Source organism: Pseudomonas sp. rhizo66, from assembly GCF_031931925.1.
Lineage (GTDB): Bacteria > Pseudomonadota > Gammaproteobacteria > Pseudomonadales > Pseudomonadaceae > Aquipseudomonas.
On sequence record NZ_JAUJWZ010000007.1, the window covers coordinates 56,669 to 112,041 of the forward strand.

Sequence of the window (55,373 nt, forward strand, 5' to 3'; positions counted from 1 at the left end):
CCGGCAGTGGATGCCGTGGATTCATATCAACGATCAAATCGCCCTGATTGATTTTCTTCTGCACCGCGATCAGGCCAGTGGTCCTTATAATGCGTGCGCGCCGCAACCTGTGCGCAATCGCGAATTTGCCAAAACGCTGGGCAGCGTGTTGCACCGCCCGGCGTTCATGCCGATGCCGACACTGGCACTGAAAGTCGGCCTCGGCGAGATGTCTTTGTTGTTGCTTGGCGGCCAGAAGGCCGTGCCGGCACGCTTGCTGGAAGCGGGTTTCACTTTCCAGTTCACGGATTTACGCGCGGCTCTGGATGATCTCTCCAGCCGCCTCTGAAATAGGACGTTGCATGACCGATCACGCCTTGCTTCTGGTCAACCTGGGTTCCCCGGCTTCCACCTCGGTGGCCGATGTACGCAGCTACCTCAATCAATTCCTGATGGACCCGTACGTGATCGACCTGCCGTGGCCGGTGCGGCGCTTGCTGGTGTCGCTGATCCTGGTCAAGCGCCCCGAGCAGTCGGCCCACGCCTACGCCTCGATCTGGTGGGACGAGGGTTCGCCGCTGGTGGTGCTCAGCCGGCGTCTGCAACAGCAGATGAAGGCGCAATGGAAGCAGGGGCCAGTGGAGTTGGCGATGCGCTACGGTGAGCCGTCGATTGAAACCTGCCTGCTGAAACTGGTGGCGGCGGGGCACAAGCGCATTACGCTGGCGCCGCTGTATCCGCAGTTCGCCGACAGCACCACCACCACGGTGATTGAAGAGGCCAGACGTGTCATTCGCGCGAAGAATCTCGATGTGCAGTTGTCGATCCTGCAACCGTTCTACGATCAGCCGGAATACCTCGACGCTTTGGTTGCCAGTGCCAAACCGCATTTGCAGCAGGATTACGATCACTTGCTGCTGAGCTTCCACGGGCTGCCTGAGCGGCACCTGACCAAACTCGATCCGACCGGCAATCATTGCTTCAAGAATGAAGACTGCTGCAAGAACGCCTCGCCTGCGGTATTGGCGACCTGTTATCGCGCGCAATGCCTGCGTACTGCGGCGTTGTTCGCTGAGCGCATGGGCCTGGCGGATGGAAAGTGGTCGGTGTCGTTTCAGTCACGTCTGGGCCGGGCCAAGTGGATCGAACCCTACACTGAAGCACGCCTGGATGAACTGGCGAAAAGCGGCGTGAAGAAGATTCTGGTGATGTGCCCGGCGTTTGTTGCCGACTGCATCGAGACGCTGGAAGAGATTGGTGATCGCGGCAATGAGCAGTTCCGCGAAGCGGGGGGCGAGGAATTGGTGTTGGTGCCGTGCCTGAATGACGACCCGCAATGGGCGAAGGCATTGGCAACCCTTTGCGAAAGAGCACCGCTGGCCCTGTGATGATCGTTCCCGCGCTCTGCGTGGGATGCCTCTAGGGACGCATTCCCACGCAGAGCGTGGGAACGATCACTCAGCGACGATCTAAAGGTTTAGATCAGCGGCTCATCCGCCTTCTTGTTCTTCCAGCCATCGTTACCCGGCAGGATCAGGTTCAGCGCAATCGCCACCACCGCGCACAGCGCGATGCCTTTGAGGCCGAAGTCGTCGGGACCTGTGCCGGTGCCGACCAGCACACCGCCGATACCGAATACCAGGGTCACCGACACGATCACCAGATTGCGCGCCTCGCCCAGATCGATCTTGTGACGGATCAGGGTGTTCATCCCCACCGCCGCGATCGAACCGAACAGCAAGCACAGAATCCCGCCCATTACCGGCACCGGAATGCTTTGCAGCAGCGCGCCGAACTTGCCGATGAACGCCAGGGTGATGGCGAAGATCGCCGCCCAGGTCATGATCTTCGGGTTGTAGTTCTTGGTCAGCATCACCGCGCCGGTCACTTCGGCGTAGGTGGTGTTTGGCGGGCCGCCGAACAGGCCAGCGGCGGTGGTGGCAATGCCGTCACCGAGCAGGGTGCGATGCAGGCCTGGCTTCTTCAGGTAATCGCGACCGGTCACGCTACCGACCGCAATCACGCCGCCGATGTGTTCAATGGCCGGGGCCAATGCCACCGGGACGATGAACAGAATCGCCTGCCAGTTGAACTCCGGCGCGGTGAAGTGCGGCAAAGCGAACCATGGCGCGGCAGCAATCTTTGCGGTATCGACCACGCCGAAATAGAACGACATGGCAAAACCGACCAGCACACCGGAAATGATTGGCACCAGACGAAAGATGCCTTTACCGAACACCGCCACGATCAAGGTGGTCAGCAGCGCTGGCATCGAGATCATCATCGCGGTCTGGTAGTGGATCAGTTCCGAACCGTCGCCAGCCTTGCCCATTGCCATGTTCGCGGCAATCGGCGCCATGGCCAGACCGATGGAAATGATCACCGGACCAATCACCACCGGTGGCAGCAGACGGTCGATGAAACCGGTGCCTTTGATCTTCACGGCCAGGCCCAGGAAGGTGTAGACAAAACCGGCCGCCATCACGCCGCCCATGGTCGCGGCGAGGCCGAACTGGCCCTTGGCGAGAATGATCGGGGTGATGAAAGCGAAGCTCGAGGCCAGGAACACCGGCACCTGACGCCCGGTGACGATCTGGAACAGGATCGTCCCTAAACCTGCGGTAAACAGTGCCACGTTCGGGTCAAGGCCCGTGATCAGCGGCATCAGCACCAACGCGCCGAAAGCCACGAACAGCATCTGGGCGCCGGACAGCACCGTGCGCCAGAGCGGATCGTTGAACTCTTGCTGCATGGTCACGCGTCCTTCTGCTTGGTGCCGAAGATCTTGTCACCGGCATCGCCAAGCCCTGGGATGATGTAACCGTGTTCGTTCAGACGTTCATCTATGGAGGCGGTGTAGATGGTCACGTCCGGGTGAGCCTTTTCTACGGCGGCAATACCTTCCGGCGCGGCGACCAGCACCATCGCGCGGATGTCCTTGCAGCCGGCTTTCTTCAGCAGGTCGATGGTCGCAACCATCGAGCTGCCGGTGGCGAGCATCGGGTCGATGATCATCGCCAGCCGTTCGTCGATTTCCGGAACCAGTTTTTCCAGATAAGTGTGCGCTTGCAGGGTTTCTTCGTTGCGGGCAACGCCCACAGCAGACACCTTGGCTCCCGGGATCAGGCTCAGCACGCCTTCAAGCATGCCGATACCGGCGCGCAGGATCGGCACGACGGTGATCTTCTTGCCGGCGATTTTCTCGACCGACACGGTGCCGCACCAGCCTGCAATATCGTAGGACTCCAGCGGCAAATCTTTTGTAGCTTCATAGGTCAACAGGGCGCCGACTTCCTGAGCGAGCTCACGGAAATTCTTGGTGCTGATATCGGCGCGGCGCATCAGGCCGAGTTTATGGCGGATCAGCGGATGGCGGATCTCGAGGATGGGCATGGAAAAACTCCGGCGGCGGGCAAAAAAACCGGCCTAGATTAATCTATCCGAGGGTGATGTCCTATAGGACATTCTGTACGTTAGTCCATAAAGGCTTGATTCGGCCTCGATGGATGCGTACCTTTGCCCGCTTTTCCAATTCCGCCAACCCCTGGAGAGCGCCATGTCCGCTGATCTCGAGCATATCCGTCAAATCATGCGAGAGGCTGACTGCCTGTACACCGAAGCTGAAGTCGAGGCCGCCATTGCCCGCGTCGGTGCACAAATCAACGAACAACTGGCTGACAGCAACCCGGTGGTGTTCTGCGTGATGAACGGCGGGCTGATTTTCTCCGGCAAACTGCTCACGCATCTGCAGTTCCCGCTGGAAGCCTCCTACCTGCACGCGACCCGTTATCGCAACGAAACCAGCGGTGGCGACCTGTTCTGGAAAGCCAAGCCGGAAGTCTCGTTCATCGACCGCGACGTGCTGATCATCGACGACATCCTCGATGAGGGTCACACCCTGGGCGCGATCATCGACTTCTGCAAACACGCCGGCGCGCGCAAAGTGCACACCGCCGTGCTGATCGACAAGGATCATGACCGCAAGGCGCGTCCTGACCTGAAAGCCGATTTCGTCGGCCTGCCGTGCATCGACCGCTACATCTTCGGTTACGGCATGGACTACAAAGGCTACTGGCGCAACGCCAACGGGATTTTTGCCGTTAAAGGCATGTAAGCAAGATCAAAAGATCGCAGCCTTCGGCAGCTCCTACAGGGGATTGATGTAAACCTGTAAGCGCTGCGGAACGCTGCGATCTTTTGCTTTTAATCCCATGCTAGAGTGCTCGGCCCCGCCCCCGGAGCCTGCCATGCGCCTCTTGATCCGCAGCTTTGCCGTCCTGTTGCTGACCCTCAGCCTGCCGCTGTCCGCCGCGCCGATGCACAGCCAATTCCTGCCGCCGGACGATCTGACCGTGCGCGATGCCGAGCCTGAACAGCAGCAACTCATGCAGGTCACTGACTATTCCGTGGTCGTCGGCGCGCAACGCCAGTCCAGTCAGCAGCCGATTCCGGTGACGTCATCGCTGATGATCCGCCTCAAGGGCAAGTCCCTGAACAAGGGAGCGACCATCACTCAGGTGCTGGTGAATTTCGACGGCGAAAGCAAAAGCCTGAAAAAACCGGTGTACGACGACAAGAGCAAAATCCTGACGCTGTTCTATCCGTTGGCCCAGTACCGCGTAGTCATCGACTTGTTGCGCAACGACACCGTGTATGTGCAGTTCCTCAGTTACGCCAACGGCCATATCTGGGCCGATTTGCACACCGGGGCGGTGCGATCGCGTTGAGCCGGGCGGCCGGGCAGGGGTAAACTGCCCGCCCCGTGTAATGTCTGCGAGCTGGAGTCGGCAATGCGTAAAGATAAGAAACAAGTGATTGGTGACGAGATCGGCGATGAGCAGATCAAGCTGTTCCTCGATTTTGAGCCGGTCGACGCCACTTCGCCGTCGCTGCACAAACTGATCAAGGCTTATCGTGGTTTGCGCATCGATGATTTCGAGCGCTTTCTGACGTTCTTCGTGGCGGCCGGTTATGACGTGGATGGCAAGGACGAGCACGGTCAGACGTTTGTTGACCAGATCAAGGATCAACGCAACGCGGCCGAGTACATCGAGCTGATCGACAAGGCCCGCGGCTAAGATCAAAGGACAAGATCCAAAGATCGCAGCCTTCGGCAGCTCCTACAGAGGGTTTGTGTTTTCCCTGTAGGAGCTGCCGAAGGCTGCGATCTTTTGCTTTTCAAGGCCATAAAAAAACGCCCCGCACTCACTGAGTACGGGGCGTTTTTCATGCCGCAAGATCAAGCGTAGCTTGGGGTCTCGCTGCTTTCTTCAACCAGCTCCAGCGCGATGTTGTTCTGCGTGTTGATCTTGCGATACAGCGCAGCATCGGTTTCCAGGACCTTTTCACGGGCCGGGAAGATTTCCGCCAGTTTGCCGGCCCACTCGCCCTTGGCCTTGGCCGGGAAGCATTTTTCGATCAGTTCCAGCATGATCGAAACGGTCACCGACGCGCCCGGCGAAGCGCCGAGCAGGGCGGCGAGGGAACCGTCCTTGGCTGCGACCAGTTCGGTACCGAACTGCAGGATGCCGCCCTTTTTCGGATCTTTCTTGATGATCTGTACCCGTTGGCCGGCCACTTCCAGGCGCCAGTCTTCGGCTTTCGCCTCAGGGTAGAAACGGCGCAGGGAATCCAGACGCTGTTCCATCGATTGCATCACTTCGCTGACCAGATATTTGGTCAGGTCCATGTTGTTTTTCGCCACGGCCAGCATCGGCCCGATGTTGCCGGCGCGAACCGACAGCGGCAGGTCCATGAAGGAGCCGTGCTTGAGGAACTTGGTGGTGAAACCGGCGTATGGCCCGAACAGCAGGGATTTCTTGCCGTCGACCACGCGGGTGTCCAGGTGCGGCACCGACATTGGTGGTGAACCCACCGCAGCCTGGCTGTAAACCTTGGCCTGGTGATGCTTGACCACTTCCGGGTTGTCGCAGCGCAGCCACTGGCCGCTGATCGGGAAGCCGCCGAAGCCTTTGCTTTCCTCGATGCCCGAAGCCTGCAGCAACGGCAACGCCGCGCCACCCGCGCCGAGGAAAACGAATTTGGCGTCGACTTCACGGCTGTTGCCGCTGTTGACGTCCTTGATGCTGACGGTCCAGCCGGCACCGTTACGCTTGAGGCCGGTGACGCGCTTGCAGTATTTGACTTGAGTGTCGGGAGCGCTGGTCAGGTGCTTGAGCAACTGATTGGTCAGGGCGCCGAAGTTGACGTCGGTGCCGTTCATCACGCGGGTCGCGGCGAGAACTTCGTCCGGCGAGCGGCCCGGCATCATCAGCGGCATCCACTCGGCCATCTTGGCCTTGTCTTCGGTGTACTCCATGTCAGCGAAGGCGTGGTGCTTGCTCAACACGTCGAAGCGCGATTTGAGGAAAGACACGCCGCTGTCGCCCTGGACGAAACTCAGGTGCGGCACCGGGCTGATAAAGGATTTGCACGAGCCGAAGGTGCCTTTTTTGGTCAGGTACGACCAGAACTGCTTGGACACTTCGAACTGGGTGTTGATGTGCACGGCTTTCTTGATGTCGACGGTGCCATCAGCGGCCTGTGGCGTGTAGTTCAGCTCGCACAGACCCGCGTGGCCGGTACCGGCGTTGTTCCAGGGGTTGGAACTCTCCGCAGCACCGGAATCCATCAGCTCGACGACTTCCAGCTTGATCGCGGGGTCGAGCTCTTTGAGCAGCACGGCCAGGGTGGCACTCATGATGCCCGCCCCTACCAGAACTACGTCGACTGCTTCGTTATGCGCCATTTAACGCGTCTCCAAAATCTGCAGCACCAAATTGTCGGCATGGCTGCCAGGCGTTCCGGGACAGGTCAGTGTTGTCCAGGCTATCCGTGGTCAGGTCGCCATGTCCGAATCTTCGCAATTTTTCGCAACTTCGACGGATGTATGCGGCTTGGCTTTCAAGAGCTCCATGAACTCATTTCAGCACGCAGCTGGCAATTCGACTTATGGTCGAGACATCCGTTTTTGTGCAACCAAATCCGTAGCGGACAGGCTTCAGGCTCCGATATTCGAGGTATACCCGGTCCTGTGTCGTTGGGCTGTTTCAGACGCTAATGGTGCATGTTCAGACGCAAAACTTTTCATTTGCTCGCCACACTCTTGTGAAGTTGTGAAAACCCGTTTTTTTCACGCTCTTTTGAAGACGTGAACCTCAAAAAAGGGCTGTCCAGGCCTGGCACCCTGCCCGCAAGGGCAAAACAACGCGGTGGCCGAGCGTCATGACAGCTCTGCAGATTCGCGAAAAGCGGGGTTTTTGCCGGAAGAACAGGCAAGCGCGCCAACTTCACTCGATCTGTGTGGGCGGCTCTCTGTGGGCGATTTGGGTGTCGATGCATGCGCATTGACGCTGTTGCGGGGCCCGATCAGGAGACGTCCTTATAATCGGGGGGAGATTGTATCGAAGAAATGCGCGCTGTTGCTCGTGTTTAATGACTTTTATTAGGCATCCGGTCAGATGCTCAACATCCCTTGCACCCGTGCGCGGGGCTGCGACGCTATGACGCGGGCGCTGGCGGGCAGTGGCTGGTGCAACCAGTTGAGACGGATTTCTTCGATTTCCACCCAGCCATCGCCCATCGGTTGCAGGCTGCACTGCTTGAATGCCTGGCAATGACCGTTGCGGTCGAGCAGGGCGAAGCAGCGGTGCAATGGGCGAGGAGCGAACAACGAGATCAGATAACGCATGATTGAGTACCTTTTGGGGGACTGATTACAAGGTTGCCAATGCGCCGTGACGTGAACGTGTATGCCGGGTGAATAATCTGTGACAGGAACCGCTTTCCCAAGGGTTTGTCAGACATTTCAGTATTCGCTGTCGGGCGCTGGTTACCCGCAGTGGCCCACCGCTATACTGCCGGCCTGTTTGTGCCTGATTCTGGAGAGAAGAGCATGTTGCAACGCCTGTTGTTCGGTTTGATCACTGTGGCCGGTTTGACCCTGGCCGGCTGCGCCCACAGCCCGCAACAACTGAGCCCGGAGCCGAAGCTGACTACGCAGCTGCCAGCGGTCGGCCGTGGCCAGCCAGTCGTCGTGCGTGTGGTTGACGGTCGTCCGTCGCCAACCCTGGGCACCCGTGGCGGCCTGTACCCGGAAACCAGCGCCATCACCGTGCAGCGCGAGCAGATCCTGCCCAAGCTGCAGGCTCAGGCTGAAGCCGCCGTGCGTCTGCTCGGCTTCACCCCGACCAACAACGCGCCGAACGCGCCGCAGTTGACGGTCACCCTGGCCGAGCTGAAATACCAGTCGCCGAAAGAAGGCATGTACGTGACCGAAGCGACCATCGGCGCGACCTTCCGCTCCGACGTGCAGAACGCCAACCGTCGCTACAGCGGCCGTTACGGTGCCTCGCTGGACCAGCGTTTCGGCATGGCGCCGAACCAGGAAACCAACACCAAACTGGTCAGCGACGTGTTGAGTGATGCGTTGACGCGCCTGTTCAAGGACCCGACCGTGGGGCAGGTTCTGGCTGAGTAAGTTTTCAGCGGATGTGAAAAAGCCCGGGATCAGCGATGAGCCCGGGCTTTTTTGTGGGTGTCAGGGTTGGGATTTGTGTCGTATGGGAGATCGATCCCCCTCACCCCAGCCCTCTACCCCAAAGGGGGCGAGGGGGAAGGGAGCCGATCGGGGGCTTTTCAGAACCTGAGTTCGGCTGGAAATTTCAGGTCGATGGACCTCGAATAAACAACTCGGTCGGTTCCCTCTCCCTCGGGGAGAGGGCTAGGGTGAGGGTGCTTTTGCTTTTAGGCAGCCTGCGAGTAGAAATCGAGCACGCTGACACCCGTCAACAAATCCGTCTCGGGCAAATCCGCATGCTGATGCCCGCCCAGCGCGCAATACACCAGCCAATGGCGATCCTGGACGTTGAAGGCGAGGCTGCCGACGAGGCTTTGTTGTTCGTCGTAAGGGGTAATGAGGTACAGACGATCCTGATTTTCAGCGTGAAGCATGTCGCGTTCCATGTGCGTTTCGAGGCGCGCATCTTGGTGTATCCACATGACGATGCCGTGACACAGGACAGCCATCGGTCGATTGTCAGGTTATTTGTCGCAAAGACTGGGGAGGAACGGGCAGGTTTGGTTAGAATCCGCGCCGCAGTCGTCGATTTGGCGTCTGCCATACCGGTTCAGATAGAGGTCTGTGATGTCGCTGCACTTGATGACGCTGTTTACCGCCCATCCCGCCAAACTGATCAACCTGCTGGCGTTGTTGTTGGCGTTTCCGGGCAGTTGGCTGCTGCACGCCACTCGCCGCCGTGAGCAGCGCGCGATGGCCAGCATTGCCGCCCAGCGTCAGGCGCAACCGAACGCCGAGCCTATCCTCGATTGGGCGACCTTGCGCATGAACCGGTTTTTCTATCGCTTCGGTTTTGCCTGCCTGGGCCTGGCCCTGATCGTTTCCTGGATCAGCACCCGCTTTTAAAAGCAAAAGATCGCAGACTTCGGCAGCTCCTGTACGGGAATGGATGTACATCCTGCAGGAGCTGCCGAAGGTTGCGATCTTTTGATCTTGCTGTTGCTTTACAGCGGCAACCCAGCCTTGACCCTGTACTGATTACGCACCGGCGTCGCATATTGCAGCACCATGTACGGACGATGCTCCTCAGGGCAAGCGTCCAGCCGGCTCTGCCATTCTTCCTGCGCCTTGGCCAGTTCATCGGCCGGGAACACCTCGGCAGCCTTCGGCACATTCAACTGCGGATCGGCATCAGCCCACTGCGCATACGCCAGGTAATGCACCGGGAACAACCGGTAACCGCCGAGAATCTGCTTGTCCATTTCGACCGCCAATTGCTTGGTGTCTTCGAACAGCTCGGTGATCGGCGCGGCAAAGTTCACGTGCACCCGGCCCTTGTAGCCAGTGATGCCTTTAGCGATGCTCACATCATCTTCACCCGGCGCTTTCGCATAGGTGCCGGTGGTGGCGCGGATGTACAGCTCGCGGGCCTTGGCCTGATCGCACGGGTCATATTCGTAACTGATCGACACCGGGGTGACGTTCAGCGACTGGATGACTTCGCCGAACGGCTCGTCCTTGCGGCTCATGTGGAACATCTTGAGGATGGCCGACTCGGTGCGATCGTCGCCGTCCTTCGCCCGACCTTCGGCCTGAGCGATCCAGATCGAGGCGCAATCGTTGCGGATCGAGTGGTTGATATACGCCGACAACAGTTGATACGCGGCCATTTTCTCGCGGCGGCCGGTGATCGAGCGATGGACGATGAAGCTCTTGTTCAGGCGCATCAGGTCGCTGACAAACGGCTTTTGCAGCAGGTTGTCGCCAATCGCGATGCGCGGGGTCGGCAGGCCGGCGTGGTACACGGCATAGTTGACGAAGGCCGGGTCCATCACGATGTCGCGGTGGTTGGCGATGAACAGATAGGCACTGCCGGACTTGAATTGCTCGACACCGGTGTAGGTCACGCCGTCGGTGGCGCGCTCGATGGTGTGGTCGACATAGGACTCGATCTTGTCCTGCAACGTCGCCACCGACGTCACGTCGGCGAACTCACGACGCAGCCGATGAGCTATAAGTGGTTTGAGCATCCAGCCGAAGGCACCGGCAAAACGCGGGAAGCGGAAGTGGGTGAGGATATCTAGAAACGCCTTGTCGCCGAGCAGTCTTGCCAGTACCACAGGTACTTCGCTGTCGTCGTAAGGTCGGATGGCATCGAATTCGCCCATCATGCTCTCTTGTTGGAAACGGCTAGGGTAAGTAAAGGTTTTGATCGAAAACCCGCGGGGCACGGTCTGAAAAAGTAGCCAGACAAAAATAGCCCTGCAAATAGACCGGCGATTATACGCACAAGTCACTTGGGAGACCGCGATGCTGGAAACCGCTGAATACGAATGTCCTTATTGTGGGGAACCGGTCGAGACGACAGTAGACCTGTCCGGCGGCGATCAGACCTACATCGAAGACTGTCAGGTGTGTTGTCAGCCCATAACGTTCGTCTTGCAGGTCCATGGAGAGGACTGGTTTCTGGAAGTCTTCAGCGAAAACGATTGAGGGGCGCCCATGCAGCGAATCTACGAGCCAGAAAACCTGATGGAAGGTGAAATGCTCAAGGGCATGCTCGCCAGCGAAGGCATCGAGGCGCACTTGATTGGTCGCGATTTGCTCGGCGGTACGGGGGAACTGCCGATCTTCGGCCTGTTGGGACTGTCGGTGGATAACGACCAGGCCGAATACGCCCGCGAGCTGATCACCGCGTACAATGCAGCGCTGCCGCTGCCCGGCGATGAACCGGAGAGCTTCCCCGGGACGCTGGTCTGTTAGGCTGAGCTTCGTTTTATTTCAGAGTCGTGTTGCCCCATGTGTGGACGTTATGCCCTGTTTCGCTGGAACCGCGACTTCGCGGCCCTGCCAGGTTTTCCCGCCGATCAGCAGGCGCAGTGGAACATTTCCCCCAATGATTCGGTGTTGATGCTGCGTGCCGGTGAAGATGGCCAGCGCACCCTCGCCCGCGCCCGCTGGGGGCTGACTCCGCCGTGGCTGACTGATCTGTCGAAAACCCCGGCGCATGCCCGTGCCGAAACGGTGGCCGAGCAGCCGATGTTTCGTGAAGCCTTGCGCTTGCGCCGCTGCCTGCTGCCGGCCAACGGTTTTTATGAATGGCGTGGGACCCAGCGCAAGCGGCCGTTCTGGCTGACGCCGGGGGAGGGCTCGTCACTGTTTTTTGCGGCGATCTGGGAGGCTTATCCGGTGCAGGAGCAGGTCTGGTTGAGCACGGCAGTGATTACGCAGCCGGCGTCGAGTCAACGCCGGCCGTTGATTCTGGATGAAGCGGGGCAGGCGGCGTGGCTCGATCCCGAGACGCCGCTGCATGTGTTGCAGGGTTTGCTGGCCAGTGAACCAGCGGCGTTGCGCGAGCGGGTGCTGGCGAATCTGATCAATGATCCCAAGCTTAATGGGCCGGAGTGTCTGACCCCGGGTTAAAGCCTGCAGATCAAAAGCCCCTCACCCCAGCCCTCTCCCAGAGGGAGAGGGAGCCGACCGAGTTGTCTTGAGCGATTCAGCGACCTGACGCATCGAGTCGATTATGGATTCAGTGAAGATCTTTCAGGTCGGTGTCATTCTGAAATATCCCCCAATCAGTCCCCTCTCCCTCTGGGAGAGGGTTAGGGTGAGGGGCTTTTCGCTTTTCAGACCTTGAACTGGTTGATCAACCGCCGCTGCTGCTCCGCCAGTTTGGTCAAATCGGCACTTGCCGAACTCGACTCATCCGCACCGCCCGCCACTTCATTCGCCACTTGCCCGATGTTGATCACGTTGCGATTGATGTCATCGGCTACTGCACTCTGCTCTTCCGCCGCGCTGGCAATCTGCGTGTTCATGTCGTTGATCACCGATACCGCCTGGGTGATCGTCTCCAGCGCCTCAGCCGCTTTCGCCGCGTGCTGCACGCTTTCGTCGGTGCGGTTCTGACTGTCTTCCATGACCCGCACGACATCGCGGGTGCCTTGTTGCAATTGCTGGATCATGCTCTGGATTTCTTCGGTGGCTTTCTGGGTTTTCTGCGCCAGATTGCGTACTTCGTCGGCCACCACGGCAAAACCACGACCCTGCTCGCCGGCACGCGCCGCTTCAATCGCCGCGTTCAGCGCCAACAGGTTGGTCTGCTCGGCGATGCCGCGAATGGCGGTGAGAATGGCGTTGATGTTTTCGCTGTCCTTGGCCAGGTTCTGCACCACATCTACAGCCTTGCCGATTTCCAGCGCCAGCACGCCGATTGAGTTCGACGTGTCACGGACGATCTGCATACCTTGGCTGGCGGCCTGATCGGCATGACTGGCCGCTTGTGCCGCCTGCGTCGCGTTACGCGCGACGTCCTGCGCGGTGGCGGTCATTTCCTGCACTGCCGTGGCAACCTGATCGATCTCGGCCATTTGTTTCTGGATGCCGATGTTGGTGCGAATCGCGATGTCAGCAGTGTGTTCAGAGGAGTCGCTGACGCTCTGCACCGACGTCACCACCTGAGTGATCATCGCCTGCAGCTTGGCCAGAAACGTGTTGAAGCCTTTGGCAATCGAGCCGAGTTCATCGCTGCGATCACTGGTTAAACGACGGGTCAGATCACCTTCGCCCTGCGCGATGTCATTGAGCATGGCGACCATTTGCTTCAGCGGTCGGGCGATGCCGTGGCCGACCAGCCAGATCACCAGCAAGCCGAGGCCGGCGATGAGCAGACCGACCATGGCCATGCCGAAGGTGTCGGATTTGCGCTGGGCCTCCAGATCGCCCTGCAGTTTTTGCAGATCGGCCATCACCGCGTTCAGCGGCAATTGCAGCATCAATGTCCAGCGTGCGTCGGTCTGGCCGATGCCGAACGGCAGGTACAACTCGATGCGCCCCTTGTCCTTGTTGACCGAGTAAGTCACTTCGCCGCGTTTGAGATTAGCCAGGTTGGCGGTCTGCCCGGCGTCGAGGATGTCGCTGACTTTCTCGCCGAATTTGCTCGGGTCTTGGGTGTACGCGACGATCCGGCCGTTGCCGCCGATCAGGGCCATTTGCCCGGCGCCGCTGTACAGCTTCTGGTTGGCGCTGAGGAGCATTTCCTGAATGAAGTTCACCGACAGGTCGGCGCCGACGATGCCTTGAAAGGTGCCATTGAGCATGATCGGTTCAATAAAGGAGGCGAGCATGACGACCTTGTCGCCGACCTTGTACGGCGCCGGATCGATCACGCAGGATTTCTTGGTTTCTTTCGAGCACAGGTAGTACTCGCTGGCGCGCACGCCGGTGGACAGAGTCTTCTGGTCATCGACGTCGACCAGTTTGTCGAGGCCGAGGGTGCCGTCATCATTGCGGAACCACCACGGCAGGAAACGTCCGTTGGCCGGGTCGATCCCCACGACGCTGGTGCCGACGTAGGCCGCGTCATTGTGGTCGAGGGCGTTTTTTTCCCAGCCGATGTAGGTGCCGAGAATTTTCGGGTTCTTTTCGACGTTCTCTTTGATCAGGCTGATCAGTTGCTCGCGGCTGACGGTCAGGCGCGGCTGGCCATCATCACCTGGCGTGCCGAGCAGGGCGTTGACCCGCACCAGGCCGCCGGCAATCAACAGTGGCGCTTCGAGCTCGCGCTGGATCTGGCTGACCTGGGTTTGCGCCAGCGAGGTCAGGCGCTGTTCGATGACTTGCTCGAACTGCGCCTGAGTGCGCTGTTGCACCATTTCTTGCGTGCGCGCACCGGAGAACAGCGCATACAGCACCAGCGCGGCCACCACGCTGAGCACGATGGCGCCGGCCAAGGCGGCGACGGAAAACTGGATCGACTTGAACTTCATGGGAGCTCCGCACGCAAGAGGACGTCTGCGCTGTTGTATCGGCAGCGGGCATTGGGCCATGAGCGCGAGCAGGTGCAATTGAAAGGCGATGTCGCAAATGGATCAGTGCGCGACGCAGTTGCACGGGGTTGGCGGTCGCTGTGAATTTTTTACGACAGTGCAGGTGGGAAACATCTGAAAGTCGCTGCAACACGTCCGTTGTATCTGGCGTCGATACAATTACCCGCCTAGGATACGCGACAGGTTTTCAGGGAGCTTTTGAATGAACAAGACATTGGTTGTAAGTGCACTGAGCGCAGCGCTGTTGCTGGCCGGTTGTCAGTCGGTCAACACCACCAGCGGCGGCGCCGTGGGTGTGGAGCGCAAGCAGTACATGTTCAGCATGCTGTCCTCGCAAGAGGTCGACCAGATGTATGCGCAGTCGTATCAGAAGACCGTCGGCGAGGCGTCCAGCAAAGGTGTGCTGGACAAGACCAGTCCCGAGGCCAAGCGGGTTCAGGCGATTGCCAACCGCCTGATCGCCCAGGCGCCGAACTTCCGTCCGGATGCGGCGCAATGGCAGTGGGAAGTCAACCTGATCAAGAGTGATGAACTCAACGCCAACTGCGGGCCTGGCGGCAAGATCATCTTCTACACCGGGCTGATCGACAGCCTGAAGCTGACCGACGATGAAATCGCCGCGGTCATGGGCCATGAAATCGCCCACGCCCTGCGCGAGCACGGCCGTGAAGCGATGTCCAAGGCCTACGGGATTGAAATGGCCAAGCAGGGCGCCGGTGCGTTGCTCGGTCTGGGTCAGGACAGTCTGGCGCTGGCCGACACCGTGGCCAACTACGGCATGACCCTGCCAAACAGCCGCGCCAACGAAAACGAAGCCGATCTGATCGGTCTGGAGCTGGCCGCACGCGCCGGCTACAACCCGAATGCCGCGATTACTTTGTGGAACAAGATGAGCAAGGCCTCGGAAGGTTCGCCACCGGAGTTCATGAGCACCCACCCGGCCTCGACCAGCCGGATTGCGTCGTTGCAGGCGGCGATTCCGAAGGTCATGCCGCTGTACGAAAAAGCGCCGAAATCCTGAGTCGATGATCGTTCCCACGCTCTGCGTGGGAATGCCTCAAGGGACGTTCCGCGTTCCAATGGGACGCAGAGCGTCCCCCGGCTGCATTCCCACGCAGAACGTGGGAATGATCGGCGCGATCGGCTTTGGCAGGGTTAAACCCAGCCACTGCTCTGCATCGCCTTGTACACCGCAACAATCGCCAGAATCATGAATGCCGATGCCGCGAGGCGACGGATCAAGGTCAGCGGCAATTTGTCCGCAGCAAAATTACCCGCCAATACCACTGGCACGTTGGCAATCAGCATGCCCGCCGTCGTTCCGATAATCACCAGCCACAGTTCCGGATATTGCGCGGCCAGCATCACCGTGGCGACCTGAGTCTTGTCGCCCATTTCGGCGAGGAAAAACGCAATCAGCGTGGTCAGGAAAGGCCCGAACTTGCGTGCGGTGCTGGTTTCATCGTCATCCATTTTGTCCGGGACCAGTGTCCACAGCGCCGTGGCCGTAAAGCTTGCGGCGAGAATCCAGTGCAGCGTGGCATTCGAGAAGAAACTGCCGAACCAGGCGCCGACCGCACCGGCTGCTGCGTGGTTGGCCAGGGTCGCGGCGACAATACCGGCAATGATCGGCCAGGGTTTGCGGAAGCGAGCGGCGAGAATCAGCGCGAGCAGTTGCGTCTTGTCGCCGATTTCGGCCAAGGCAACGATTGCGGTGGGAACGAGTAACGAGTCCAGCATCAGGATTTCCTAAGGGGCGGGTCGACACGGCTATGACACGTACAGCCTTCCCGCCCCGGGTAAGGTGTGCGTGTCATAGGTCTTGTCAAACCCTGCGATCCGTCTGCTGCGGACGCTTGGGTCGCATACGCCATGATCTGAGGATCAAGTATGTTGACGTATGCCGGACGAGCTTGGTGCTCGTGGGAGACTACTCCCCTAGGACGGAGCGGATTCTGCCTAGGCAAATCCGTTTGGGCAAGAACAAATTTTCAGCCGCGCTTGGCCCGGTAAATCCGGAAACCGTTGCCTTCAGCCTTGATCGCACAGACGCCCAGATGCTCTTCGATCAGTGCTTGATACTTGAGGAAACTGTTCGCCACCAAGCGCAGTTCGCCGCCGTTTTTCAGATGTTTCGCCGCTTTTCGCAGCAAGTTCTCAGTAGCGAAATAATCGGTGTGTACGCCGACATGGAACGGTGGGTTGCTCAGAATTGCGTTCAAACCCATCGGCGCAGCGTCGATACCGTCACCGGTCAGCACTTCAGCTTCCAGACCATTGGCCGCCAATGTCAGGCGACTGCTGGCGGCGGCGAAGGCATCGACGTCGAGTAGAGTCACCTGATTGTGCGGATAGCGACGTTTGACCGCAGCCCCCAACACGCCCGCGCCGCAACCGAAGTCGAGCAAATGGCCACTCGGCAGTTTGTCCAGATGCTCCAGCAGCAGGGCGCTGCCGCGATCGAGGCGGCCGTGGCTGAACACGCCCGGCAGGCTGATAACTTTCAGCGGACCCTCGGCCAAAGGCAATTCATAGGTCTGCGCCAGGCTTTCCAGGGATTTCACTTCAGGGGCGTTGGCCACGGTGACTTGCCAGAGCTGGCAATGACGCGCGCTGTCGAGTTTGCGTGGTTTGCCGAACGGGTTGAGTTGCTTGGATGCGCCTTCGATGCCGCTGCGCTTCTCCCCGACCAGAAATACTTCACGCCCGGCCAGACGCGAAGCCACGGCGTTGAGGATGTAGTCGGTGAGGTCTTTGGACTTGGGCAGAAACACCACGGCGCTGTCGAATTCTCGCTCGGGTATGTTCACGCCAAAATGGCTACGGCCTTCAAAGCGTGCATCCAGTGCGGCCTGGTCGCCGGCATGCCAGCACCAGCCGAATGCGTTGGGCAGGCGCCCGAGCAAATCATCGGCGGGTAAACCGGCCAACAACAACGAACCTTGAAACAACTCGGGCTGACGAAGCAGTACTTCACTGCGCGGATCCATAACTGCTCCTCAAAAAAAGTGCCGCAGTTTATCAACTGACGACCCGCAGCGCCTTACCGCTGAAGAACGCCTGAGCGTTTTCGGTCAATTGGCCGACGATACGCTGGCGTGCCTCGCGGCTGCCCCAGGCGTTGTGCGGGGTCACGATCAGGCGCGGGATGTCCGCTGCGAGCAGTGGATTGCCGTTGGTCGGCGGCTCGACGCTCAGCACATCGGTAGCCGCGCCGCCGAGGTGGCCATTGCGCAAGGCATCAGCCAGCGCCTGCTCATCGATCAGCCCGCCACGGGCGGTGTTGACCACAAAGGCGCCGGGTTTCATCGACGCCAGTTCGCGGGCGCCGATGAAATGGCGAGTGTGTTCGTTGAGTGGGCAGTGCAGGGTGAGGGCGTCGATTTGCGGCAGCAGTTCATCCAGCGGCAAACGATCCGGGCGAGCAGGGCGCCCGGGAATCTGCCCGAGCAACACACGCATGCCGAACGCTTCGGCCAATCGCGCCACGGCGCCGCCGAGTTCGCCATGACCGAGCAGGCCGAGGGTTTTGCCTTCCAGCTCAACGATCGGGTAGTCGAGCAGGCAGAACTGTTTTGCCTGCTGCCAGCGACCTTCGCCGACGGCTTTCTGGTAATCGGCCAGACGCGTGGCAAGGTTGAGCAGCAGCATGATCGTGTGCTGCGCCACCGACGGCGTGCCGTAACCCTGACAGTTGCACACAGTGATGCCGTGAGCGCGGGCGGCGGCCAGATCGACGTTGTTGGTGCCAGTGGCGGTGATCAGGATCAGCTTCAGGTCGGGGTTGGCGGCCATGGCGGCGGCGTCGATCAGGATTTTGTTGGTGATCGCTACGGTGGCGCCTTGCAGGCGCTCGGCCACTTGCTCTGGCAAGGTCTGGGCGAACAGTTGCAGATCGCTGAAACACGCGCGCAACGGACTGAGGTCGAGGTCGCCGAGATCCAGCGAAGGGTGATCAAGGAATACCGCACGGCGCGTGTTCGTCATCAACTGTACCTTTTGTGCTGTGAGCGTTGGGCGTAATCTGCCGAGCCTACCAGATGAAACAAATTGATACGCTTGGCCGAAAGGAGCCCCCATGTACTGGACCGAGTTCTTGACCGTTGCACTGATCCACTTGCTGGCCGTCGCCAGCCCCGGCCCGGACTTCGCCGTGGTGGTGCGCGAGAGCGTGACCCACGGTCGTCGCGCCGGTACCTGGACGGCACTGGGCGTCGGCACAGCGATTTTCCTGCATGTCGGTTATTCACTGCTCGGCATCGGCCTGATCGTGTCGCAGTCGATCGTGTTGTTCAACGCGTTGAAATGGGCGGCGGCGGCTTACTTGCTGTACATCGGCTTCAAGGCATTGCGTGCGCAACCGGCGAAAACCGTGATCGATGACCTGCACAAAGAGGCTGGCGTGCGCACAGCACGCGGCGCGTTCACCTCGGGTTTCGTGACCAACGGCCTGAACCCGAAAGCCACGCTGTTTTTCCTGTCGCTGTTCACCGTGGTGATCAACCCGCACACACCACTGGCGGTGCAGGCCGGCTACGGGATTTACCTGGCGGTCGCGACTGCTATCTGGTTCTGCCTCGTTGCGATGCTCTTTAGTCAGCAACGCGTACGTGCCGGTTTCGCCCGCATGGGCCACTGGTTCGACCGCACCATGGGCGCGGTGCTGATCGCGCTCGGCGTGAAAATCGCGTTTACCGAAATGCACTGATCTCAGAACCGCGACTTAAACCTGTGGGAGCGAGCCTGCTCGCGAAGGCGTTGGGTCAGTCGACATTATTGGTAGCTGAAAGACCGCTTTCGCGAGCAGGCTCGCTCCCACAGGGCCTTACACGAGTTCGCTGAGTTTGCTCAGGTTGTTGAGGTATTCGCGGGGATTCTCCCCCAGCAAACGGCGAAACATCGCGCTGAACGCCCGCGCGCTGCCGTAACCCAGGTCCTGCGCCACACGTTGCACGCTGTCTCCGGCGAGCAGGCGCGGCAGGGCTTCCATCAGGCGCAGTTGCTGGCGCCAGGCGTTGAAACTCATCTGCACTTGTTGCTGAAACAGCCGCGCCAATGTCCGTGAGCTGGCGCCGACCTGCTGCGCCCAGTCTTCCAGGGTATTGGCATGATCGGGAGTGTGCAGCAGCGCCAGGCAAATGTTTTGCAGGCGCCGGTCGTTAGGCATCGGAATGTGCAGGGGCAGGTTTTCCAGGCTGCCCAGCTCTTCGAGCATCAACTGCTGAATCAGCGGGTTGTCGGCATGCGGTGGCCCTTGGACGGCACGCAGGATCAGTTCACGCAGCAGCGGTGTCACCGCCAATACGCAGCACTGTTGCAGGCTGTCGGGGGACAGTTCTGGCGCGATGAACAGCGAGCGCATCTGCACGTCGCCGCTCATGAAAATCTCGTGCGCCACTTCTGGCGGAATCCACACCGCACGACTTGGCGGAATCACCCATGCGCCCGACGCCGTGACCACGCGCATGATCCCGCTGACCGCATACAACAATTGCGCCTCACGATGCAGGTGCAGCGGCTGGTGCGCGCCATCCAGATAATCCCGGGGGTAGGCGCTCACCGGGCCGTGTTCGAAGTGGCTGATCAACATGTCTGGTTTGATGACTTGCTTGGCAGGAATGCGCTTTGCGGCCAACTTAGCATAAGCGCTACACAACAACGTAAAGCGTGCCGCCATGAAGCAATCCAGAAACGTTATTCGCTATATCAACGCCGCCCATGTGATCGATCACATGTTCATGCTGATCTTTCCTGCCGCTGTACTCGGTATGACGCAGGCCTTCGGCCTCGATTACGCCACGCTGATCGGCCTGTCACTGGGCGGGTTCATTGCCTTCGGCGCTTGTTCGCTACCCGCCGGTTGGCTGGGCGATCACTGGAGTCGGCGGCAGATGATGCTGGTGTTTTTCTTTGGCATTGGTGCCTCGGCGATTTTTACTGGCCTGAGTAACAGTCCGACGATGCTGGTGATCGGTCTGACCCTGATCGGCATTTTCGCGGCGATTTATCACCCGGTCGGCACGGCAATGCTGGTCGCCTACGCGCAGAACCGTGGCCGGGAAATCGGCATCAATGGCATGTGGGGCAATCTGGGCGTGGCATTTTCGGCGCTGATCACGGGCTTGCTGGTGGCGCAATTCGGCTGGCGCTCGGCGTTTCTGTTACCGGGCACGGTGGCGATTGTGCTGGGGGCTGGCTTCGCCTTGCAGGTGCGTGAAGAGCCGATTCCGAAGCGTGCGCACACGCCACTCAAAGGCGCCGCTGGCCAGCGTATTTCCATGCTCATGGTGTTCGGCGTGCTGGCGCTGGCGACGGCCACTGGCGGCGTCGTGTTCAACGCCACCACCATGACCTATCCGAAGCTGTTTCAGGAGCGTTTGCATGAACTGTTCGCTTCGCCACAAACCCTTGGCGTGGTGGTCAGTCTGGCTTATGCCTTTGGCGCGGTCGCACAGTTGAGCATCGGTCGAGTGCTGCATCGGCTCAGCCTGAAATGGCCGTTCATTGTCCTGACGCTGTGCCAGGCGCCACTGTTGCTTGCGCTTTCCTATGCCGACGGATGGGTCGTGATCGCCCTCGGCGCAGCCTTCATGTTCGTGGTGTTTGGTCAGGTCACCGTCAACGATGCGATGGTCGCCAACTTCGTCGCCCCGCAGTGGCAATCGCGCGTCTTCGCCCTGCGTTACTGTTTATCGTTTGGTGCCAGTGCGACGGCGATTCCGCTGATTTCCTATGTCGAACCGCGCCATGGTTTTGTAGGCCTTTACTTGATTCTTGCGGGTTTCGGCGCTTTGACCTTTCTAGCCGCGGTGGTTTTCCCACGCACACCTTCCGAAGAGGCTGTAGGGCAAACAGCCTGACCGATGAAGAAAACCGACAAATGCTGGCGCAAAGCTAGCATTTGTACGGCTCTGCAAATCATTCCTTTGGCTGATTTGGCTGGCGTATAAGGGTTCTAGAGTACCGATCTCTACGCCAACACCGTGCAGCCAGAAAAGGGATTCATATGTTGCAGACTCGCGTCATTCCCCCGGCCGATGGGGCCTACCAGTATCCATTGCTGATTAAACGGCTGCTGATGTCCGGCGCCCGTTACGAGAAAACCCGCGAGATCATCTACCGTGACCAGATCCGCTATAGCTACCCGACGCTGATCGAGCGTGTGGCGCGGCTGGCCAATGTCCTCACGGCGAACGGTGTGAAGGCCGGGGACACTGTGGCGGTGATGGACTGGGACAGCCATCGTTACCTGGAATGCATGTTTGCGATTCCGATGATTGGCGCGGTGATTCATACGATCAACGTGCGCCTGTCGCCGGAGCAGATCCTCTACACCATGAACCACGCCGAGGACCGCTTTGTGCTGGTCAACAGTGAGTTCGTCGGTTTATACCAAGCGATCGCCCCGCACCTGACCACGGTCGAGAAAACCCTGCTGCTGACCGATCTGCCGGAGAAAACTGCCGATCTGCCGAACCTGGTCGGCGAGTACGAGCAACTGCTGGCCGCCGCGAGCCCGCAGTATGACTTCCAGGATTTCGACGAAAATTCGGTTGCCACCACGTTCTACACCACCGGCACCACGGGCAATCCGAAGGGCGTGTATTTCACCCATCGGCAACTGGTCCTGCACACCATGGGTGTGTCGACAATCATGGGCGCGATCGACAGCGTGCGCCTGCTCGGCACCAACGACGTGTACATGCCGATCACACCGATGTTTCACGTGCATGCCTGGGGCCTGCCATACGTGGCGACCATGCTGGGCCTCAAACAGGTTTATCCGGGACGCTACGATCCGGAATTACTCGTCGAGCTGTGGCGCAAAGAGAAGGTCACGTTCTCCCATTGCGTGCCGACCATCCTGCAAATGCTGCTCAACGCCAAAGGCGCGCAGGACACCGATTTCGGCGGCTGGAAAATCGTTATTGGCGGCAGCGCCCTCAATCGCACGCTGTATGAAACCGCCAAGGCGCGTGGCATTCAGCTCACCGCCGCGTACGGCATGTCGGAAACCGGGCCGCTGGTGTCCTGCGCGCACCTCAACGACGAGCTGATGGCCGGCACCGAAGACGAACGCACCACCTATCGGATCAAGGCCGGTGTGCCGGGGCCGCTGGTGGAAGCAGCGATTGTCGACGCCGAGGGTAACTTTCTCCCGGCCGATGGCGAGACCCAGGGCGAATTGGTGCTGCGTGCGCCATGGCTCACCGAAGGTTATTTCAACGAACCGCAGAAGGGCGCCGAGCTCTGGGCGGGCGGCTGGCTGCACACCGGCGACGTCGCCACGCTCGACAGCATGGGCGTGATCGACATCCGCGATCGCATCAAGGACGTGATCAAGACCGGCGGCGAGTGGATCTCCTCGCTGGACCTCGAAGACCTGATCAGCCGTCACGTCGCGGTACGCGAAGTAGCAGTGGTGGGCATCGCCGATCCGCAGTGGGGCGAGCGCCCGTTTGCCCTGCTGGTGATCCGCGAAGGGCGCGAGATCGGGGCACGCGAGCTCAAGGAACACCTCAAGCCGTTCGTCGAACTGGGTCACTTGAGCAAGTGGGCAATTCCAAGCCAGATCGCCGTTGTTACGGAAATTCCCAAGACCAGTGTCGGCAAGCTCGACAAGAAGCGCATCCGCCTCGACATCACCGAATGGCAGGCCAACAACAGCACCTTCCTCTCGACACTTTGAGTGTCTGCTGGCGCGCCGAAAACGGCGCGCCAGACCCACCAAGCAAGCGCTTGGCTTGTGAAATCGAAAAAATCAGCCATCCTTGCCGTGCCGACTTGTGTCGGACTGGCGAAAGGACTGTTCCAGAGTGGTTGGCGGCTGCAAATCACACTTTAGAGGGATCAAGCAGTACCACCTGCTGGCTATAGTCCGCTCAAGGATTTTTAAGAACGGGGCACACGCACAAAACGGGGCGATGCATCTTTGGAGTGGTTTCGGGTTGTCTCTGGCACCCGGTCCTTCAGGCGTTTTTAAAAGTACTCACTGCCATAACAATAATGCACATGGAGTAGCGTCGATGACCTCAGTAAACCAGTTCTGGCGCCGGGCGAAACTGCCTCTGGCAGTCAGTCTTGCTTCTTCGCTCGCCGGGCCCGCATTCGGCGTCAGTTTCAACGTCGGTGAAATCGAGGGCCAGTTCGACTCGTCCCTGTCGATTGGTGCCAGTTGGTCTACTCAGAGCCCGAACAAGAACCTGATCGGCGTCAACAACGGCGGCCACGGCCTGTCGCAAACGTCCGATGACGGTCACGCCAACTTCAAGAGTGGTGAAACCTTTTCGAAAATCTTCAAGGGCATCCATGACCTTGAACTGAAGTACGGCGACACCGGTGTGTTTGTCCGTGGCAAATACTGGTACGACTTCGAACTGAAGGACGAGAGCCGCCAGTTCAAGGACATCAGCGACAGCAACCGCAAAGAGGGCGCCAAGTCGTCCGGCGGGCAGATCCTCGACGCCTTCGTCTACCACAACTACGCGATCGCCGATCAGCCGGGCTCCGTGCGTCTGGGCAAGCAGGTGGTGAGCTGGGGTGAAAGTACCTTCATTGGCGGCGGCATCAACTCGATCAACCCGATCGACGTATCGGCGTTCCGCCGTCCGGGTGCCGAGATCAAGGAAGGCCTGATTCCGGTCAACATGTTCTATGTGTCCCAAAGCCTGACCGATAACCTCTCGGCCGAAGCGTTCTACCAACTGGAATGGGACCAGACCGTTGTCGATAACTGCGGCACGTTCTTCTCGCAGCCGGACATCGTTGCCGACGGTTGCGACAACAACTTGCGCGTACTCAACAAGCGTTCGCAAATCCCGGCCGTCGCGCTGGGGCCATTGGCGGCCAACGGTGTCAACGTCAACGAAGAGGGCGTTCTGGTGCGCCGTGGTCCGGATCGTGACGCCCGTGACAGCGGTCAGTGGGGCGCGTCTCTGAAGTACATGTTCGAGCCGCTGGATACCGAGTTCGGCGCGTATTTCATGAACTACCACAGCCGTGCGCCGATCTTCAGCGCCACCGGTGCACCGCAATCGGTGTACAACACCGCAGCCTCTCTGCCTGGACCGTTCGCGGCACTCGCACCCCTGCTGGTCGCGGGCAACTCGAACTACTTCATCGAATACCCTGAAGACATTCGCCTCTACGGTCTGAGCTTCTCCACCACCCTGCCTACCGGTACGGCGTGGAGCGGTGAGATCAGCTACCGTCCGAACGCTCCGGTGCAACTGAACTCCACCGACATCCTGTTCGCCGGCGTACGTCCGCTGGGCGGCGCACTGACCAATGCTTCGCTGCTAACCGGCGTGCCGGGTCAGGATCTGCATGGCTATGAGCGCAAGGAAATCACCCAGATCCAGACAACGTTCACGCACTTCTTCGATCAGGTCATGGGCGCCAGCCGTCTGACCCTCGTCGGCGAAGTCGGCGCGACCTACGTCGGTGGGCTGGAAAGCCGTTCCGACATGCGTTATGGCCGCGATCCGGTCTACGGCCCTGGTGAGTTGCCGGCCACCGGCACCACCAACACCTGCGCCAACATTCTCAACAACAGCACCATCAACGGCGCCGGCCCGGGCTCGCCACAGAACAACCGCAGCCGCAATTGCGACAACGACGGCTTCACCACATCGATGTCGTGGGGCTACCGCGGTCGCGCCATCTGGGAATACAACGACGTCTTCGCCGGTGTGAACCTCAAGCCGAACGTGGCCTGGTCCCATGACGTCAGCGGTTACTCGCCAGGCCCTGGCGGCAACTTCGAGGAAGGTCGCAAAGCGGTCAGCCTGGGCGTCGACGCCGAATACCAGAACACCTACACCGCGAGCCTGGCTTACACCAACTTCTTCGACGGCAAGTACACCACCGTGGATGACCGCGACTTCGTTGCGCTCAGCTTCGGCGTGAACTTCTAAGCACTGCATTTCAGGACGAACGAATTTATGAAAATAACAAAGAGTCTGTTCCACGCCGGTGTTCTGGGCCTGTCGCTGCTGGCGACCGGCGTCATGGCCGCGGTGCCTGCTGCCGAAGCCGACAAACTGGGCAAGAGCCTGACGCCGATGGGCGCTGAAATGGCTGGTAACGCCGACGGTTCGATCCCGGCGTGGAAGCCGCTGCCGAAGAATGCCGGTTCGGTCGACAGCAAGGGTTTCCTGTCCAATCCATACGCCAGTGAGCAACCGCTGTTCACCATCACTGCCAAAGACGTCGACAAGTACAAAGACAAGCTGGCGCCAGGTCAGTACGCGATGTTCAAGCGTTACCCGGACACCTTCAAAATGCCGGTCTACCCGTCCCATCGCGGCGCGACCGTGCCGGATGATGTGTTCGCCGCGATCAGGAAAAACGCCACCACCACCAACCTGGTGTCCGGCGGCAACGGTCTGGAAAACTTCGATACCGCGGTACCGTTCCCGATTCCGAAGAGCGGTGTGGAAGTCATCTGGAACCACATCACCCGCTACCGCGGCGGCAGTGTGACCCGTCTGGTGACTCAGGCCACACCGCAACCGAACGGCTCGTACAGTCTGGTGTACTTCCAGGACCAGTTCGTGTTCCGCGACAAGATGAAGGACTACGATCCGAAAAACCCGGGCAACATCCTGTTTTACTTCAAGCAGAAAGTGACTGCGCCGGCACGTCTGGCCGGTGGTGTGCTGCTGGTTCACGAGACCCTCGATCAGGTGAAGGAACCACGTTCGGCGTGGGTCTATAACGCCGGTCAGCGTCGTGTGCGCCGTGCGCCACAAGTGTCCTATGACGGGCCGGGTACTGCCGCCGACGGTCTGCGTACCTCCGACAACCTCGACATGTTCAACGGTGCTCCGGATCGCTACGACTGGAAGCTCGAAGGCAAGAAAGAGATGTACATCGCCTCCGACAGCTACAAGCTCGACGATCCGAAACTGAAGTACGCCGACATCATCAAGGCCGGCCACATCAACCAGGATCTGGCGCGTTACGAGCTGCGCCGCGTCTGGCATGTGGTTGCCACCCTGAAAGAAGGCCAGCGCCACATCTACGCCAAGCGTGACTTCTACATCGACGAGGACACCTGGCAAGCCGCCGTGATCGACCACTACGACGGTCGTGGCCAACTGTGGCGCGTCGCCGAAGCACACGCCGAGAACTACTACGACAAGCAAGTGCCGTGGTATGCCCTGGAAACCCTCTACGACCTGCAGTCCGGCCGTTATCTGGCACTGGGCATGAAGAACGAAGAGAAGAGTGCTTATGACTTCGGCTTCACTGCCACCACCAGCGATTTCACCCCGGCCGCATTGCGTCAGGACGGTGTTCGCTAACCCGCTGTAACCCGAGGCCGCATCCTCGTGAAAACGCCCTGACTGGTTCGGGGCGTTTTTTTTGCGCGGCCTCCGCGCCTTCGAACCGCTTTTGTAGGAGCTGCCGAAGGCTGCGATCTTTTGATCTTTTGTTTGGACCGTGGGTTTTGGGGGCATATCCGTTGCTGCGGTTGGGGCCTCTGGCGGTTTCGCTCTTACAGCGAGTCCCTTTTTCAAACGCCAAAAAGGAACCAAAAGGCTTGGCCCCCGGCGTACGGCACTTCGCTTAGGCTCAGTGTTTCCTCGCTACGGTGTTCATCCGGGGGCATCGCCTACGGTTTGCTTCGCTGCACCTCCTCTCGATGTATGCGGCTACGCCGCACGGCGCTGCGCGCCTGCCCCGGATGAACACCTTCGCTCGGCCTGCCGATGGGGGCGAAAATCAAAAGCCAGATCAAAAGCAGGAGCCAAAGCAGATCAAAAGATCGCAGCCTTCGGCAGCTCCTACAGGTCGAAATGGGGGGGGATGGCGCATTCTGGAAAGACTTTTGTAGCCATTTGTAGCAGCAACCTTCATTCCCGGTACGTTTAAGGCTAGTCTGCGGACATCTGCAATGCCGCCAACAGCAATTCGAACAAGAGCCGGCCATGACTGATCTGTCCCCACTTCCGGGTCCCGCAAGCGTTGCCGTCGCGGCACTGGACGGGCGTTTTTTTCGCCCTCCGTTGCCCGACGGCTACGTCTTGCGACCACGTCTTTGCGAGCGCCTGCAGGCCGGGCTCGGTGGACGGCTGTTGCTGGTCAGCGCTCCCGCCGGGTTCGGCAAGAGCTCGCTGGCGGTAGAGTTCTGTCAGAGCCTGCCGGCGCACTGGCAAAGCCTCTGGTTGGGGCTGAGCCCGCGTGACAGCGACCCCGGACGTTTTCTTGAGCGTTTGCTCGAAGGTTTGCAGGACTACTTTCCGGCCCTGGGCGCTGGCGCTCTCGGTCTGTTGAAAATGCGTCAGCGCCATCAGCCATTTGCTTTTGAAGAATGGCTCGACGGCCTGCTCGATGAACTGACCCGGCACCTCGATCCCGGCGCGCCGCTGCTGCTGGTGCTCGACGATTACCATCTCGCCCAAGGCCCGGTGCTCGACCGCTGCCTGCAATTCTTCCTCAACCATCTGCCCGATGGCTTGCTGGTGATGGTCACCAGTCGCCAGCGTCCGGACTGGCATCTGGCGCGCTTGCGGCTGTCGCGGCAGTTGCTGGAGTTGCACGAACAGGACTTGCGCCTGACATACGACGAAGCCCTGACCTTGCTCGATCGTCACAGCAGTTCACTGCGCGGTGAAGCGCTGGAAAACCTGATCCAGCGCAGCGAAGGCTGGGTCGCCGGTTTGCGCTTCTGGTTGCTGGCGGTGGCCGAGGCGGGCAACGATGCCGCGTTGCCGCAAGCACTGAACGGCGGGGAAGGGCTGATCCGCGACTATTTGCTGGAGGAAGTCATCGATTGCCTGCCCGCCGAAGTACAGGCCTTTCTCTACGACACCGCACCGCAAGAGCGTTTTTGCAGCGAGTTGTGCGATGCCGTTCGTGAAGCCCATGACAGTGCCGAGATCCTGCGTTTCCTGCTGGCGCATCAGGTGTTTCTGGTGCCGCTGGACGAGCATGGTCACTGGTATCGTTATCACCATTTATTCTCTGATTTATTGCGCAGTCGGCCGATTGCGCAAGCGATGGTGCCGACGGCAACGCTGCATCTGCGTGCCTGTCGCTGGTTCAACGCTCAAGGGCTGCTGGACGAGGCGGTCGAACAGGCGCTGCGTGCAGGTCACCTCGATGTGGCGGCAAATCTGGTACAGAACCTTTCCGAGGAGCAACTGCTCGCCGAGCAGAACGTCGGCATGCTGCTGCGCTGGAAAATGGACTTGCCCGACAGCCTGTTGATCAGTACTCCGCGTTTGATTGTGTTGTACAGCTGGGCGCTGGGGCTGGCCTGTCAACTCGATGCCGCCGAAGAGCTGTCCAGCCACCTGAGCCGCTTCCTGCCGGCGCCCTCCGCTACCGCGCAGAAGTCGATGCTGGCGCAATGGCTGGCGCTGAGCGGGATCATTGCGCGCGGGCGTGGGCATCGGGAATTGACGATCAGATACTGCACTGAAGCTCTGGAAAGCCTGCCGGCCAAACGTTATGGCCAACGGCTGATGTGTCTATCGACCTTGTCCAATCTGGCCATTGCCGATGGCGATCTGTGGCGCGCACGCGGTCTTAACCGCGAATCCCTGGAACTGGCACAGCGCGTCGGCAATCCCTTGTTCGAAGCGTTGGCGCATTACGATCGTGCGCGGGTGTTGCAGGCTCGCGGCGAAATCCTGCGTGCTCTCGATGAGGTCCATCAGGGCCTGGAGCGGTTGCGCGGCTTGTCGCCACAGCGCTTGTACGCGGTGCGTGCACGGCTGACGCTGTACGAGGGTTTTCTGTTGGCCATGCGCTTGCAGCCTCAGGCGGCACGGGTGCGGTTGTTGGCCGGAATCGGCGAGGCACGCGCCTGTCGCGATATCAGCGTGTTGATCGGCCACTGCGTGATCGCTCGACTGGATGGCAGCAGTGGCGAGTTCGCCAAGGCCTTTGCCGAGCTCGCCGAAGCCGAACGCCTGATGCACATCTGGGATGTGCCGCCGATCTACTACCTGGCGATGATCACCCTGGTCAAATGTGAGCTGTGGCTGGCGCAGGGTCGCACTGATCTGGCCGAGGCGTGGCTGGCGCGATTGGGCCAGACCTACACCGGGGAGCGCGCCGCTGCGCCGCCGGAGTTTCATCCGCAACTGCCGTTGCATGTGGAGTTGCAACAGGCGTTGCTCGACATGATTCAGGGGCAACCGATGCTTGCCGAAGGGCGGTTGAATGTATTGCATGAGAACGGCCAACAGACGGGACGGCAATTGCTCAGTGTGATGGCGTTGACGCAGAAGGTTTCGTTGTTGTTGGCCAATGGTCGTGAGCCGGAAGCGCGCAAGGCTTTGAGTCAGGCGCTGGAGGCGGCGGCCGGGGGCGTGTTGCAGCCGTTCGATGCCTTGGTGAAAGGGCGCGCTGACTGGTTGCGTGGGCAGTTGCACAATTCGCCAGCGCTGGCAGGACAGCAGCTACTTGAACGCTTCCCAGCGGCGACGCTTCGTCCGGTTGTCGAGTCCGGCGCGGCTGAACAACTCAGCAGCCGGGAACTGGCGGTACTGCGCCTGATCGCCGAAGGTTGTTCGAATCAGCAAATCAGCGAGCAGTTGTTTATCTCTTTGCACACCGTTAAAACCCACGCCAGCCACATCAACAGCAAGTTGGGGGTTGAGCGGCGAACGCAAGCGGTGGCCCGGGCGAAAGAGCTGGGGGTGTTGCAGTAACCTTGGCTGGATGCTTCTGGCGCAAGGCGAACCTTGGGCCAGAGGTTGTCGGTCACTTCGCTTTGTCAGCACCCACGCCGTTTGTCGATCCGTCACGTTCACGAATCGAAATCAGGCCCAAGGCGCAATCATCGGCGGTTTTGCTGGCGATGGACTGTTGCAGGTTCTCGCTCAGCACAGCCTTGAATTTTTTCCCAGGCAACGTCGCATTCCACCCCAGCAGTGTCTTGACTGCCGGTGCGGGGGCTCCGCTGGATTTTTGATACAGGCTTTCGGCGCTGCCGTCGCTCATGATCGCAAAGCCGGTTGGCGTGTCGATGTGCCCGCGGTACAGCCGTAGCTTCGATATCGCTTTAGGGTCAGTCAGAAACCAGGTGGTATTGGCGTACTCGCCGTTTTCTGGAGGCGAAAGAGTCTGCAGGTGGCCGTCCGAATCAATGCTGGCGATGACACCATCGCCCAAGTGCCCGGCCATGTAGCGACCCTGCGAGTAAGCAACGAATGACAGGGTGCAGGCCAGATCGTTGATGTCGCCTCCGTGCTTGGCGGATTTGCGTCTGAATGCGTCCAGGCAGCGATTGACCAGACGCTGGGCTGCCTTCGCATGGGATTTTTCCATGTTCTGCCAAAGGCTTTCAAAATTCTTGCAGACGTAGGCGAGTGTCGCGGTGACCGCGACCTGGGCGCCGATGTCCGACCGGGCTCTGGAGCCCGCACCGTCAGCCAGTGCAATGCAGGTCACGCCGTTGGACTCTCTTGCCGCGACATAGTCCTGGCAAGGTGTTTGAGTTTTCAGGTGCGAGCGCCCCGCGACCGACGCGAAAGCGGTTTTACAGGTGAAGTCTGGGAGGTCAGACATGGCTCAGACCTGTCCCCAGGCTTCGATGCCTTTGATATCCAGTGGCACTGCGTCACCGGGTGTCGACTGTGAGGCACGGGAAACACTTTTGCTCAGCCAGGCAAAAAACTCGTTGAAGCGCAGGCCTTTGAGGCGCAGTGGCGGGCGTGACGGCGAGAATCGAGCCAGCGATTGTACGTTCGCGGCTTTACCGATTGCGATGGGGAACACGGTCAGTTTGCGTTTGCTGATCATGTCGCTGACGCGAGTGGCTGCTTCGCTGATGTCATCGGTCGGCTCGCCATCCGTCATGAGAACCATCCACGGCTGAAAGTAATCGACGCCAGCCTGTTGATAATCCTCTTTGCGCGCTTCCAGCAAATCCAGAGCTATGCCCACGGCGTGCCCCATCGGAGTCATGCCGGAAGCGACCAGCGGCGGTACGTCCTGACGGCTGATGGAGCCGAAATCCATGACTTTCTGCGCTGTTCCGCCAAAAGTCACGATGCAGATTTCAGCGGCATATTGCGCTATTTCATCGTCCTTGATTGCTTCGAAAAACTGCTGAACGCCCGAGTGCAGTTCTGCAATAGGCTCGCCTTCCATTGATCCGCTGACATCCAGCACGAGGCAGACGGGTACGCGTGTGGTCGGGTTCTCAGCAAGTTCTTCCTGACTGAGGAGATAGTTGTCTGGCATGGAATTGTCCTTGTGGGGTGAGCGTTACAGCCAACGCTTCAAGAGTCGTTTGAACCAGCGCAAAACGATGTTTTGCGGATTGCTCGCGTGCACTGGCAATGGTCGATAGGGTTGCGATCGAGCGGACGTCGGTTGCTGCGGCGGCCTTGCCGCTGTCGGGCGAGCGGTAGCAGGTGCAGTCGCGGGTGCAGGACGTTTCGGTGCCGGTGCTGCCACTTTGGGAGGCGGGGGTGGCGTTGGGCGAGGCGCGATGGGCGCCGGAGGTGGCGCCGCACGCTGGCCGGCCTGTTCGATTTTCTTTTGGCTCTCACTGGCCAGTTTTTTCAGTTTCGCTGTTTTCTGGCAGTTCGAGCATATGGTCGGCTTGCCTGCCGCCTTCATTTTTTCAAACCAGTCCTTGGCCACCTTGTGGGGCTTTTTGCAACTGCCACAGACGTCTTCAACGGGATCTTTGATATGAAACGCGGCAGGAAACAAATCATCGCAATGTTTGCCTTTGCGTAACCCTTCGCCGTACTGAGTCAGCAGTTTCAGCCAGTCATCGATGGGGCGTCGCTGATTGTCTTCGAAAGTATTGCTGAATGCCTGTTTGAGCGGATACGGCAAATGACTCCAGATATGCTGCCAGACGCCCACCGGCGCGACGCTTGCCCGGCCTATGCCGCTGCCCTTTTTGAATCGGTAGGGGAAGTTCATGTTCTTGATGTTGTCGGAAGCCGTTCCGCCACCCTGTTGAGAATAGGGTGGTTTGCCCGGCAGCAGGATCATGAACAACATCGTGGCGATGGCGAACAGCTCGTGATTTTTTGTGCGCAGGTAGTCGCCATATTTTTCGTCCTGGATTTCCGGTGCGGTGAACGGCACCGTGCCCACTTCGCAGGGGAAATGTCCAATCTGGAAGCTGTCGGTATCGACCATCCAGACTTTGTTGCTGTCTGCCGTCACGAGCAGGTTCATCGGATTGATGTCGCCCACGATGATGTTCAGCGAGTGCAGATAGTGCACCTGTTTCAGAAAGGCGGTCGCGATATTCACCAGGTCACGCCGCGTCCATTTCGCGAAGGTCTTCAGCAGTACCTGTTTGACGAATACCGTGCTGTGAAGGGTTCTGCCGTCCGCGCGAGGCATGACATAACCCACGAACTCATTTTGCGCATTGAACACCAGCTCGGTCGGCCAGCAAATCCCGGGTTCGACGATCTTACGCGTCACCATCAGGCTGATTTTCTCGCGGCGCCGGGTCGTGAGTTTTTCAATGTGATAGATCTTGCAGACTTGTGCGTTGCCGACCACGGCATGGATCGTTCCTTCTCCGCCGGCGCTGATGGCTTTATCCAGGGTCAATTGACGACCGCTCGAGGTGGTTACCACCGAGCCTTCCACGACGCGTTCACCTCGGTTACGAATAACCACGTCCGCAGTGAGGATCGGGTTTGCCGGCATGTCGAAAGGCACGATCGGTGCGGGTGCGGGTGCAGTTTTAGGTGCCGGCGAGGGTGCCGGCCCGGTCCAGCGCTGGGCTCTGGCCTGCGCGGCTTTGCACTGAGCGAGCTGCGATTCGTCGCACGTCAGTAGCAGCAGATCGTAATGGCGGCACAAGTCGACGACGTCTGCCGAGGGGCTTTGCTCCGGCGGCGTGGTCGTGCGTTTGAGCGCGAAGATCGCTTGGCCATTGAACGAGCATTCGGCCAGCAGATCGCCGGGATGCAGCGCTGTACCTTTAGGGAGCGCACGGTGCGGCCGAGACGGCTGGCCGATGAAATACCGAAAAAAATCCCGTGCGTTGCGGTGGACCTGCTCGTCTCCCTGGGTCAGGGACTGAAGCTTCAGAAGATCGGAATGGGCGATAAAAGGCAGCCCATTCCTCGCACGAATGCGGTTGATAATGTCCGGGTCCAAAAAAAGAACGCTTTTATCGACGAGCACGTGTTCCATAGAGCGGGGCATTGGCTTCCTGCCGTCTTGTTTCAAAAATGGTACGGCGCGAGGATATCCCATCAATTTTGCGCATCACAACCGCAGCGGCACGCCTAGGCATCAGGATCAAAACCATGCAAACCCCGAACACAGCGCTCATCCGCGAAACCTTCCCCGTCGGCCCGCTCCAGTGCAACTGCACCATCATCGGCGACCCGACCACCAAAAAAGCCATCGTCGTCGACCCGGGCGGTAATCCTGACCTGATCATGGCGCGCCTCGATGCCCATGGCCTCAAGGTCGTCAGCATCATCCACACCCACGCGCATCTCGATCACTTCCTCGCTTCCGGGCAGATGAAAGAAAAAACCGGCGCGACCCTGCATTTGCACAAGGAAGACCAATTCCTGTGGGACAACCTCGAAATGCAATGCCAGATGTTTGGTGTGCCTTACACACCGGTGCCGTCACCGGATCGCTGGCTGAGCGATGACGAAGAACTGGCCTGCGGTTGCGGTGTAGCGCTGCATACGCCGGGACATACACCCGGTTCCATGAGCTTTTGGTTTTCCGAAGCTAAGCTGTTGATTGCTGGCGACACGTTGTTCCGTCGCGGCGTAGGGCGCACGGATTTGTGGGGCGGCGATCAGGCGACCATTGTGCGTTCGATCAAGCAGCGGCTGTACACGCTGGACGAGGACGCGATCGTGGTGACCGGGCATGGGCCGGATACCCGTCTGGGTGATGAAATGCGCGAAAACCCGTTTGTGCGCGTCTAAATATTTTGTCACGAGTGCCCGGCGGAATTTTTGTGCATTGTCATGATCCAACGCCCGCGCAGGTCCATTAACCCAGTGGCCGCTGCACCACAGAATGCGAAAAACCAGGAGCTCTCCATGTTCACCACGCGTCGTTTGATTATTGTCGCTACTGCCGTGGCCTTGCTGTCCGGCTGCGCCTCGCCTAACCCGTATGACAATCAGGGCCAGGCCGACGGTGGCTCGCAAGGCATGAGCAAAACCGCCAAGTACGGTGGCCTCGGTGCCCTGGCCGGTGCGCTCGCCGGTGCCGCCATCGACCACAACAACCGCGGCAAAGGGGCTTTGATCGGCGCCGCTGTGGTGGGCGCCTCTGCAGCCGGTTACGGTTACTACGCCGATCAGCAGGAAAAGAAACTGCGCGCGAGCATGGCCAACACCGGTGTTGAAGTGCAGCGTCAGGGCGATCAGATCAAGCTGATCATGCCGGGCAACATTACGTTCGCCACTGATTCGGCGAACATCGCGCCAAGCTTCTACCAGCCGCTGAATAACCTCGCGGGTTCGTTGAAAGAGTTCAACCAGAACCAGATCGAGATCGTTGGCTATACCGACAGCACCGGCAGCCGCCAGCACAATATGGACCTGTCCCAGCGTCGTGCGCAGAGCGTGGCGACCTACCTGACCTCGCAAGGTGTCAGCGGTGCCAACCTCTCGGCCCGTGGCGCCGGCCCGGATAACCCGGTTGCCAGTAACGGTGACGTGAATGGCCGGGCGCAGAACCGTCGCGTTGAAGTCAACCTGAAGGCGATTCCTGGCCAGCAGTATGGTGGTCAGCAGCAACAGCAGCCGGGTACGGTTCAGCAGTATCCGTAACTCAATGCCTGTATGAAGAAATGCCCGGTCCTGTGGTCGGGCATTTTTTTGCCTGAACGCAGTCGCTCTGCAGGAACTGCGGCACGCTGCGATCTGTTGATCTTTAGCTTTGACAACAAGATCAACGGATCGCAGCCTCGTTTCACTCGACAGCTCCTACAGGGTTGCTACGCCTGCGCAGGCATCACAAACTCAACAGGCACAAAAAAGCCCCCGGACAACCGAATTGTCCGGGGGCTTTTGTTTATCAGCGAAGGCTGGTTACTTCTTCAGACCATAATGCTCATCGAGCATCCCCGGCGAGTTCGGGGTCTTCGGTGCGTAGTCACGTGGCGGCTCCTGATCGCGCGGTGGCGTCAGGCGTTCGCGTGGCGCGACTGCCGCATCGGCGTGCAGGGCAGCGATCAGGCGCTGGCGGGTCTGCTCGTCCAGGGCCAGACGATTGGCGCCCTCGGCGAGATGATCCTGCACTTCCTGATAGCTCTGGGTCAGCTTCTTGACCAGCATCGCGGTGCTGTTGAAGTGGGTGACCACCTCGTTTTGATAACTGTCGAAACGCTCCTGGATATCATCCAGTTGACGCTGCGTACGGCTCGGCGCGGCGTTCGGCGCAACGCGCGCGATCAGGAATCCAATGGCGACACCCACAACCAGGGCAAGAGTCGGTAACAACCAAACTAAGAGCGAGTGTTCCACGAGTCCTTCCTCTATAAACGGCTTTGCTTTACGTTAACGGCTCGAACCTGCGCTGTATACCGCGATTCACTCGCAATAGATTGGCACAGACAATTTGCTAGACGAGTCGACCCGATTCGAGGTCACGGAGTTCCTTCCTTGCTGATGCGTGAAACCCCTGTAGTGATTGCCGGCCCTGTCGGCCAAATCGAAGCTTTGTACCTGGATAACGAGCAGCCAATCGGCATCGCGCTGATCTGTCATCCGAACCCGGTGCAGGGCGGCACCATGCTCAACAAGGTCGTCTCGACCCTGCAGCGCACCGCGCGCGACGCAGGTTGGATCACCTTGCGTTTCAACTATCGCGGCGTCGGCGCCAGCGAAGGTTCGCACGACATGGGCACTGGCGAAGTCGATGATGCCCAGGCGGCCGCCAAGTGGCTGCGGGAAAAACACCCGGATCTGCCGTTGACCCTGTTCGGTTTCTCCTTTGGTGGATTTGTTGCAGCAAGTCTCGGCGGTCGTCTTGAAGCGCAGGGCGTGCTGCTCAAGCACCTGTTCATGGTCGCGCCAGCGGTGATGCGTCTGGGCGAGCAGGATCAACTGCCACAGCACGGCGAGCTGACCGTGATCCAGCCGGAAACCGACGAAGTCATCGATCCGCAACTGGTCTACGACTGGTCGGAAAAACTCCAGCGCCCCCATGAGCTGCTGAAAGTGGCAGAATGCGGACACTTTTTTCATGGCAAGTTGACCGATCTCAAGGATCTGATCCTGCCGCGTCTCTCGAATTGATTGCAGTCTGACAAGCGATTACCCATGACGAACCGTACCCGTATCCTCACCGGCATCACCACCACCGGCACGCCGCACTTGGGCAACTACGCCGGCGCCATCCGCCCGGCAATCCTTGCCAGCCGCGACAGCAATGCCGATTCGTTCTACTTTCTGGCCGACTACCACGCCCTGATCAAATGCGATGACCCGCTGCGCATCCAGCGCTCGCGTCTGGAAATCGCCGCGACCTGGCTGGCCGGCGGCCTCGATGTCGACCGCGTGACCTTCTACCGCCAGTCCGACATCCCGGAAATCCCTGAGCTGACCTGGCTGCTGACCTGCGTTGCGGCCAAGGGCCTGCTCAACCGCGCGCACGCCTACAAGGCCTCGGTGGACAAGAACGTCGAGACCGGCGAAGACCCGGATGCCGGTATCACCATGGGCCTCTACAGCTACCCGGTGCTGATGGCGGCGGACATTTTGATGTTCAACGCGCACAAGGTCCCGGTCGGTCGTGACCAGATCCAGCACGTGGAAATGGCCCGTGACATCGGCCAGCGCTTCAACCACCTGTTCGGGCAGGGCAAAGAATTCTTCACCATGCCCGAAGCGCTGATCGAAGAGAGCGTGGCGACGTTGCCAGGCCTCGACGGTCGCAAGATGTCGAAGAGCTACGACAACACCATCCCGTTGTTCTCCAGCGCCAAAGAAATGAAGGACGCGATTTCACGGATCGTCACTGACTCCAAAGCGCCAGGCGAAGCGAAAGATCCGGACAATTCGCACCTGTTCACCCTGTTTCAGGCCTTCGCCACGCCGGCGCAATCCGATGAGTTCCGCAGCGAACTGCTCGGCGGTCTGGGTTGGGGCGAGGCGAAGAACCGTCTGTTCCAGTTGCTCGACAACCAACTCGGCGAGGCTCGCGACAAGTATCACCAGTTGATCGAACGCCCGGCGGATCTGGAAGACATCCTGCAGATCGGTGCGAAAAAGGCCCGTGCCGTGGCAACGCCATTCCTCAACGAGCTGCGCGAAGCCGTGGGCCTGCGTTCCTTCGTCAATCAGGTGCAAGTCGCCGCGACCACCAAGAAGAAAGTCGCGAAAGCCGCACGTTTCGTCAGCTTCCGTGAAGACGACGGCAGCTTCCGCTTCCGTCTGCTGGCGGCCGATGGTGAGCAATTGCTGCTGTCGCGCAACTTTGCCGACGGCAAAACTGCCGGGCAGGTGACCAAGCAACTGCAATCCGGCCAGCCACTGGACGTACGCAGCGAAGACCTGAGCTTCAGCGTGTGGCTGGAAGGCGAGTGCGTCGGTGACAGCCCGGCGTTCGCCGACGCTGCTGCGCGAGACGCGGCCATCGAGGCTCTGCGCGTCGCGCTGACCCCGGTTCAGGACTAATCGGCGGCACGGTCCGACCAAGGGCCGATTGCCATTCCCCCGGGCCGTCGCTACAGTGACGGCCCGTTTTTGTTGCCTTGCTAACGAATTATGACGCCCCTAGAACGATACCAAGCTGATCTGAAACGCCCGGACTTCTTCCATGACGCCGCGCAGGAAACTGCCGTGCGTCATTTGCAGCGTCTGTACGAGGATCTGATCGCCGCCGATCAGAACAAGCCGGGTCTGTTGAGCAAACTGTTCGGCAAAAAGGATCAGGCGCCGGTCAAGGGCCTGTATTTCTGGGGCGGCGTAGGTCGCGGCAAGACTTACCTGGTCGACACCTTCTTCGAAGCGCTGCCGTTCAAGGAAAAGACCCGCACGCACTTCCACCGCTTCATGAAGCGTGTGCATGAAGAGATGAAAACCCTCGGTGGTGAGAAAAACCCGCTGACCATCATCGCCAAGCGCTTCGCGACCGAGTCGCGGGTGATCTGCTTCGATGAATTCTTCGTTTCCGACATCACCGACGCAATGATCCTCGGCACGCTGATGGAAGAACTGTTCAAGAATGGCGTGACCCTGGTCGCGACCTCGAACATCGTGCCGGACGGTCTGTACAAGGACGGCCTGCAACGCGCGCGTTTCTTGCCAGCCATCGCCCTGATCAAGCAGAACACCGAGATCGTCAACGTCGACAGCGGCGTCGACTACCGTCTGCGTCACCTCGAACAAGCGGAGCTGTTCCACTATCCGCTCGACGAAGCCGCTCACGAAAGCCTGCGCAAGAGCTTCCGTGCGCTGACGCCTGAGTGCACCGCAGCGGTCGAGAATGATGTGCTGATCATCGAAAACCGTGAGATCCGAGCGCTGCGCACATGCGACGACGTGGCCTGGTTCGACTTCCGCGAACTGTGCGACGGCCCGCGTAGCCAGAACGACTACATCGAACTGGGCAAGATTTTCCACGCCGTGCTGCTCAGCGGTGTCGAGCAGATGAGCGTCACCACTGACGACATTGCTCGGCGCTTCATCAACATGGTCGACGAGTTCTACGACCGCAACGTGAAACTGATCATTTCGGCTGAAGTCGAGCTGAAGGATCTGTACACCGGCGGCCGTCTGACGTTTGAATTCCAGCGTACGCTGAGCCGTCTGCTGGAGATGCAATCGCACGAGTTTCTGTCGCGGGCGCACAAGCCTTAAGCGGATTCGCAAAACAAAAAAAGGGCCTGCAATTGCAGGCCCTTTTTTTGTGTGCTGAAGATCAAAAGATCGCAGGCTTCGCCAGCTCCTACAGGTGTACACCATTCTGTAGGAGCTGCCGCAGGCTGCGATCTTTTGCTTTTAGGCTGCCTGCTGAAACTGCTGCCGATACTGATTCGGCGACAGTCCAGTGTGCTGCCGGAACAGCCGCGCAAAGAAGCTCGCATCGTCGTAACCGACCTCATAGCTGATGGTCTTGATGCTCTTGCGGCTCCCGGACAGCAGGCCTTTCGCGGTTTCGATACGCAGCCGTTGCAGGTAGTGCAGCGGTTTGTCCCCGGTGGCGGTCTGGAAGCGGCGCATGAAGTTGCGGATGCTCATGCCGTGCTCGCGGGCGACGTCTTCGAAGCGGAATTTGTCGGCGAAGTGCTCTTCGAGCCAGTGCTGGATCTGCAGGATGATCACGTCCTGGTGCAGCTTCTGCCCGCCAAAACCGATGCGTCCCGGCGCATAGTTGCGTTGCACTTCGTAGAGAATGTCACGGGCCACGGCTTGCGCCACGTTGGCCCCGCAGAAACGCTCGATCAAGTAGATGTACAGGTCGCAGGCTGAGGTGGTGCCGCCGGCGCAATACAAGTTGTCGGCGTCGGTCAGGTGCTTGTCCTGATTGAGGTAGACCTTGGGGAAGCGCTCGGCGAAGGCATTGAAGAAGCGCCAGTAGGTGGTCGCTTCCTTGCCATTGAGCAGGCCGGCCTCCGCCAGCCAGAACACCCCGGTGGCTTCGCCGCACAACACTGCGCCTCGGGCATGCTGTTCGCGCAGCCACGGCAGGACTTGTGGATAACGGCTGCACAGCGTATCGAAATCGTCCCAGAACGCCGGGAGAATAATGACATCGGCGTTTTCCAGGCCGCCATCGACGGGCATCACGACGTCACTGAAGCTGTTCACCGGTTTGCCGTCGGGGCTGACCAGCCGTGTTTCGAAGGCTGGCGTCAGGCCGTGGCCCAGTTGTTTGCCATAACGCAGGCTGGCCAGATGGAAGAAATCCTTGGCTTGCATGAGAGTGGAGGCGAAAACCCGGTCGATTGCCAGGATGCTGACGCGCCGCAAGGGCGTGGAGACTTGCTTGGACATAATTCAACTTTTGTTTTGTTTTTATAAGGGAAAGTGGTCACCAGACGGCTGGATCGTCTTATTTTTTGTCGGATGTGTCCAGTGTCCCGTGTCAGAAGGGAGGCTTAGTCTCTGAAGGTCATCTCCCTCCAACAACAAAGAAAGGTGCCGCATGATCCCCAGAACCTTGTTCAGCCCCGAGCACGAATTGTTTCGCAACAGCGTACGAACCTTCCTCGAAAAAGAGGCGGTGCCGTTCCATGCGCAATGGGAGAAACAAGGCCATATCGACCGTAAGCTCTGGAACAAGGCAGGGGAGGCGGGAATGCTCTGCTCGCACCTGCCGGAAGAGTACGGCGGGCTGGGGGCGGATTTTCTCTACAGTGCGGTGGTGATCGAGGAGGTCGGGCGACTAGGCCTGACCGGTATCGGTTTCTCGCTGCATTCGGACATTGTTGCGCCGTACATCCTGCATTACGGCAGTGAAGCACTGAAGCAAAAATACCTGCCGAAACTGGTTTCGGGCGAGATGGTCACAGCCATCGCCATGACCGAGCCGGGAGCGGGTTCCGATCTGCAAGGCGTTAAGACCACGGCTGTGCTGGACGGTGACGACTATGTGATCAACGGATCGAAAACCTTTATCACCAATGGCTTTTTGGCTGATCTGGTTATCGTGGTCGCCAAGACCGATCCGAAGGCCGGCGCCAAGGGCACCAGCTTGTTTCTGGTGGAAGCAGGCACGCCGGGTTTCGACAAGGGCAAGCGCCTCGAGAAGGTTGGTATGAAGGCGCAGGACACGTCGGAATTGTTTTTCCAAGACGTGCGCGTGCCGAAAGAAAACCTGCTGGGGCAGGCCGGGGCCGGGTTCGCTTATCTGATGCAGGAACTGCCTCAGGAACGTCTGACTGTGGCGATCGGTGGCCTGGCTTCAGCTGAAGCTGCGTTGCAATGGACGCTTGATTACACCCGCGATCGCAAGGCGTTCGGCAAAGCCATTGCCGACTTCCAGAACACCCGCTTCAAGCTGGCAGAGATGGCGACTGAAATTCAGATCGGCCGAGTGTTCGTCGATAAATGTCTGGAACTGCACCTGCAAGGCAAGCTCGACGTGCCGACGGCGGCGATGGCGAAATACTGGGGCACCGATCTGCAATGCAAGGTGCTCGACGAGTGCGTGCAGTTGCATGGTGGCTACGGCTTCATGTGGGAGTACCCGGTGGCCCGGGCGTGGGCGGATGCGCGGGTGCAGCGGATTTATGCCGGCACCAATGAAATCATGAAGGAGATTATTGCGCGGTCGCTTTAATAGCCAAAAAGATCGCAGCCCGCGGCAGCTCCTGCACAGGATGTGCGTGAACCCTGTAGGAGCTGCCGAAGGCTGCGATCTTTTTACTTACGGCGCAGGATTCGGATGATCCTTGTGAATCGCCTCGATCCCCTCCAGCACTTCATCCGACAGCTTCAGATCGAAGCTGGCAATGTTGCTGTCCAGTTGCTCCAGCGTTGTTGCGCCAATGATGTTGCTGGTGACGAACGGTTGCTGAGTGACGAACGCCAGCGCCATCTGCGCCGGATCCAGACCGTGTTCACGGGCCAGCGCAACATAACGGCTGCAGGCTGCTTCCGACTGGGCATTGAAATAGCGGCTGAAGCGACTGTAGAGGCTCAGGCGCCCTTTCGGCGGACGGGCGCCACCTTCGTATTTGCCTGAGAGAAAACCAAACGCCAGCGGCGAATAGGCCAGCAGGCCACATTGTTCGCGGATGGCGATTTCTGCCAGGCCCACTTCAAAGCTGCGGTTGAGCAGGTTGTACGGGTTCTGGATTGACACCGCGCGCGGCCAGCCACGGGCTTCGGCCAATGCCAGAAAACGCATGGTGCCCCAAGGGGTTTCGTTGGACAGACCGATGTGGCGGATCTTGCCGGCTTTCACTTGCTCGTCGAGTGCTTCGAGGGTGTCTTCAAGCGGGGTCAGGTTAGCTTCGATCTTGTGTTTGTAGCCCAGCTGTCCGAAAAAGTTGGTGCTGCGCTCCGGCCAGTGCAATTGATACAGATCGATGTAGTCGGTCTGCAGGCGCTCAAGGCTGGCGTCGACGGCTGCAATGATGTGCTGGCGGTTGTGGCGCAGGTTTTTGTCGCGGATGTAGTCGATGGTGTTGCCGGGGCCGGCGATCTTGCTGGCGAGGATCCAGTCGGCACGGTCGCCGCGACTTTTGAAGTAATTGCCAATATAGCGCTCAGTGGTGGCGTAGGTTTCGGCTTTTGGTGGCACCGGGTACATCTCGGCGGTGTCGATGAAATTGATCCCGGCTTCTTTGGCCCGTTCGATCTGAGCGAAGGCTTCAGCTTCAGTGTTTTGCTCGCCCCAGGTCATGGTGCCGAGGCAGATTGCACTCACGTTCAGGTCGGTACGGCCTAGCTGGCGATAGTCCATCGGGTGCTCCTTGGGCAAAACAATCATAAAAGCAGGTTGAAATATTTTTCGCAATCTGCATAATTGCCGACCTCTTTCTGCAGTGGAAGTGATGCGCCGCCGCCGAAGAATCTTGCCGTTGAACGGACGCGCCGACCCGAGCCCCCGAAAGCGTCTGTATCCGGCTGCCTTTGACTTGTCAAAGTACGCACTATTCAGTAAGATCCGCCGTCTAATTTACAGGGCGGCCCCTGAGGCTATAAAGAATGAAAACTTTTACTGCTAAACCGGAAACAGTAAAGCGCGACTGGTTTGTCGTCGACGCTGCTGGTCAGACCCTGGGTCGTCTGGCCACCGAAATCGCGAGCCGTCTGCGTGGCAAGCACAAGCCTGAGTACACTCCTCACGTTGACACCGGCGACTACATCGTCGTCATCAACGCTGAGCAGATTCGTGTTACCGGTGCTAAAACCACTGACAAAATGTACTACTCCCACTCCGGTTTCCCGGGCGGCATCAAGTCGATCAACTTTGAAAAGCTGATCGCTAAAGCCCCTGAGCGCGTGATCGAGACCGCGGTTAAAGGCATGCTGCCTAAAAACCCACTGGGTCGCGACATGTACCGTAAGCTGAAAGTCTATGCGGGCGCTGCACACCCACATACTGCTCAGCAGCCCCAAGAACTGAAGTTTTAACGGAATAGTACATTATGTCGGCGACTCAAAATTACGGCACTGGCCGTCGCAAGACCGCAACCGCACGCGTTTTCCTGCGTCCGGGTACTGGTAACATCTCCATCAACAACCGTTCGCTGGATAACTTCTTCGGCCGCGAAACTGCCCGCATGGTAGTTCGTCAGCCGCTGGAGCTGACCGAGACTGTCGAGAAGTTCGACATCTACGTCACCGTGATCGGCGGTGGTGTAAGTGGTCAGGCTGGCGCAATCCGCCACGGCATCACTCGCGCTCTGATGGACTACGACGAAACCCTGCGTGGCGCTCTGCGCAAAGCTGGCTTCGTTACTCGCGACGCCCGTGAAGTTGAACGTAAGAAAGTTGGTCTGCGTAAAGCGCGTAAGCGTCCGCAGTACTCGAAGCGTTAATTCCGCTTCCGCGTTCAAAAAGAACGCCCGCCTCCTCACGGAAGCGGGCGTTTTTTTATGCCTGTGATTTATCAAAGAATTGCGCTGCGACAACTTGCCACTTCCGTAGACCCCCTATACTGCAAGGCTTGAGGGTAAGAGCTCCGGGTAATTCCCTTGTCAGAATTGGGGCTTTTCATTACCATTCGGCAAAATTTTTATAAGTAACATTGATTTATTTAGTAGATGCCTGATTTAACAGGCCACAAAAGCTGATGGGAGAGGACTGAATGAGCAATGACGGCGTGAATGCAGGCCGGCGTCGCTTCTTGGTAGCAGCCACATCCGTGGTGGGTGCTGCAGGAGCGGTGGGGGCTGCGGTCCCGTTCGTGGGGTCATGGTTTCCCAGTGCCAAGGCGAAAGCCGCCGGTGCACCGGTGAAAGTGAATGTCAGCAAAATCGAGCCGGGACAGCAGATGATTGCTGAATGGCGCGGCCAGCCGGTGTTCATTGTCCGCCGTACTGAGGAAATTCTGGGGAATCTCAAGAAGATCGAGGGCCAGCTCTCCGATCCGACCTCCAAAAACTCCACGCAACCCACCTATGTCGACCCTGAAGTGCGTTCGATCAAGCCGGAAATTCTGCTGCTGATCGGGATTTGCACACACCTTGGTTGCTCGCCAACCTTCCGTCCCGAAGTGGCACCTGCGGATCTGGGCAAAGACTGGGTCGGTGGCTATTTCTGCCCTTGCCACGGTTCCCATTACGATCTGGCTGGCCGCGTCTACAAGTCGCAACCTGCGCCTTTGAACCTGCCAGTTCCCCCGCATTCCTATGAGACCGATGATCTGATTGTCATTGGCGTCGATACGGAGAAAGCGTGATGAGCAAGTTCATGGATTGGGTTGATGCGCGCTTTCCTGCGACCAAAATGTGGGAAGACCATCTCAGCAAGTATTACGCTCCAAAAAACTTCAACTTTTTCTACTTCTTCGGCTCCCTGGCGCTGCTGGTGTTGGTCAATCAGATCGTCACCGGTGTCTGGCTGACGATGAGCTACACGCCGTCGGCAGAAGAGGCGTTTGCCTCCGTTGAATACATCATGCGCGACGTCGAGTACGGCTCGATCCTGCGTCTGCTGCACTCGACCGGCGCTTCGGCGTTCTTCATCGTGGTTTATCTGCACATGTTCCGTGGTCTGCTCTACGGTTCGTACCAGAAACCGCGCGAGCTGGTCTGGGTGTTCGGCATGCTGATTTACCTGGCGCTGATGGCGGAAGCCTTCATGGGGTATCTGCTGCCGTGGGGTCAGATGTCGTACTGGGGGGCCCAGGTGATCATCTCGCTGTTCGGTGCGATTCCGGTCATCGGCAACGACCTGACCCAGTGGATTCGTGGTGACTACCTGATCTCCGGGATCACCCTTAACCGCTTCTTCGCTTTGCACGTTGTCGCGCTGCCGATCGTGATTCTCGGCCTGGTGGTGTTGCACATTCTGGCGCTGCACGAAGTCGGTTCGAACAACCCTGATGGCGTCGACATCAAGAAGCACAAAGACGAAAACGGCATCCCGCTGGACGGCATTGCCTTCCACCCGTACTACACCGTGAAAGACATTGTCGGTGTCGTGGTGTTCCTGTTTATCTTCTGCTTTATTGTGTTCTTCTTCCCGGAAATGGGTGGCTACTTCCTCGAAAAACCAAACTTCGAGCCGGCCAACCCGTTCAAGACGCCAGAGCATATTGCGCCGGTCTGGTACTTCACGCCGTTCTACGCAATCTTGCGGGCGATCCCTGACAAACTCATGGGTGTTATCGCCATGGGGGCGGCGATTGCGGTGCTGTTCGTGCTGCCATGGCTCGATCGCAGTCCGGTCAAATCGATGCGCTATAAAGGGTGGATGAGCAAAATCTGGCTGCTGGTGTTCTGCATTTCGTTCGTGATTCTTGGCGTTCTTGGCGTTTTGGCGCCGACGCCGGAGAGAACCCTGTTGTCGCAGGTTTGCACCTTCCTGTACTTCGCCTACTTCATTCTGATGCCGTTCTACACCAGGCTCGAGAAGACCAAACCGGTTCCGGAAAGGGTGACTGGCTGATGAAAAAGTTATTTTTTGCTCTGATTTTTGCTGCGCTGCCTGTGCTGTCTTTCGCTGCCGAACACGGTGGTCCGGAACTGGAAAAAGTCGACATCGACGTGTCCGACAAGGCTGCCCTGCAAGATGGTGCGCGTACCTTTGCCAACTATTGCATGGGTTGCCACAGTGCCAAGTTCCAGCGTTACGAGCGGGTGGCCGATGATTTGGGCATTCCTCACGAAATGATGCTGGAGAAATTGGTGTTCACTGGCGCCAAGATTGGCGATCACATGAACATCGGCATGCAGCCGGCAGACGCCAAGACCTGGTTTGGTGCCGCACCGCCGGATCTGACCCTGGTCGCTCGCGTACGCGGCACCGACTGGCTCTACGGTTACCTGAAGTCGTTCTACGAAGATCCTGCACGTCCATGGGGCGTGAACAACAAGGTCTTCCCGAACGTCGGCATGCCCAACGTGCTGGTCGGCCTGCAAGGTCGTCAGGTCGTCGGTTGCAAGCAGGTGCAGATCGTCGAAGACGGCAAGAAGCAATATGATCCGCTGACCGGTACGCCTCTGACTCATGAAGCGTGCGATCAACTGACCATCGTGCCGAAATCCGGTGCTCTGAACGAAGAGCAGTTCGATGAGAAGGTCAAGAATCTGGTAACCTTCCTGGCTTACTCGGCTAACCCGGTTAAGCTGCAACATCAGCGCATCGGTACTTATGTCTTGCTGTACCTGGCGTTCTTCTTTGTGTTCGCCTACCTGCTCAAGCGTGAATACTGGAAAGACGTGCACTGATACGCTTCAAGCATTGCTGTTAATCGCGCGCGCCCAAGGGCGCCTCCGATAACGTAACGTCTGGTCAGCCAGAGGTTGCGGGAGGCGCCCTCTGGGCGCGCGCGTTTTTCCGGTTCCGACAATTTCAACAAGCGAGGAGGATCGCCATGGGCGTGACCAATCGGTTGGCCTGTTACTCCGACCCCGCCGACCACTATTCCCACCGAGTGCGCATTGTGCTTGCAGAGAAGGGTGTCAGCGCCGAGATCATTTATGTGGAAGCTGGTCGCCAGCCGCCTAAACTGATTGAAGTAAACCCTTACGGCAGTCTGCCGACGCTGGTCGATCGTGACCTGGCGTTGTGGGAGTCGACCGTGGTGATGGAATATCTGGATGAGCGTTACCCGCACCCGCCATTGATGCCGGTTTATCCGGTGGCGCGTGCCAATAGTCGCCTGCTGATTCACCGTATTCAGCGCGACTGGTGTGGTCTGGTGGATCTGATTCTGGATCCCAAGTCCAAGGAAGCTGCGCGTGTCGTGGCGCGCAAGGAACTGCGTGAAAGCCTGACGGGCGTGTCGCCGTTATTTGCCGACAAGCCGTTTTTCCTCAGTGAGGAACAAAGTCTGGTGGATTGCTGCCTATTGCCAATACTCTGGCGTTTGCCGATTCTGGGTATTGAACTGCCGCGGCCAGCCAAGCCGCTGCTTGATTATATGGAGCGCTCGTTTGCGCGTGAGGCTTTCCAGGCGAGTCTGTCTGGTGTCGAACGCGATATGCGCTAAGGCTTAAGGAGCCGCTATGAACTCCAGTCGACCTTATCTGGTCCGCGCGCTCTACGAGTGGATTGTTGATAACGATTGCACCCCGCACATGCTGGTCAATTCCGAGTACCCGGCAGTGCAGGTGCCGCAGGGTTTTGCCAGTGACGGGCAGATTGTCCTGAACATCTCGCCAAGTGCCGTGCGTCATCTGCACATGGACAACGACGTGGTGACCTTCGAAGGTCGCTTCGGTGGCGTCCCGCACAGCCTGTATGTGCCGATCAGCGCGATCCTGGGGATCTATGCCCGGGAGAACGGTCAGGGCATGGTGTTCGATCTCGAGTCGCCGATGGATGGCGAAGAAGAGATCGAGACGGATGACGACTTGCCGCCACCGGACAGCGAGCCGCCGCGCCCTAGCGGCCGGCCAAGCCTGAAAGTGGTGAAATAATAAAAAAGGCGATCCGGATGGATCGCCTTTTTTGTGTGCGCGTTTCGGCTATCAATCGATGTATTCGAACAGCTTCACGATCTTCTGCACGCCGGAAACACCCTGCACCAGATTGGTTGCCTGAGTGGCTTCCTGTTTGGTCAGTAGGCCCAGCAGGTAGACGATACCGTTCTCGGTTACGACCTTGATGCGCGAGCCAGGAATGCTGGCATCGGTCAGCATCTGCGTCTTGATCTTGGTGGTCAGCCACGCATCGTTCTGACGAGCCAGCAGGGACGACGGTTGCAGCACTTGCAGCTCGTTGTGCACCTTCTTCACGCGCTGCACGTTGGCGGCAGCCTGTTCGGCCTTGGCCTTGAGGTCTTCGCGCGGGGTCTGGCCGGCGAGCAGTACGACACCGTTAAAGCTGGTGACGACGATGTGTGAATCGTTGTCCAGAGCCGGATCGGCCTTGGCCACGTTCACACCCACTTTGGTTTCGATCAGCGAGTCGTCGATCTTGCTGCCGAAGGTGCGGGTGCCACGATCATCTTCGATCGGTGCTTCACGGCTGGCGTTCACCACCGAGGTGCAGCCGCTGATGCCGAGGCACAGGGTCAAGGCCAGAAGGCCAAGGCGATTAGGGGTCATTCTTCACTCCCGAACAGTTGGCTGTCGATCAGATCGCAAAGGCAATGGATCGCCAGCAAGTGGACTTCTTGAATACGTGCAGTGACATTGGCCGGTACGCGAATCTCGACGTCCTCGGGCAACAGCAGCGACGCCATGCCGCCGCCATCGCGTCCGGTCATAGCTACGACAATCATTTCGCGATCATGTGCGGCCTGGATCGCTTGAATAATGTTCGCCGAGTTGCCGCTGGTCGAAATCGCCAGCAGGACATCGCCTGGCTGACCGAGCGCACGGATCTGTTTGGAGAACACTTCGTTGTAGCTGTAGTCGTTGGCGATCGAGGTGATCGTCGAGGTGTCGGTTGTCAGGGCGATGGCCGGCAGGCTCGGACGCTCGCGCTCGAAGCGGTTGAGCAACTCCGAAGAGAAGTGCTGGGCGTCACCGGCCGAGCCGCCGTTGCCGCACGAAAGCATTTTGCCCTCGTTGAGCAGGGCGTTGACCATGATCTGGCTGGCTTGCTCGATGTGCGGTGCAAGTACGTCCATCGCCTGTTGCTTGGTGTCGATACTGGCCTGGAAAAGCTGGCGAATTCGGGATTGCATGTCCATCTGTGTGACCTTAAGTAGCGCGGCTGTCCGGCACATGAATGTGCAGCCCGCAAAGCAAAGAGCAAAATTTGTCGGTGGAATTGTCCGGGTCGCAACGCCGACGATCAACTGTCGAACGCATTCTGCAACCAGTTCAGCTGATCCGGATGGCTGTCGATGGCCACCACGTCGAAGCGGCAGGGGGAATTGGCCCAGCGCGACTCGCGCTGAAGAAAATACTGCGCAGCGAAAATCAGTTTCTGCTGCTTGCGCGCATCAATGCTAGCGAGCGCGCCACCCCATTGAGTGTTTTTTCTGTAGCGAACTTCAACGAATACTACTGTATCGCCATCAAGCATGACCAGATCAAGCTCGCCGCGTTTGCATAACCAGTTCTGCGCCAGCAGGCGCAGACCTTGTTGTTGCAGATGCTCGAGCGCCTGGCGCTCGGCATCCTTGCCGCTTTGCGAGCGTGACCTGTCGGGCATTAGCGCGGGGTGTCCGGCAGGCGCTGAACCTGGCCGCTGACGAACTGCGCCCAAGGCAACTGACGCACAACGCGCTGGGTCTGGGTCATGCCGAGGCTGCCCGACTCGCCGTCGATGCGGCTGTCCGGCAGCGCTTTGAGTTGACCCAAGCGCGGTGCCAGACGATACGCGTCAACACCCATGGCGTACAGGCGACCGAGACTGCCGGAGGCCTGCGGCCACTGCGCTACCACTTGTTGACGCAGTGGATCGCTGGTGTCCAGCAGCCACGGGGTTTCGCAGAAGCGAATGCCGTTCATGTCGTTGTACTGGTTGACGTCGCCACTGGCGCTGTAAACGTGCGACGTCGCGTACACCGGAACGTCACCAGCGTACTGGAAGTTCAGGGTTGGCTTGATCTGCTGAGCCTGTTGCGGGGTCGCGGCCAAGAAGATGAATTCGATGTCCTGACGACGCGAGGGCTGCGCCGCTACGTTGGTGCCGGCGGCATTTTGCAGGCTCTTGGCGCGGGCTTCGCTTTGACGCAGCTGGAACATGTCGGCGATCTGCTGGGCCAGTTGTACTGGCTGATCAACACGCTCGGTGGCGACGATGCTGCCACCGTTGGCCTGCCAGTCCTGGCTGAACGCACGCAGTACGCGGTCGCCCCATTCGCCTTTCGGCACCATGATCGCGGCGCGGTGCAGGCCATCGGCACGGGCACGGCGCGAGACTTCGCGGGCTTCGTCTTCAGCGGCCAGACCGAACTGGAACAGTTGCGCCGGACCTTGATCGCCTTCGCTGTAGTTCAGCGCGAGGGTGGTGATCGGCAGTTGCGGACGGGTGCTCAGTTGTTTGACCAGCGGTTTTTCCAGCGGGCCGACGACCAGTTGTACGCCGTCAGCCTGAGCCTTGCGGTAGAACTCGTCCATCGAAGTCAGCTTGGAACTGTCGTAGAACTCGATCGCTGGCGGCTTCTGCCCGGCCTGTTGAGCCTGGTAGTGCGCAGCCATGAAGCCTTCACGCAGGGCCTTGCCAACAGCGGCCAGTGGGCCGTCCTGTGGCAGCAGCAGGGCGATCTTGCTCAGTGGCTGGCTGGCCAGTTCCTTGAGTTTGGTCAACGGCAGCGGCAGGTTGATTGCGGCCGGGTGTTTTGGATTCTGCGCGCGCCAGGTGTCGATCGCGGCTTGCTGCTGTTCCAGGGTGCCAGCGGATTTTACCGCCAGTGCCAGGCCCATCCAGCCGCCAAGATCGTCGGTGCTGTTCGGCTGCAGTTGATCAGTTGGCAGCGAGCCGATCAGGGTCCAGATCGCTTCGTGGTTTTTGCTCGCAGCTTCGCCTTGCAGCATCGGCGCGATGAACACGCGCTCGCGGGCAGCAGCCAGGGTCTGGCCATCAGCCTCAAGGGCGCGGGCATGTACGGTGCCGGTGCGCACTTGCTGCTCTTCAGGCATCTCGCCCAAATGTTGCAGGCTTGGATGGCTCAGGGCAGTCAGCGCGGCTTTCGGCTGATTGCGGGTCATGGCCAGCTCAGCATTTAGCGTGCTGGCAAAAATCTGCTGGCCGGGCTTGAGTTGCTCCATCGGCACTTGTTGCAGGATTTGCGCGGACTGTCCGGCATTGCCCTGGCGATAAGCCAGGTCTGCGGCGCTCAGGCGCAACAGAGCGGCTTTTTCCGGGGTTTTCGCCTGGCCAGCCTGTTCGAGCAGTTGCTCGATGCTGGCATCCGGGGTCCGTGGAAGTTCGCCAAGGCTGGAGGAAGGGGAGCTGGCGCAAGCCGCCAACAGGGCAGCGAGGCAGAGGGCAGTGAACAGCCGCAGGCAAGCGATCATGTAAGTGTTCCTGATACTCGATCAAATTAGCGTCGAATTGTACCCAAGCACTGGCCGGGGCGCGATGTTACTGGTGTGAATCGGGCAATTTAGCTGGAGTAAATGTTGCGGCGGCGCACAACTGCGCACAAAAGCTGGCGCGGCTTGAGCGCATCGCAAGCCTCGTGACGCGCTACAATGGCCGCTTTTACCGATCACGAGGTGTGCGCTTTGACTGCTCCAGGTTCCCTGAATTCCGCTGCTGGCTCGCTTTATGTGGTGGCGACGCCCATCGGCAACCTGGACGACATCAGCGCCCGGGCCCTGAAGATCCTCCGTGAAGTGGCCTTGATTGCTGCCGAAGACACTCGTCACTCGGCGCGTCTGATGCAGCACTTCGGCATCGGCACGCCGCTGGCCGCGTGTCATGAACACAATGAAAGAGATGAAGGTAGCCGCTTTATCACCCGCTTGCTGGCCGGTGACAATGTCGCACTGATTTCCGATGCGGGAACGCCGCTGATTTCTGATCCGGGGTATCACCTGGTGCGTCAGGCCCGTGCGGCGGGGATCAACGTGGTGCCGGTGCCAGGTGCCTGTGCGCTTATCGCCGCGCTGTCGGCGGCCGGTCTGCCGTCCGACCGGTTCATCTTCGAAGGTTTTCTGCCGGCCAAATCGGTCGGGCGCAAGGCGCGCCTGGAGGCGGTTAAAGAAGAGCCGCGAACGTTGATTTTCTATGAAGCGCCGCACCGCATCCTTGAATGTCTGCAGGATATGGAAGCCGTGTTTGGTGGTGAGCGTCAGGCATTGCTCGCCCGCGAAATCACCAAAACCTTTGAAACCCTCAAGGGGCTACCGCTGGCCGAGCTGCGCGCCTTCGTTGAATCCGACAGCAATCAGCAACGCGGCGAATGCGTTGTGCTGGTGGCTGGCTGGACCGCGCCGGAGTCCGAGGACGCCGTCAGCAGCGAAGCCATGCGTATCCTTGATCTGTTGCTCGAAGAGATGCCGCTCAAGCGTGCCGCCGCGTTGGCCGCGCAAATCACCGGCGAGCGCAAAAACGTGCTGTATCAGGTCGCGCTGGAGAAACAGAAAGGCGTGTAAGCCGTCGCCCATAGCGGTCTTGAGGCTTTTAGCGCTTGTTCTTCAGGCGCTCTGCCGTTAACCTTCGCGGCGGAGAGTCGATCGGACAGTCGCTGCCCTCTATGAAAATTAGGGGGGGGAGGAAAGTCCGGGCTCCATAGGGCGAAGTGCCAGGTAATGCCTGGGAGGCGTGAGCCTACGGAAAGTGCCACAGAAAATAACCGCCTAAGCGTTTCGGCGCCGGTAAGGGTGAAAAGGTGCGGTAAGAGCGCACCGCACGTCTGGCAACAGTTCGTGGCTAGGTAAACCCCACTTGGAGCAAGACCAAATAGGGTCCCAAGGCGTGGCCCGCGCTGGGACCGGGTAGGTTGCTAAAGATGTCCAGTGATGGCCATCGTAGACGAATGACTGTTCAAGACAGAACCCGGCTTACAGATCGACTCTCCACCTTTTTCTTTCCCTGCTTGAATCATTGGCAACAGGGCTGTGTAATATCAGCAGGCCTGCTCTGAAAGTCCGGCAGCGGCAAACGCAGTAATAGCCATTTCCCACCTTGCTTCAATCAACAGCAGAAGCGCTTTTGTAATACCGAAAAAATCTTACTCTTAACAAATTACTTTAACTTTCGAGCGCAGCTATCAGTGCTGCTTCAAGTTATGGGTCGAAAGTCTGCGCCAGATTGTCGTTACGCCTCCTTTTATGCTCCTAAATCTCCGTTCTGTAAGGGTTTTCCTTTAATCCGCGCCTTGACGGTGTGGTGGGCGCATTCCTATAGTGTGCGCAAGTGGCGGAAAGTGGCATGAAGTGGGTTTTTTGAGCTCAAAACGATAAAAATTGGAGAAACGCAGACGTGTTTCGCGGAGCTAACGCTATCAGTCTCGATGCAAAGGGCCGTCTCGCCATGCCGAGCCGGTACCGTGACGAGCTCGATTCGCGCAGTTCCGGCCAATTGATCGTGACCATTGATGCCGTTGATCCGTGCCTGTGTGTCTATCCGCTCGACGAGTGGGAAATTATTGAAACCAAGTTGCGCGCGCTCCCTTCGCTTCGTGAAGAGAACCGTCGCCTGCAACGTTTGCTGATTGGTAATGCCGTCGACCTCGAACTCGATGGCAGTGGTCGTTTTCTGGTTCCACCGCGTCTGCGCGAATACGCCAAGTTGGATAAGCGCGCGATGCTGGTAGGCCAACTGAACAAGTTCCAATTGTGGGACGAGGATGCATGGAACGCGGTATCTGCCGCTGACCTTGCTGCTATTCAACAACCGGGCGCGATGCCTGATGAACTGCGTGATTTGATCCTGTGACTATTGATAGCGGCTTTAACCACATCACCGTACTGCTTGACGAAGCCGTCGAGGCTCTCGCCGTACGTCCTGATGGCTGCTATCTGGATGGCACGTTCGGGCGCGGCGGCCATAGCCGGTTGATCCTTAGCCAGCTCGGCACGGATGGTCGGCTCATCGGATTCGACAAAGACCCACAAGCGATTGCCACCGGGCAAACGCTAGCGGCCGAAGACGGCCGCTTTGTCGTTGTGCAGCGCAGCTTTGCCGAGCTCGGTTCGGTGGTTGCCGAGCAAGGCCTGGCCGGCAAGGTCAGCGGCGTTCTGCTCGATCTGGGCGTGTCTTCGCCGCAGCTCGACGACGCTGAGCGCGGTTTCAGTTTCCTCAACGACGGTCCGCTGGACATGCGCATGGACCCGTCCCGTGGCATCAGCGCTGCCGAATTCGTCAACACCGCGCCGGCTGAGGAAATCGCCCGGGTGTTCAAGGAATACGGTGAAGAACGCTTCTCCGGTCGTATGGCCCGCGCGGTCGTCGAGCGTCGCGATATCAAACCTTTCGAACGCACTGCCGATCTGGCCGAAGTGTTGAAAGTCGCCAACCCGGCATGGGAAAAGGGCAAGAACCCGGCTACCCGTGCATTCCAGGGTTTGCGTATTCACGTCAACAACGAACTGGGTGATCTGGAAGCCGGCCTCGAAGCCGCGCTGGATGCTCTGGAAGTCGGCGGCCGTCTGGTGGTGATCAGCTTCCACTCGCTGGAAGACCGTATCGTCAAACTGTTCATGCGCAAGCTGGTAAAAGGCGAAGCCGACAACCTGCCGCGCAACCTGCCGGTGCGCCACGTGGCGTTCGAACCGAAAATCAAAATCCATGGCAAAGCGCAGACGGCCTCCGACGCCGAACTCAAAGCCAACCCACGCTCCCGTAGCGCCGTCATGCGCGTCGCGGAGAAGTTGCGGTGAGCAAGCTTTTCGCCAAGCCACTGCCCGGCGGCAGCTTTCTGATGCTGCTGCTGTTTATCGGCGTGCTCGTGTCGGCCATTGCCGTGTCGTACAGCGCGCACTGGAACCGGCAGCTGCTCAACACTCTTTATAGCGAACTCAGCGTGCGCGACAAGGCGCAGGCCGAGTGGGGCCGTCTGATTCTTGAGCAAAGCACCTGGACTGCGCACAGCCGCATCGAAGTGCTGGCCACCGAACAACTGAAAATGCACATTCCCGGCGCGGCTGACGTGAAGATGGTGGCGCCATGATGAAACTCGAAGGCGCACTGTTCCCGTGGCGCTTCCGCCTGATGGTGGCGCTGCTCGGCATGATGGTCGCAGCAATCTGCTGGCGCATCATCGACCTGCAAGTGGTTGACCGTGACTTCCTCAAAGGTCAGGGCGACGCGCGCAGCCTGCGTCACATTCCGATTCCGGCTCACCGTGGTCTGATCACCGACCGTAACGGCGAGCCGTTGGCCGTGAGTACCCCGGTGACCACGCTGTGGGCCAACGCCAAGGAAATGCAGACGGCCAAAGAGAAATGGCCGGCACTCGCCGCCGCGCTGGGGCAGGATCCGAAAGCTCTGAGCGAACGCCTCGAAGCCCAGGCCAACAAAGAATTCATTTATCTGGTGCGCGGGTTGACCCCCGAGCAAGGCCAGGCTGTGCTCGACCTGAAAGTCCCGGGCGTGTACGGCATCGAAGAATTCCGCCGCTTCTACCCGGCCGGTGAAGTC

The 55,373-nt window shown here is 59.2% G+C and carries 56 protein-coding genes, 1 other RNA gene and 1 riboswitch (2 of these 58 running past the window's edge); of the genes, 36 read left to right on the forward strand and 21 right to left on the reverse strand.

Annotated features, from left to right (window positions below):
* A protein-coding gene (locus QZR14_RS10435) for a TIGR01777 family oxidoreductase (RefSeq protein ID WP_311996498.1) crosses the window boundary here: on the forward strand, positions 1–328 show its 3' portion. It extends 575 nt beyond the left edge of the window; 328 of the gene's 903 nt are visible here — the last part of the coding sequence; its start codon lies beyond the left edge, outside the window; the stop codon is at positions 326–328.
* A gap of 13 nt (positions 329–341) precedes the next feature.
* A complete protein-coding gene (hemH, locus tag QZR14_RS10440; protein WP_311996499.1) occupies positions 342–1,367 on the forward strand; it encodes a ferrochelatase in 1,026 nt (341 codons plus the stop codon).
* 89 nt (positions 1,368–1,456) lie between these two features.
* Here the strand turns inward: hemH and QZR14_RS10445 are convergent, their stop codons facing one another.
* Entirely contained in the window at positions 1,457–2,731 is a 1,275-nt protein-coding gene (locus QZR14_RS10445; RefSeq protein WP_003228120.1) for a uracil-xanthine permease family protein, read from the reverse strand.
* A 2-nt stretch (positions 2,732–2,733) separates the two neighbouring features.
* Positions 2,734–3,372 carry a uracil phosphoribosyltransferase gene (gene upp, locus QZR14_RS10450; protein WP_007912842.1) on the reverse strand — a complete coding sequence of 213 codons (639 nt, stop codon included), beginning with the start codon at positions 3,370–3,372 and terminating at the stop codon, positions 2,734–2,736.
* Between the two features lie 163 nt (positions 3,373–3,535).
* Between upp and QZR14_RS10455 the strand changes: the two genes are divergently transcribed.
* The 3 genes from QZR14_RS10455 (at position 3,536) to QZR14_RS10465 (ending at position 5,057) form a co-directional block, all read left to right on the forward strand.
* Positions 3,536–4,093, forward strand: a complete 558-nt coding sequence (locus tag QZR14_RS10455) for a hypoxanthine-guanine phosphoribosyltransferase (RefSeq protein ID WP_008086142.1) — start codon at positions 3,536–3,538, stop codon at positions 4,091–4,093.
* A 133-nt stretch (positions 4,094–4,226) separates the two neighbouring features.
* Positions 4,227–4,706, forward strand: a complete 480-nt coding sequence (locus QZR14_RS10460; protein ID WP_311996500.1) for a hypothetical protein — start codon at positions 4,227–4,229, stop codon at positions 4,704–4,706.
* Positions 4,707–4,769: 63 nt separating this feature from the next.
* A complete protein-coding gene (locus QZR14_RS10465) occupies positions 4,770–5,057 on the forward strand; it encodes a PA4642 family protein (RefSeq protein ID WP_250606202.1) in 288 nt (95 codons plus the stop codon).
* 161 nt (positions 5,058–5,218) lie between these two features.
* On the opposite strand, the gene mqo is transcribed toward QZR14_RS10465, so the two are convergent.
* Positions 5,219–6,727 carry a malate dehydrogenase (quinone) gene (gene mqo / locus QZR14_RS10470; protein WP_250606203.1) on the reverse strand — a complete coding sequence of 503 codons (1,509 nt, stop codon included), beginning with the start codon at positions 6,725–6,727 and terminating at the stop codon, positions 5,219–5,221.
* A 708-nt stretch (positions 6,728–7,435) separates the two neighbouring features.
* Positions 7,436–7,669 carry a hypothetical protein gene (locus tag QZR14_RS10475; RefSeq protein ID WP_250606204.1) on the reverse strand — a complete coding sequence of 78 codons (234 nt, stop codon included), beginning with the start codon at positions 7,667–7,669 and terminating at the stop codon, positions 7,436–7,438.
* Positions 7,670–7,873: 204 nt separating this feature from the next.
* On the opposite strand from QZR14_RS10475, the gene QZR14_RS10480 reads away from it, so the two are divergent.
* A complete protein-coding gene (locus tag QZR14_RS10480; protein WP_007912832.1) occupies positions 7,874–8,458 on the forward strand; it encodes a YajG family lipoprotein in 585 nt (194 codons plus the stop codon).
* 266 nt (positions 8,459–8,724) lie between these two features.
* Here the strand turns inward: QZR14_RS10480 and QZR14_RS10485 are convergent, their stop codons facing one another.
* Positions 8,725–8,931, reverse strand: a complete 207-nt coding sequence (locus tag QZR14_RS10485; protein WP_008083982.1) for a hypothetical protein — start codon at positions 8,929–8,931, stop codon at positions 8,725–8,727.
* A 193-nt stretch (positions 8,932–9,124) separates the two neighbouring features.
* Between QZR14_RS10485 and QZR14_RS10490 the strand changes: the two genes are divergently transcribed.
* Positions 9,125–9,403 carry a hypothetical protein gene (locus tag QZR14_RS10490; protein WP_016985168.1) on the forward strand — a complete coding sequence of 93 codons (279 nt, stop codon included), beginning with the start codon at positions 9,125–9,127 and terminating at the stop codon, positions 9,401–9,403.
* Positions 9,404–9,501: 98 nt separating this feature from the next.
* On the opposite strand, the gene QZR14_RS10495 is transcribed toward QZR14_RS10490, so the two are convergent.
* A complete protein-coding gene (locus QZR14_RS10495) occupies positions 9,502–10,665 on the reverse strand; it encodes a 1-acyl-sn-glycerol-3-phosphate acyltransferase (protein ID WP_311996501.1) in 1,164 nt (387 codons plus the stop codon).
* 142 nt (positions 10,666–10,807) lie between these two features.
* Between QZR14_RS10495 and QZR14_RS10500 the strand changes: the two genes are divergently transcribed.
* From QZR14_RS10500 to QZR14_RS10510, 3 genes are read left to right on the forward strand one after another with little or no spacing between them, the layout of a single operon-like run.
* Entirely contained in the window at positions 10,808–10,990 is a 183-nt protein-coding gene (locus tag QZR14_RS10500; RefSeq protein ID WP_250606206.1) for a CPXCG motif-containing cysteine-rich protein, read from the forward strand.
* Positions 10,991–10,999: 9 nt separating this feature from the next.
* Positions 11,000–11,260 carry a putative signal transducing protein gene (locus QZR14_RS10505; protein WP_007912819.1) on the forward strand — a complete coding sequence of 87 codons (261 nt, stop codon included), beginning with the start codon at positions 11,000–11,002 and terminating at the stop codon, positions 11,258–11,260.
* Positions 11,261–11,296: 36 nt separating this feature from the next.
* The gene (locus tag QZR14_RS10510) at positions 11,297–11,920 is read left to right on the forward strand and encodes an SOS response-associated peptidase (RefSeq protein WP_250606207.1); all 624 of its coding nucleotides are present in this window, start codon (positions 11,297–11,299) and stop codon (positions 11,918–11,920) included.
* A 206-nt stretch (positions 11,921–12,126) separates the two neighbouring features.
* Here QZR14_RS10510 and QZR14_RS10515 read toward each other — a convergent pair whose 3' ends face one another.
* Positions 12,127–14,268, reverse strand: coding sequence for a methyl-accepting chemotaxis protein (locus QZR14_RS10515; protein ID WP_311996502.1), 2,142 nt, complete (start codon positions 14,266–14,268; stop codon positions 12,127–12,129).
* A 262-nt stretch (positions 14,269–14,530) separates the two neighbouring features.
* On the opposite strand from QZR14_RS10515, the gene QZR14_RS10520 reads away from it, so the two are divergent.
* Positions 14,531–15,349 (forward strand): M48 family metallopeptidase, encoded by an 819-nt coding sequence (locus tag QZR14_RS10520; RefSeq protein ID WP_093441307.1) that lies wholly within the window; start codon positions 14,531–14,533, stop codon positions 15,347–15,349.
* A gap of 134 nt (positions 15,350–15,483) precedes the next feature.
* On the opposite strand, the gene QZR14_RS10525 is transcribed toward QZR14_RS10520, so the two are convergent.
* The 3 genes from QZR14_RS10525 to QZR14_RS10535 all read right to left on the reverse strand — a co-directional run bounded on the left by QZR14_RS10525 (position 15,484) and on the right by QZR14_RS10535 (position 18,315).
* Positions 15,484–16,068 carry a TMEM165/GDT1 family protein gene (locus QZR14_RS10525; RefSeq protein ID WP_077574495.1) on the reverse strand — a complete coding sequence of 195 codons (585 nt, stop codon included), beginning with the start codon at positions 16,066–16,068 and terminating at the stop codon, positions 15,484–15,486.
* Between the two features lie 87 nt (positions 16,069–16,155).
* Positions 16,156–16,280, reverse strand: a riboswitch (yybP-ykoY riboswitch).
* A gap of 39 nt (positions 16,281–16,319) precedes the next feature.
* Positions 16,320–17,318, reverse strand: coding sequence for a class I SAM-dependent methyltransferase (locus QZR14_RS10530; RefSeq protein ID WP_311996503.1), 999 nt, complete (start codon positions 17,316–17,318; stop codon positions 16,320–16,322).
* Between the two features lie 31 nt (positions 17,319–17,349).
* A complete protein-coding gene (locus QZR14_RS10535; RefSeq protein WP_250606210.1) occupies positions 17,350–18,315 on the reverse strand; it encodes a 2-hydroxyacid dehydrogenase in 966 nt (321 codons plus the stop codon).
* A 91-nt stretch (positions 18,316–18,406) separates the two neighbouring features.
* Between QZR14_RS10535 and QZR14_RS10540 the strand changes: the two genes are divergently transcribed.
* On the forward strand, positions 18,407–19,036 hold the full coding sequence (locus QZR14_RS10540) for a LysE family translocator (RefSeq protein WP_311996504.1): 630 nt from the start codon (positions 18,407–18,409) through the stop codon (positions 19,034–19,036).
* 117 nt (positions 19,037–19,153) lie between these two features.
* Here QZR14_RS10540 and QZR14_RS10545 read toward each other — a convergent pair whose 3' ends face one another.
* A complete protein-coding gene (locus tag QZR14_RS10545; RefSeq protein ID WP_250606388.1) occupies positions 19,154–19,918 on the reverse strand; it encodes an AraC family transcriptional regulator in 765 nt (254 codons plus the stop codon).
* An 85-nt stretch (positions 19,919–20,003) separates the two neighbouring features.
* Here QZR14_RS10545 and QZR14_RS10550 point away from each other — a divergent pair, with 85 nt between their 5' ends.
* The 5 genes from QZR14_RS10550 to QZR14_RS10570 all read left to right on the forward strand — a co-directional run bounded on the left by QZR14_RS10550 (position 20,004) and on the right by QZR14_RS10570 (position 29,996).
* On the forward strand, positions 20,004–21,188 hold the full coding sequence (locus tag QZR14_RS10550; RefSeq protein WP_311996505.1) for an MFS transporter: 1,185 nt from the start codon (positions 20,004–20,006) through the stop codon (positions 21,186–21,188).
* Between the two features lie 146 nt (positions 21,189–21,334).
* Positions 21,335–23,017, forward strand: a complete 1,683-nt coding sequence (locus QZR14_RS10555) for a fatty acid--CoA ligase (protein ID WP_311996506.1) — start codon at positions 21,335–21,337, stop codon at positions 23,015–23,017.
* A gap of 337 nt (positions 23,018–23,354) precedes the next feature.
* Entirely contained in the window at positions 23,355–25,244 is a 1,890-nt protein-coding gene (locus QZR14_RS10560) for a DUF1302 domain-containing protein (RefSeq protein WP_311996507.1), read from the forward strand.
* A 27-nt stretch (positions 25,245–25,271) separates the two neighbouring features.
* Positions 25,272–26,636, forward strand: coding sequence for a DUF1329 domain-containing protein (locus QZR14_RS10565; protein WP_250606214.1), 1,365 nt, complete (start codon positions 25,272–25,274; stop codon positions 26,634–26,636).
* A 627-nt stretch (positions 26,637–27,263) separates the two neighbouring features.
* Positions 27,264–29,996: a LuxR C-terminal-related transcriptional regulator gene (locus tag QZR14_RS10570; protein ID WP_311996508.1), complete on the forward strand. Its 2,733-nt coding sequence runs from the start codon at positions 27,264–27,266 to the stop codon at positions 29,994–29,996.
* A gap of 52 nt (positions 29,997–30,048) precedes the next feature.
* Here the strand turns inward: QZR14_RS10570 and QZR14_RS10575 are convergent, their stop codons facing one another.
* The 3 genes from QZR14_RS10575 to QZR14_RS10585 are packed head-to-tail and all read right to left on the reverse strand — an operon-like array spanning position 30,049 to position 33,468.
* Positions 30,049–30,855, reverse strand: a complete 807-nt coding sequence (locus QZR14_RS10575; RefSeq protein ID WP_311996509.1) for a PP2C family serine/threonine-protein phosphatase — start codon at positions 30,853–30,855, stop codon at positions 30,049–30,051.
* Between the two features lie 3 nt (positions 30,856–30,858).
* Positions 30,859–31,533 carry a vWA domain-containing protein gene (locus QZR14_RS10580; protein WP_095050638.1) on the reverse strand — a complete coding sequence of 225 codons (675 nt, stop codon included), beginning with the start codon at positions 31,531–31,533 and terminating at the stop codon, positions 30,859–30,861.
* Between the two features lie 24 nt (positions 31,534–31,557).
* Entirely contained in the window at positions 31,558–33,468 is a 1,911-nt protein-coding gene (locus QZR14_RS10585) for a protein kinase domain-containing protein (RefSeq protein WP_311996510.1), read from the reverse strand.
* Between the two features lie 116 nt (positions 33,469–33,584).
* Between QZR14_RS10585 and QZR14_RS10590 the strand changes: the two genes are divergently transcribed.
* Together QZR14_RS10590 and QZR14_RS10595 are read left to right on the forward strand one after the other, a co-directional pair.
* A complete protein-coding gene (locus QZR14_RS10590) occupies positions 33,585–34,229 on the forward strand; it encodes an MBL fold metallo-hydrolase (RefSeq protein ID WP_311996511.1) in 645 nt (214 codons plus the stop codon).
* 117 nt (positions 34,230–34,346) lie between these two features.
* Entirely contained in the window at positions 34,347–35,084 is a 738-nt protein-coding gene (locus QZR14_RS10595) for an OmpA family protein (protein ID WP_311996512.1), read from the forward strand.
* Positions 35,085–35,345: 261 nt separating this feature from the next.
* Here the strand turns inward: QZR14_RS10595 and QZR14_RS10600 are convergent, their stop codons facing one another.
* Complete coding sequence (locus QZR14_RS10600) at positions 35,346–35,780, reverse strand: YhcB family protein (RefSeq protein WP_007917055.1); 435 nt, start codon at positions 35,778–35,780, stop codon at positions 35,346–35,348.
* Positions 35,781–35,924: 144 nt separating this feature from the next.
* On the opposite strand from QZR14_RS10600, the gene QZR14_RS10605 reads away from it, so the two are divergent.
* From QZR14_RS10605 to zapE, 3 genes are all read left to right on the forward strand, one after another.
* Positions 35,925–36,554: an alpha/beta hydrolase gene (locus QZR14_RS10605; RefSeq protein WP_311996513.1), complete on the forward strand. Its 630-nt coding sequence runs from the start codon at positions 35,925–35,927 to the stop codon at positions 36,552–36,554.
* Positions 36,555–36,578: 24 nt separating this feature from the next.
* Complete coding sequence (locus QZR14_RS10610; protein ID WP_311996514.1) at positions 36,579–37,934, forward strand: tryptophan--tRNA ligase; 1,356 nt, start codon at positions 36,579–36,581, stop codon at positions 37,932–37,934.
* Between the two features lie 90 nt (positions 37,935–38,024).
* Positions 38,025–39,119 carry a cell division protein ZapE gene (gene zapE, locus QZR14_RS10615; RefSeq protein WP_250606222.1) on the forward strand — a complete coding sequence of 365 codons (1,095 nt, stop codon included), beginning with the start codon at positions 38,025–38,027 and terminating at the stop codon, positions 39,117–39,119.
* Between the two features lie 141 nt (positions 39,120–39,260).
* On the opposite strand, the gene QZR14_RS10620 is transcribed toward zapE, so the two are convergent.
* Entirely contained in the window at positions 39,261–40,157 is an 897-nt protein-coding gene (locus QZR14_RS10620; RefSeq protein ID WP_250606391.1) for a GlxA family transcriptional regulator, read from the reverse strand.
* Positions 40,158–40,407: 250 nt separating this feature from the next.
* Here QZR14_RS10620 and QZR14_RS10625 point away from each other — a divergent pair, with 250 nt between their 5' ends.
* Complete coding sequence (locus QZR14_RS10625) at positions 40,408–41,544, forward strand: acyl-CoA dehydrogenase family protein (protein ID WP_311996515.1); 1,137 nt, start codon at positions 40,408–40,410, stop codon at positions 41,542–41,544.
* Positions 41,545–41,631: 87 nt separating this feature from the next.
* Here QZR14_RS10625 and QZR14_RS10630 read toward each other — a convergent pair whose 3' ends face one another.
* Positions 41,632–42,672 carry an NADP(H)-dependent aldo-keto reductase gene (locus tag QZR14_RS10630; RefSeq protein ID WP_250606224.1) on the reverse strand — a complete coding sequence of 347 codons (1,041 nt, stop codon included), beginning with the start codon at positions 42,670–42,672 and terminating at the stop codon, positions 41,632–41,634.
* A 245-nt stretch (positions 42,673–42,917) separates the two neighbouring features.
* Between QZR14_RS10630 and rplM the strand changes: the two genes are divergently transcribed.
* The 7 genes from rplM (at position 42,918) to QZR14_RS10665 (ending at position 47,803) form a co-directional block, all read left to right on the forward strand.
* On the forward strand, positions 42,918–43,346 hold the full coding sequence (gene rplM / locus QZR14_RS10635; protein WP_007917032.1) for a 50S ribosomal protein L13: 429 nt from the start codon (positions 42,918–42,920) through the stop codon (positions 43,344–43,346).
* 14 nt (positions 43,347–43,360) lie between these two features.
* Positions 43,361–43,753, forward strand: a complete 393-nt coding sequence (rpsI, locus tag QZR14_RS10640) for a 30S ribosomal protein S9 (RefSeq protein ID WP_003205364.1) — start codon at positions 43,361–43,363, stop codon at positions 43,751–43,753.
* A 269-nt stretch (positions 43,754–44,022) separates the two neighbouring features.
* Entirely contained in the window at positions 44,023–44,616 is a 594-nt protein-coding gene (gene petA / locus QZR14_RS10645) for a ubiquinol-cytochrome c reductase iron-sulfur subunit (RefSeq protein WP_007917031.1), read from the forward strand.
* Positions 44,616–45,827 (forward strand): cytochrome b, encoded by a 1,212-nt coding sequence (locus QZR14_RS10650; RefSeq protein ID WP_250606225.1) that lies wholly within the window; start codon positions 44,616–44,618, stop codon positions 45,825–45,827. The genes petA and QZR14_RS10650 overlap by 1 nt, the downstream gene beginning before the upstream one ends.
* A complete protein-coding gene (locus QZR14_RS10655) occupies positions 45,827–46,609 on the forward strand; it encodes a cytochrome c1 (protein ID WP_250606226.1) in 783 nt (260 codons plus the stop codon). The genes QZR14_RS10650 and QZR14_RS10655 overlap by 1 nt, the downstream gene beginning before the upstream one ends.
* Positions 46,610–46,755: 146 nt before the next feature.
* The gene (locus QZR14_RS10660; protein WP_007917025.1) at positions 46,756–47,373 is read left to right on the forward strand and encodes a glutathione S-transferase N-terminal domain-containing protein; all 618 of its coding nucleotides are present in this window, start codon (positions 46,756–46,758) and stop codon (positions 47,371–47,373) included.
* A 16-nt stretch (positions 47,374–47,389) separates the two neighbouring features.
* Positions 47,390–47,803, forward strand: coding sequence for a ClpXP protease specificity-enhancing factor (locus tag QZR14_RS10665; RefSeq protein ID WP_311996516.1), 414 nt, complete (start codon positions 47,390–47,392; stop codon positions 47,801–47,803).
* A 51-nt stretch (positions 47,804–47,854) separates the two neighbouring features.
* Here the strand turns inward: QZR14_RS10665 and QZR14_RS10670 are convergent, their stop codons facing one another.
* The 4 genes from QZR14_RS10670 to QZR14_RS10685 all read right to left on the reverse strand — a co-directional run bounded on the left by QZR14_RS10670 (position 47,855) and on the right by QZR14_RS10685 (position 51,301).
* Complete coding sequence (locus QZR14_RS10670; RefSeq protein ID WP_166221262.1) at positions 47,855–48,433, reverse strand: BON domain-containing protein; 579 nt, start codon at positions 48,431–48,433, stop codon at positions 47,855–47,857.
* Positions 48,430–49,023 (reverse strand): phosphoheptose isomerase, encoded by a 594-nt coding sequence (locus QZR14_RS10675; RefSeq protein ID WP_007917022.1) that lies wholly within the window; start codon positions 49,021–49,023, stop codon positions 48,430–48,432. The genes QZR14_RS10670 and QZR14_RS10675 overlap by 4 nt, the downstream gene beginning before the upstream one ends.
* A gap of 104 nt (positions 49,024–49,127) precedes the next feature.
* Entirely contained in the window at positions 49,128–49,490 is a 363-nt protein-coding gene (locus tag QZR14_RS10680; RefSeq protein WP_250606228.1) for a YraN family protein, read from the reverse strand.
* Positions 49,490–51,301, reverse strand: a complete 1,812-nt coding sequence (locus tag QZR14_RS10685; protein WP_311996517.1) for a penicillin-binding protein activator — start codon at positions 51,299–51,301, stop codon at positions 49,490–49,492. Before QZR14_RS10685 ends, QZR14_RS10680 begins: the two co-directional genes overlap by 1 nt.
* A 177-nt stretch (positions 51,302–51,478) precedes the next feature.
* Between QZR14_RS10685 and rsmI the strand changes: the two genes are divergently transcribed.
* The 6 genes from rsmI to QZR14_RS10715 form a co-directional block, all read left to right on the forward strand.
* Positions 51,479–52,384: a 16S rRNA (cytidine(1402)-2'-O)-methyltransferase gene (gene rsmI / locus QZR14_RS10690; protein WP_093430688.1), complete on the forward strand. Its 906-nt coding sequence runs from the start codon at positions 51,479–51,481 to the stop codon at positions 52,382–52,384.
* 73 nt (positions 52,385–52,457) lie between these two features.
* An RNA gene (gene rnpB, locus QZR14_RS10695) (RNase P RNA component class A) lies at positions 52,458–52,811 on the forward strand.
* 402 nt (positions 52,812–53,213) lie between these two features.
* Positions 53,214–53,669 (forward strand): division/cell wall cluster transcriptional repressor MraZ, encoded by a 456-nt coding sequence (gene mraZ / locus QZR14_RS10700; RefSeq protein WP_007917012.1) that lies wholly within the window; start codon positions 53,214–53,216, stop codon positions 53,667–53,669.
* Positions 53,666–54,613, forward strand: coding sequence for a 16S rRNA (cytosine(1402)-N(4))-methyltransferase RsmH (rsmH, locus tag QZR14_RS10705; protein ID WP_442967396.1), 948 nt, complete (start codon positions 53,666–53,668; stop codon positions 54,611–54,613). Before mraZ ends, rsmH begins: the two co-directional genes overlap by 4 nt.
* Entirely contained in the window at positions 54,610–54,903 is a 294-nt protein-coding gene (gene ftsL / locus QZR14_RS10710; protein ID WP_250606231.1) for a cell division protein FtsL, read from the forward strand. The genes rsmH and ftsL overlap by 4 nt, the downstream gene beginning before the upstream one ends.
* Positions 54,903–55,373, forward strand: partial view of a peptidoglycan D,D-transpeptidase FtsI family protein gene (locus QZR14_RS10715; RefSeq protein ID WP_250606392.1) — the 5' portion only. Its footprint extends 1,269 nt past the window's final position; 471 of the gene's 1,740 nt are visible here — the first part of the coding sequence; it begins with the start codon at positions 54,903–54,905; its stop codon lies off the right edge, out of view. The genes ftsL and QZR14_RS10715 overlap by 1 nt, the downstream gene beginning before the upstream one ends.

Excerpts from the sequence above, each read along its gene's own strand:
- hemH (WP_311996499.1), top strand. The coding sequence starts at position 342 with ATGACCGATCACGCCTTGCTTCTGGTCAACCTGGGTTCCCCGGCTTCC.
- QZR14_RS10445 (WP_003228120.1), bottom strand. The coding sequence starts at position 2,731 with ATGCAGCAAGAGTTCAACGATCCGCTCTGGCGCACGGTGCTGTCCGGC.
- upp (WP_007912842.1), bottom strand. The coding sequence starts at position 3,372 with ATGCCCATCCTCGAGATCCGCCATCCGCTGATCCGCCATAAACTCGGC.
- QZR14_RS10455 (WP_008086142.1), top strand. The coding sequence starts at position 3,536 with ATGTCCGCTGATCTCGAGCATATCCGTCAAATCATGCGAGAGGCTGAC.
- QZR14_RS10460 (WP_311996500.1), top strand. The coding sequence starts at position 4,227 with ATGCGCCTCTTGATCCGCAGCTTTGCCGTCCTGTTGCTGACCCTCAGC.
- QZR14_RS10465 (WP_250606202.1), top strand. The coding sequence starts at position 4,770 with ATGCGTAAAGATAAGAAACAAGTGATTGGTGACGAGATCGGCGATGAG.
- mqo (WP_250606203.1), bottom strand. The coding sequence starts at position 6,727 with ATGGCGCATAACGAAGCAGTCGACGTAGTTCTGGTAGGGGCGGGCATC.
- QZR14_RS10475 (WP_250606204.1), bottom strand. The coding sequence starts at position 7,669 with ATGCGTTATCTGATCTCGTTGTTCGCTCCTCGCCCATTGCACCGCTGC.
- QZR14_RS10480 (WP_007912832.1), top strand. The coding sequence starts at position 7,874 with ATGTTGCAACGCCTGTTGTTCGGTTTGATCACTGTGGCCGGTTTGACC.
- QZR14_RS10485 (WP_008083982.1), bottom strand. The coding sequence starts at position 8,931 with ATGCTTCACGCTGAAAATCAGGATCGTCTGTACCTCATTACCCCTTAC.
- QZR14_RS10490 (WP_016985168.1), top strand. The coding sequence starts at position 9,125 with ATGTCGCTGCACTTGATGACGCTGTTTACCGCCCATCCCGCCAAACTG.
- QZR14_RS10495 (WP_311996501.1), bottom strand. The coding sequence starts at position 10,665 with ATGGGCGAATTCGATGCCATCCGACCTTACGACGACAGCGAAGTACCT.
- QZR14_RS10500 (WP_250606206.1), top strand. The coding sequence starts at position 10,808 with ATGCTGGAAACCGCTGAATACGAATGTCCTTATTGTGGGGAACCGGTC.
- QZR14_RS10505 (WP_007912819.1), top strand. The coding sequence starts at position 11,000 with ATGCAGCGAATCTACGAGCCAGAAAACCTGATGGAAGGTGAAATGCTC.
- QZR14_RS10510 (WP_250606207.1), top strand. The coding sequence starts at position 11,297 with ATGTGTGGACGTTATGCCCTGTTTCGCTGGAACCGCGACTTCGCGGCC.
- QZR14_RS10515 (WP_311996502.1), bottom strand. The coding sequence starts at position 14,268 with ATGAAGTTCAAGTCGATCCAGTTTTCCGTCGCCGCCTTGGCCGGCGCC.
- QZR14_RS10520 (WP_093441307.1), top strand. The coding sequence starts at position 14,531 with ATGAACAAGACATTGGTTGTAAGTGCACTGAGCGCAGCGCTGTTGCTG.
- QZR14_RS10525 (WP_077574495.1), bottom strand. The coding sequence starts at position 16,068 with ATGCTGGACTCGTTACTCGTTCCCACCGCAATCGTTGCCTTGGCCGAA.
- QZR14_RS10530 (WP_311996503.1), bottom strand. The coding sequence starts at position 17,318 with ATGGATCCGCGCAGTGAAGTACTGCTTCGTCAGCCCGAGTTGTTTCAA.
- QZR14_RS10535 (WP_250606210.1), bottom strand. The coding sequence starts at position 18,315 with ATGACGAACACGCGCCGTGCGGTATTCCTTGATCACCCTTCGCTGGAT.
- QZR14_RS10540 (WP_311996504.1), top strand. The coding sequence starts at position 18,407 with ATGTACTGGACCGAGTTCTTGACCGTTGCACTGATCCACTTGCTGGCC.
- QZR14_RS10545 (WP_250606388.1), bottom strand. The coding sequence starts at position 19,918 with ATGTTGATCAGCCACTTCGAACACGGCCCGGTGAGCGCCTACCCCCGG.
- QZR14_RS10550 (WP_311996505.1), top strand. The coding sequence starts at position 20,004 with ATGAAGCAATCCAGAAACGTTATTCGCTATATCAACGCCGCCCATGTG.
- QZR14_RS10555 (WP_311996506.1), top strand. The coding sequence starts at position 21,335 with ATGTTGCAGACTCGCGTCATTCCCCCGGCCGATGGGGCCTACCAGTAT.
- QZR14_RS10560 (WP_311996507.1), top strand. The coding sequence starts at position 23,355 with ATGACCTCAGTAAACCAGTTCTGGCGCCGGGCGAAACTGCCTCTGGCA.
- QZR14_RS10565 (WP_250606214.1), top strand. The coding sequence starts at position 25,272 with ATGAAAATAACAAAGAGTCTGTTCCACGCCGGTGTTCTGGGCCTGTCG.
- QZR14_RS10570 (WP_311996508.1), top strand. The coding sequence starts at position 27,264 with ATGACTGATCTGTCCCCACTTCCGGGTCCCGCAAGCGTTGCCGTCGCG.
- QZR14_RS10575 (WP_311996509.1), bottom strand. The coding sequence starts at position 30,855 with ATGTCTGACCTCCCAGACTTCACCTGTAAAACCGCTTTCGCGTCGGTC.
- QZR14_RS10580 (WP_095050638.1), bottom strand. The coding sequence starts at position 31,533 with ATGCCAGACAACTATCTCCTCAGTCAGGAAGAACTTGCTGAGAACCCG.
- QZR14_RS10585 (WP_311996510.1), bottom strand. The coding sequence starts at position 33,468 with ATGGAACACGTGCTCGTCGATAAAAGCGTTCTTTTTTTGGACCCGGAC.
- QZR14_RS10590 (WP_311996511.1), top strand. The coding sequence starts at position 33,585 with ATGCAAACCCCGAACACAGCGCTCATCCGCGAAACCTTCCCCGTCGGC.
- QZR14_RS10595 (WP_311996512.1), top strand. The coding sequence starts at position 34,347 with ATGTTCACCACGCGTCGTTTGATTATTGTCGCTACTGCCGTGGCCTTG.
- QZR14_RS10605 (WP_311996513.1), top strand. The coding sequence starts at position 35,925 with ATGCGTGAAACCCCTGTAGTGATTGCCGGCCCTGTCGGCCAAATCGAA.
- QZR14_RS10610 (WP_311996514.1), top strand. The coding sequence starts at position 36,579 with ATGACGAACCGTACCCGTATCCTCACCGGCATCACCACCACCGGCACG.
- zapE (WP_250606222.1), top strand. The coding sequence starts at position 38,025 with ATGACGCCCCTAGAACGATACCAAGCTGATCTGAAACGCCCGGACTTC.
- QZR14_RS10625 (WP_311996515.1), top strand. The coding sequence starts at position 40,408 with ATGATCCCCAGAACCTTGTTCAGCCCCGAGCACGAATTGTTTCGCAAC.
- QZR14_RS10630 (WP_250606224.1), bottom strand. The coding sequence starts at position 42,672 with ATGGACTATCGCCAGCTAGGCCGTACCGACCTGAACGTGAGTGCAATC.
- rplM (WP_007917032.1), top strand. The coding sequence starts at position 42,918 with ATGAAAACTTTTACTGCTAAACCGGAAACAGTAAAGCGCGACTGGTTT.
- rpsI (WP_003205364.1), top strand. The coding sequence starts at position 43,361 with ATGTCGGCGACTCAAAATTACGGCACTGGCCGTCGCAAGACCGCAACC.
- petA (WP_007917031.1), top strand. The coding sequence starts at position 44,023 with ATGAGCAATGACGGCGTGAATGCAGGCCGGCGTCGCTTCTTGGTAGCA.
- QZR14_RS10650 (WP_250606225.1), top strand. The coding sequence starts at position 44,616 with ATGAGCAAGTTCATGGATTGGGTTGATGCGCGCTTTCCTGCGACCAAA.
- QZR14_RS10655 (WP_250606226.1), top strand. The coding sequence starts at position 45,827 with ATGAAAAAGTTATTTTTTGCTCTGATTTTTGCTGCGCTGCCTGTGCTG.
- QZR14_RS10660 (WP_007917025.1), top strand. The coding sequence starts at position 46,756 with ATGGGCGTGACCAATCGGTTGGCCTGTTACTCCGACCCCGCCGACCAC.
- QZR14_RS10665 (WP_311996516.1), top strand. The coding sequence starts at position 47,390 with ATGAACTCCAGTCGACCTTATCTGGTCCGCGCGCTCTACGAGTGGATT.
- QZR14_RS10670 (WP_166221262.1), bottom strand. The coding sequence starts at position 48,433 with ATGACCCCTAATCGCCTTGGCCTTCTGGCCTTGACCCTGTGCCTCGGC.
- QZR14_RS10675 (WP_007917022.1), bottom strand. The coding sequence starts at position 49,023 with ATGGACATGCAATCCCGAATTCGCCAGCTTTTCCAGGCCAGTATCGAC.
- QZR14_RS10680 (WP_250606228.1), bottom strand. The coding sequence starts at position 49,490 with ATGCCCGACAGGTCACGCTCGCAAAGCGGCAAGGATGCCGAGCGCCAG.
- QZR14_RS10685 (WP_311996517.1), bottom strand. The coding sequence starts at position 51,301 with ATGATCGCTTGCCTGCGGCTGTTCACTGCCCTCTGCCTCGCTGCCCTG.
- rsmI (WP_093430688.1), top strand. The coding sequence starts at position 51,479 with ATGGCCGCTTTTACCGATCACGAGGTGTGCGCTTTGACTGCTCCAGGT.